The organism is Kitasatospora sp. NPDC059088, assembly GCF_042738155.1.
Classification (GTDB): Bacteria; Actinomycetota; Actinomycetes; order Streptomycetales; family Streptomycetaceae; genus Kitasatospora.
Genome location: NZ_JBHYGR010000033.1, coordinates 1 through 56,278, shown reverse-complemented (window position 1 = coordinate 56,278; position 56,278 = coordinate 1). Strand labels below are relative to the sequence as shown.

The 56,278-nt window shown below is 75.2% G+C and carries 48 protein-coding genes; 35 read left to right on the top strand and 13 right to left on the bottom strand.

Going from position 1 to position 56,278, the window contains the following annotated elements:
* Positions 1 to 149: 149 nt before the first annotated feature.
* Positions 150 to 884, bottom strand: coding sequence for an NUDIX domain-containing protein (locus tag ACFWXO_RS17365; protein WP_380524762.1), 735 nt, complete (start codon positions 882 to 884; stop codon positions 150 to 152).
* A 362-nt stretch (positions 885 to 1,246) separates the two neighbouring features.
* On the opposite strand from ACFWXO_RS17365, the gene ACFWXO_RS17360 reads away from it, so the two are divergent.
* The 9 genes from ACFWXO_RS17360 to ACFWXO_RS17320 all read left to right on the top strand — a co-directional run bounded on the left by ACFWXO_RS17360 (position 1,247) and on the right by ACFWXO_RS17320 (position 10,743).
* Positions 1,247 to 2,818, top strand: a complete 1,572-nt coding sequence (locus tag ACFWXO_RS17360; RefSeq protein ID WP_380524761.1) for an alpha/beta hydrolase — start codon at positions 1,247 to 1,249, stop codon at positions 2,816 to 2,818.
* 68 nt (positions 2,819 to 2,886) lie between these two features.
* The gene (locus tag ACFWXO_RS17355; RefSeq protein ID WP_375886101.1) at positions 2,887 to 3,525 is read left to right on the top strand and encodes a DsbA family protein; all 639 of its coding nucleotides are present in this window, start codon (positions 2,887 to 2,889) and stop codon (positions 3,523 to 3,525) included.
* Between the two features lie 92 nt (positions 3,526 to 3,617).
* On the top strand, positions 3,618 to 4,277 hold the full coding sequence (locus ACFWXO_RS17350) for an NUDIX hydrolase (protein ID WP_380524760.1): 660 nt from the start codon (positions 3,618 to 3,620) through the stop codon (positions 4,275 to 4,277).
* Between the two features lie 33 nt (positions 4,278 to 4,310).
* Positions 4,311 to 6,320, top strand: a complete 2,010-nt coding sequence (gene ftsH / locus ACFWXO_RS17345) for an ATP-dependent zinc metalloprotease FtsH (protein ID WP_380524759.1) — start codon at positions 4,311 to 4,313, stop codon at positions 6,318 to 6,320.
* A gap of 61 nt (positions 6,321 to 6,381) precedes the next feature.
* A complete protein-coding gene (gene nadE, locus ACFWXO_RS17340; RefSeq protein WP_375886107.1) occupies positions 6,382 to 7,221 on the top strand; it encodes an ammonia-dependent NAD(+) synthetase in 840 nt (279 codons plus the stop codon).
* Entirely contained in the window at positions 7,218 to 8,153 is a 936-nt protein-coding gene (locus ACFWXO_RS17335) for an ADP-ribosylglycohydrolase family protein (protein WP_380524757.1), read from the top strand. The genes nadE and ACFWXO_RS17335 overlap by 4 nt, the downstream gene beginning before the upstream one ends.
* A gap of 144 nt (positions 8,154 to 8,297) precedes the next feature.
* Positions 8,298 to 8,576, top strand: coding sequence for a TrmO family methyltransferase (locus tag ACFWXO_RS17330; protein WP_380524782.1), 279 nt, complete (start codon positions 8,298 to 8,300; stop codon positions 8,574 to 8,576).
* Positions 8,577 to 8,579: 3 nt separating this feature from the next.
* Positions 8,580 to 9,347, top strand: coding sequence for an SDR family NAD(P)-dependent oxidoreductase (locus tag ACFWXO_RS17325; protein ID WP_380524756.1), 768 nt, complete (start codon positions 8,580 to 8,582; stop codon positions 9,345 to 9,347).
* Positions 9,348 to 9,402: 55 nt separating this feature from the next.
* On the top strand, positions 9,403 to 10,743 hold the full coding sequence (locus ACFWXO_RS17320; RefSeq protein WP_380524754.1) for a glycosyltransferase: 1,341 nt from the start codon (positions 9,403 to 9,405) through the stop codon (positions 10,741 to 10,743).
* Positions 10,744 to 10,814: 71 nt separating this feature from the next.
* Here ACFWXO_RS17320 and ACFWXO_RS17315 read toward each other — a convergent pair whose 3' ends face one another.
* The 3 genes from ACFWXO_RS17315 to ACFWXO_RS17305 form a co-directional block, all read right to left on the bottom strand.
* Positions 10,815 to 11,573, bottom strand: coding sequence for a hypothetical protein (locus ACFWXO_RS17315; RefSeq protein ID WP_375886118.1), 759 nt, complete (start codon positions 11,571 to 11,573; stop codon positions 10,815 to 10,817).
* A 232-nt stretch (positions 11,574 to 11,805) separates the two neighbouring features.
* The gene (locus ACFWXO_RS17310; protein ID WP_380524753.1) at positions 11,806 to 13,518 is read right to left on the bottom strand and encodes a DUF885 domain-containing protein; all 1,713 of its coding nucleotides are present in this window, start codon (positions 13,516 to 13,518) and stop codon (positions 11,806 to 11,808) included.
* A gap of 309 nt (positions 13,519 to 13,827) precedes the next feature.
* On the bottom strand, positions 13,828 to 14,247 hold the full coding sequence (locus ACFWXO_RS17305) for a DUF5997 family protein (RefSeq protein WP_375886123.1): 420 nt from the start codon (positions 14,245 to 14,247) through the stop codon (positions 13,828 to 13,830).
* A gap of 57 nt (positions 14,248 to 14,304) precedes the next feature.
* Here ACFWXO_RS17305 and ACFWXO_RS17300 point away from each other — a divergent pair, with 57 nt between their 5' ends.
* Both ACFWXO_RS17300 and ACFWXO_RS17295 read left to right on the top strand, forming a co-directional pair.
* The gene (locus tag ACFWXO_RS17300) at positions 14,305 to 15,114 is read left to right on the top strand and encodes a LysR substrate-binding domain-containing protein (protein ID WP_380396092.1); all 810 of its coding nucleotides are present in this window, start codon (positions 14,305 to 14,307) and stop codon (positions 15,112 to 15,114) included.
* 73 nt (positions 15,115 to 15,187) lie between these two features.
* Positions 15,188 to 15,769 (top strand): DUF421 domain-containing protein, encoded by a 582-nt coding sequence (locus ACFWXO_RS17295; protein WP_380524752.1) that lies wholly within the window; start codon positions 15,188 to 15,190, stop codon positions 15,767 to 15,769.
* 83 nt (positions 15,770 to 15,852) lie between these two features.
* Here ACFWXO_RS17295 and ACFWXO_RS17290 read toward each other — a convergent pair whose 3' ends face one another.
* A complete protein-coding gene (locus ACFWXO_RS17290) occupies positions 15,853 to 16,572 on the bottom strand; it encodes a rhomboid-like protein (protein WP_380524751.1) in 720 nt (239 codons plus the stop codon).
* Between the two features lie 103 nt (positions 16,573 to 16,675).
* The gene (locus tag ACFWXO_RS17285; protein WP_380524750.1) at positions 16,676 to 18,025 is read right to left on the bottom strand and encodes a cytochrome P450; all 1,350 of its coding nucleotides are present in this window, start codon (positions 18,023 to 18,025) and stop codon (positions 16,676 to 16,678) included.
* Between the two features lie 368 nt (positions 18,026 to 18,393).
* On the opposite strand from ACFWXO_RS17285, the gene ACFWXO_RS17280 reads away from it, so the two are divergent.
* Complete coding sequence (locus tag ACFWXO_RS17280; RefSeq protein ID WP_380524749.1) at positions 18,394 to 19,797, top strand: amidase; 1,404 nt, start codon at positions 18,394 to 18,396, stop codon at positions 19,795 to 19,797.
* A gap of 39 nt (positions 19,798 to 19,836) precedes the next feature.
* On the opposite strand, the gene ACFWXO_RS17275 is transcribed toward ACFWXO_RS17280, so the two are convergent.
* A complete protein-coding gene (locus ACFWXO_RS17275) occupies positions 19,837 to 21,768 on the bottom strand; it encodes an FUSC family protein (RefSeq protein ID WP_380524781.1) in 1,932 nt (643 codons plus the stop codon).
* Between the two features lie 523 nt (positions 21,769 to 22,291).
* Between ACFWXO_RS17275 and ACFWXO_RS17270 the strand changes: the two genes are divergently transcribed.
* The 6 genes from ACFWXO_RS17270 (at position 22,292) to ACFWXO_RS17245 (ending at position 29,088) form a co-directional block, all read left to right on the top strand.
* Positions 22,292 to 23,383, top strand: a complete 1,092-nt coding sequence (locus ACFWXO_RS17270; protein ID WP_375886136.1) for a phytanoyl-CoA dioxygenase family protein — start codon at positions 22,292 to 22,294, stop codon at positions 23,381 to 23,383.
* Entirely contained in the window at positions 23,365 to 24,717 is a 1,353-nt protein-coding gene (locus ACFWXO_RS17265; protein WP_380524748.1) for a DUF6271 family protein, read from the top strand. The genes ACFWXO_RS17270 and ACFWXO_RS17265 overlap by 19 nt, the downstream gene beginning before the upstream one ends.
* Positions 24,718 to 25,065: 348 nt before the next feature.
* The gene (locus tag ACFWXO_RS17260) at positions 25,066 to 26,286 is read left to right on the top strand and encodes a type III PLP-dependent enzyme (RefSeq protein ID WP_380524780.1); all 1,221 of its coding nucleotides are present in this window, start codon (positions 25,066 to 25,068) and stop codon (positions 26,284 to 26,286) included.
* Positions 26,283 to 26,843: a GNAT family N-acetyltransferase gene (locus ACFWXO_RS17255; RefSeq protein ID WP_380524747.1), complete on the top strand. Its 561-nt coding sequence runs from the start codon at positions 26,283 to 26,285 to the stop codon at positions 26,841 to 26,843. Before ACFWXO_RS17260 ends, ACFWXO_RS17255 begins: the two co-directional genes overlap by 4 nt.
* Complete coding sequence (locus ACFWXO_RS17250; protein ID WP_380524746.1) at positions 26,843 to 28,096, top strand: MFS transporter; 1,254 nt, start codon at positions 26,843 to 26,845, stop codon at positions 28,094 to 28,096. Before ACFWXO_RS17255 ends, ACFWXO_RS17250 begins: the two co-directional genes overlap by 1 nt.
* Before the next feature lie 251 nt (positions 28,097 to 28,347).
* Positions 28,348 to 29,088 (top strand): PIG-L deacetylase family protein, encoded by a 741-nt coding sequence (locus tag ACFWXO_RS17245; protein ID WP_380524745.1) that lies wholly within the window; start codon positions 28,348 to 28,350, stop codon positions 29,086 to 29,088.
* Here the strand turns inward: ACFWXO_RS17245 and ACFWXO_RS17240 are convergent.
* The 3 genes from ACFWXO_RS17240 to ACFWXO_RS17230 all read right to left on the bottom strand — a co-directional run bounded on the left by ACFWXO_RS17240 (position 29,085) and on the right by ACFWXO_RS17230 (position 30,772).
* The gene (locus tag ACFWXO_RS17240) at positions 29,085 to 29,720 is read right to left on the bottom strand and encodes a DedA family protein (protein WP_380524744.1); all 636 of its coding nucleotides are present in this window, start codon (positions 29,718 to 29,720) and stop codon (positions 29,085 to 29,087) included. The two genes, ACFWXO_RS17245 and ACFWXO_RS17240, sit on opposite strands and share 4 nt — an antisense overlap.
* Before the next feature lie 77 nt (positions 29,721 to 29,797).
* Positions 29,798 to 29,992, bottom strand: a complete 195-nt coding sequence (locus ACFWXO_RS17235) for a DUF1918 domain-containing protein (protein ID WP_375886149.1) — start codon at positions 29,990 to 29,992, stop codon at positions 29,798 to 29,800.
* Between the two features lie 108 nt (positions 29,993 to 30,100).
* The gene (locus ACFWXO_RS17230; RefSeq protein WP_380396104.1) at positions 30,101 to 30,772 is read right to left on the bottom strand and encodes a TetR/AcrR family transcriptional regulator; all 672 of its coding nucleotides are present in this window, start codon (positions 30,770 to 30,772) and stop codon (positions 30,101 to 30,103) included.
* 468 nt (positions 30,773 to 31,240) lie between these two features.
* Here ACFWXO_RS17230 and ACFWXO_RS17225 point away from each other — a divergent pair, with 468 nt between their 5' ends.
* From ACFWXO_RS17225 to ACFWXO_RS17150, 16 genes are all read left to right on the top strand, one after another.
* Positions 31,241 to 32,041 carry a phytanoyl-CoA dioxygenase family protein gene (locus ACFWXO_RS17225; protein WP_375886154.1) on the top strand — a complete coding sequence of 267 codons (801 nt, stop codon included), beginning with the start codon at positions 31,241 to 31,243 and terminating at the stop codon, positions 32,039 to 32,041.
* Positions 32,042 to 32,061: 20 nt separating this feature from the next.
* Complete coding sequence (locus tag ACFWXO_RS17220) at positions 32,062 to 32,739, top strand: DUF6309 family protein (RefSeq protein ID WP_380524743.1); 678 nt, start codon at positions 32,062 to 32,064, stop codon at positions 32,737 to 32,739.
* On the top strand, positions 32,736 to 36,974 hold the full coding sequence (locus ACFWXO_RS17215; protein WP_380524742.1) for an AMP-binding protein: 4,239 nt from the start codon (positions 32,736 to 32,738) through the stop codon (positions 36,972 to 36,974). Before ACFWXO_RS17220 ends, ACFWXO_RS17215 begins: the two co-directional genes overlap by 4 nt.
* Positions 36,975 to 37,080: 106 nt before the next feature.
* Positions 37,081 to 38,370: an aspartate aminotransferase family protein gene (locus tag ACFWXO_RS17210; RefSeq protein WP_380524741.1), complete on the top strand. Its 1,290-nt coding sequence runs from the start codon at positions 37,081 to 37,083 to the stop codon at positions 38,368 to 38,370.
* Positions 38,367 to 39,236, top strand: coding sequence for a TauD/TfdA family dioxygenase (locus ACFWXO_RS17205; RefSeq protein ID WP_380524740.1), 870 nt, complete (start codon positions 38,367 to 38,369; stop codon positions 39,234 to 39,236). The genes ACFWXO_RS17210 and ACFWXO_RS17205 overlap by 4 nt, the downstream gene beginning before the upstream one ends.
* Entirely contained in the window at positions 39,224 to 40,003 is a 780-nt protein-coding gene (locus ACFWXO_RS17200) for an SDR family oxidoreductase (RefSeq protein ID WP_380524739.1), read from the top strand. The genes ACFWXO_RS17205 and ACFWXO_RS17200 overlap by 13 nt, the downstream gene beginning before the upstream one ends.
* Positions 40,004 to 40,006: 3 nt before the next feature.
* Positions 40,007 to 40,765 carry a methyltransferase domain-containing protein gene (locus tag ACFWXO_RS17195; RefSeq protein ID WP_380524738.1) on the top strand — a complete coding sequence of 253 codons (759 nt, stop codon included), beginning with the start codon at positions 40,007 to 40,009 and terminating at the stop codon, positions 40,763 to 40,765.
* A 105-nt stretch (positions 40,766 to 40,870) separates the two neighbouring features.
* Positions 40,871 to 41,965, top strand: a complete 1,095-nt coding sequence (locus ACFWXO_RS17190; protein WP_380524737.1) for a methyltransferase — start codon at positions 40,871 to 40,873, stop codon at positions 41,963 to 41,965.
* Between the two features lie 64 nt (positions 41,966 to 42,029).
* Entirely contained in the window at positions 42,030 to 42,848 is an 819-nt protein-coding gene (locus ACFWXO_RS17185; protein WP_380524736.1) for a hypothetical protein, read from the top strand.
* 79 nt (positions 42,849 to 42,927) lie between these two features.
* On the top strand, positions 42,928 to 43,320 hold the full coding sequence (locus ACFWXO_RS17180; RefSeq protein WP_380524735.1) for a RidA family protein: 393 nt from the start codon (positions 42,928 to 42,930) through the stop codon (positions 43,318 to 43,320).
* 67 nt (positions 43,321 to 43,387) lie between these two features.
* Entirely contained in the window at positions 43,388 to 44,095 is a 708-nt protein-coding gene (locus ACFWXO_RS17175; RefSeq protein WP_380524733.1) for an alpha/beta fold hydrolase, read from the top strand.
* 52 nt (positions 44,096 to 44,147) lie between these two features.
* Complete coding sequence (locus tag ACFWXO_RS17170; protein WP_380524732.1) at positions 44,148 to 44,777, top strand: SMI1/KNR4 family protein; 630 nt, start codon at positions 44,148 to 44,150, stop codon at positions 44,775 to 44,777.
* A 394-nt stretch (positions 44,778 to 45,171) separates the two neighbouring features.
* The gene (locus ACFWXO_RS17165) at positions 45,172 to 46,182 is read left to right on the top strand and encodes a D-alanyl-D-alanine carboxypeptidase family protein (protein ID WP_380524730.1); all 1,011 of its coding nucleotides are present in this window, start codon (positions 45,172 to 45,174) and stop codon (positions 46,180 to 46,182) included.
* Between the two features lie 170 nt (positions 46,183 to 46,352).
* Positions 46,353 to 47,213: an endonuclease/exonuclease/phosphatase family protein gene (locus ACFWXO_RS17160; RefSeq protein ID WP_380524779.1), complete on the top strand. Its 861-nt coding sequence runs from the start codon at positions 46,353 to 46,355 to the stop codon at positions 47,211 to 47,213.
* Positions 47,214 to 47,361: 148 nt separating this feature from the next.
* Complete coding sequence (cseB, locus tag ACFWXO_RS17155; RefSeq protein WP_380524729.1) at positions 47,362 to 48,108, top strand: two-component system response regulator CseB; 747 nt, start codon at positions 47,362 to 47,364, stop codon at positions 48,106 to 48,108.
* A gap of 4 nt (positions 48,109 to 48,112) precedes the next feature.
* A complete protein-coding gene (locus ACFWXO_RS17150; RefSeq protein WP_380524727.1) occupies positions 48,113 to 49,516 on the top strand; it encodes a sensor histidine kinase in 1,404 nt (467 codons plus the stop codon).
* A gap of 5 nt (positions 49,517 to 49,521) precedes the next feature.
* Here ACFWXO_RS17150 and ACFWXO_RS17145 read toward each other — a convergent pair whose 3' ends face one another.
* A complete protein-coding gene (locus ACFWXO_RS17145; protein WP_380524726.1) occupies positions 49,522 to 50,292 on the bottom strand; it encodes a LuxR C-terminal-related transcriptional regulator in 771 nt (256 codons plus the stop codon).
* A gap of 42 nt (positions 50,293 to 50,334) precedes the next feature.
* Entirely contained in the window at positions 50,335 to 50,826 is a 492-nt protein-coding gene (locus ACFWXO_RS17140; RefSeq protein WP_380524725.1) for a hypothetical protein, read from the bottom strand.
* A gap of 417 nt (positions 50,827 to 51,243) precedes the next feature.
* Between ACFWXO_RS17140 and ACFWXO_RS17135 the strand changes: the two genes are divergently transcribed.
* A complete protein-coding gene (locus tag ACFWXO_RS17135) occupies positions 51,244 to 55,509 on the top strand; it encodes a molybdopterin-dependent oxidoreductase (RefSeq protein ID WP_380524724.1) in 4,266 nt (1,421 codons plus the stop codon).
* 93 nt (positions 55,510 to 55,602) lie between these two features.
* On the opposite strand, the gene ACFWXO_RS17130 is transcribed toward ACFWXO_RS17135, so the two are convergent.
* Entirely contained in the window at positions 55,603 to 56,019 is a 417-nt protein-coding gene (locus ACFWXO_RS17130; RefSeq protein WP_380524723.1) for a molybdopterin-binding protein, read from the bottom strand.
* Positions 56,020 to 56,278 lie beyond the last annotated feature (259 nt).

Sequence of the window (56,278 nt, the reverse complement as noted above, 5' to 3'; positions counted from 1 at the left end):
CCAGCGTCATTTGTGTAAACGCCACACCCACCGATATATACCATTGCATTGTCGTCGGCAGCTACAGTTGTTTACACGCGACAGCTCCGGGTCCGAGCGCCAGGGCCCGAACCGGAAGCGCCGCGGGAAGCGCGCGACCCGCGGACGCGCTACCCCTCCCGCCGCACCGGCCGCCAGCCGGCCAGGTGCGCGGCCAGGACGGCGCCCGGGTCCGCCGTGGTGTACCGCAGCGCGACCATGGCCGCGGTGATCACGTCGCACAGCTCGCCCTGCAGTTCGGCCACGGTGTGGCTGACGCCCTTGCGCGGGTTGGCGCCGAGCACGCCGAGCAGGGCCTCGGCGACCTCCCCGGCCTCCTCCTGGATCTTCACCACCTGGAGGGGCAGCAACGGCAGTCCGATGGTCGACCGGTGGTCGGACAGGTGGCGGTGGATGTCGTCGACCACCGCCCACTCCGGCGTCCGCCCGACCGCCAGCCGCGCCTCCAACTGCCGCAGGTAGCCCTTGAGCGCGGGCGGCAGCTTCATCCGCTGGGCCTCGGCGAAGGGGACCAGTCGCAGCTCCTGGCCCTCCCCGAGGACCAGCTCCGCCGGGTCGACGTCGACCAGGGCGTGGAAGGCGCGGTGCCGTCGGCCCTCCGGGTCGGAGGCGGCCAGGACCGGGTGGAAAGGGAGCAGCCCGGGCACGTCCAGCCCGGTCTCCTCGCGCAGTTCGCGCACCGCCGTGCGGTACGGCGTCTCGCCGGGCTCGCGGTGGCCGCCGGGGACCACCCAGTGGGCGGGCCACGGGATGTCCGGCCGGTCGTCGCGCAGTTGGAGCAGGACCTCCTGCCGGCCGGTGGTGATGTAGACGTCCACGCTGACGAAATCGTTGTCGGTGCTCAATGCGCCCTCCGTGTCGACGGTGCCCCGCGGTCCGCGCCGTGCCGTGCCGTGCCGCGGCGCCGGACTCCCGGGCTGCTTGCGGCGTACCCGCGGTGTGCCCGCACCGCACCCGGGCAGCGCACCCGCCGCCCCTCACCCGGTCGGCCGATGGCAGCCCGTCCGGCGCACGCCCCCCGTCCGGAGACTCCGACGGGCGTCGCCGTACGCGGGCCCCTAGGGTCTGTGGTGCGCCGACGGTGCCGGGCGCCGGGGCGCACGCCTCCCCGATGCACGCTTCCCCGACGCACCAGGCGTACGCCGTCCTGCCACGCGCCGGTGCACCCGGCAGTACCGCCTGGCCAACCCGAGAGGTGGACCGCCCCATGCACTCCGTCGTCCGCGGCGCCGGCGCGCTCGGCCTGGCCGCGCTGCTGCTCGCGCCCGTCTCCGGTTGCCAGGGCGGCGGCCCGTCCGCCGCCGAGCCCGCGCCCACCTCCCCGGCCACCGGCGCGAGCAGCGGCGGCCCGGCCGCCCAGCGGCTGGACTGGCGGGCCTGCCCGGTCCCGAGCGCCGCGCAGGGCGGCGGCACCGCGCCCGCGAGCGACTGGGAGTGCGCCACCCTCAAGGCCCCGCTGGACCACGCCAAACCCGACGGCGGCACCATCGACCTGGCGCTGATCCGCACCAAGGCCAAGGACGAGCAGCACCGGCTCGGCTCGCTGCTGTTCAACTTCGGCGGCCCCGGCGCCTCCGGGGTGGCCACCCTGCCCGCCCTGGCCGCCGCCTACGCCTCCCTCAACACCCGCTACGACCTGGTGAGTTTCGACCCGCGCGGGGTCGGCGACAGCGCCGGGGTGAAGTGCCTGGACGACCGGGCGGCGGACGTCAACGCCGCCGTCGACAGCACCCCGGAGACCCCCGCCGAGGTCAAGGCCCTGGACGACAGCAACGCCCAGTTCGCCGCCGCCTGCGAGCACAACTCCGGCCCGGTGCTGCCCTACGTGGACACCGAGAGCGCGGCCCGGGACCTCGACCTGATGCGCCAGGTGCTCGGCGACCAGAAGCTCTCCTACTTCGGCATCAGCTACGGCACCCAGCTCGGCGGCGTCTACGCCCACCTGTTCCCGCAGGAGGTCGGCCGGGTCGTGCTGGACTCGGTGGTCGACCCGACGAAGGACCCGGAGCAGAGCGCGCTCGGCCAGGCCCAGGGCTTCCAACTCGCCCTCGACGACTTCATGAAGGCCTGCGCCACCCAGGACGCGGCCGCCTGCCCGACCGGTGGCGGCGGCGCCGAGGGCACCGCGCGGATCACCGACCTGCTGCAGAAGCTCGCCGGGTCGCCGCTGCCCACCAGCAGCGGACGGAAGCTGACCGAGGGCCTGGCCGTCACCGGCATCGCCGGCGCGCTGTACAGCCGGCAGACCTGGCCCGCGCTGGCCTCCGGGCTCACCGAGGCGATGCAGGCGGGCACCGGCGACACCCTGCTCCAGCTCGCCGACTCGCTGAACGGACGCGACCCGCAGGGCCACTACAACAACCTCAACGCGGCCAACCGGGCGATCAGTTGCGTCGACGCCCGGCAGCGCTACTCCGACCAGGACGTGGAGCAGCAACTGCCGCAGTTCCGCGCCGCCTCCCCGGTCTTCGGCGCCTTCACCGCCTGGGGCCTGACCGGCTGCACCGGCTGGCCCGTCCCGGGCAAGGCCGACCACCCGGAGGTCGCCGCCCCCGGCGCCGCCCCGATCCTGGTGGTCGGCACCACCGGGGACCCGGCCACCCCGGTCGAGGGCGCCCGGACCATGGCCCAGCAGCTGGGCGCGGGCGTCGGCGTCACCGTCACGCTCAACGGCGAGGGCCACGGCGGCTACAACACCGGAAACCCGTGCTTGAAGAAGACTGTCGACGCCTACCTGCTGGACGGTACGGTGCCTGCGGACGGGACGACCTGCAGCTGAAGTGGCCCACTGCGACAGTATTCGATTGGCCCTGCGGAATGGTCCAATCGGCCCCTAAGATCATCCGTGTGAACACGCAAGCGAACGAGAACGCCGCCACCGCCGTCCCCAAGGTCGACTTCTACTTCGACCCCGTCTGCCCCTTCGCCTGGATCACCTCGCGCTGGATCCTGGAGGTCGCCCGCCAGCGTGAACTCGACCTCACCTTCCGGGTGATGAGCCTGTCCGTGCTCAACGAGGGCCGCACCGACCTGCCGGAGCGCTACCAGCGCCTGATGACCACCGGCTGGGGCCCGGTCCGGGTCTGCATCGCCGCCGCCGAACAGCACGGCGAGCACGTGCTGCGCGACCTGTACACCGAGCTCGGCACCCGCTTCCACGACCAGGACCGGGAGGCCGACGACACCGTCATCCGCGAGGCCCTGGTCGCCGCCGGACTGCCCGAGGAGCTCGCCGAGGCGGCCAACAGCACCGCGTACGACATCGCGCTGCGCAAGAGCCACCACGAGGGCATGGACCCGGTCGGCGAGGAGGTCGGCACCCCGACCATCCACGTGGACGGCACGGCCTTCTTCGGCCCGGTGCTGAGCGCGATCCCGCGCGGCGAGGACGCGCTGCGGGTCTTCGAGGGCGTCCGGCTGCTGGCCGGCTACCCGAAGTTCTTCGAGCTCAAGCGGACCCGGACCGGGTCGCTCGACTTCTCCTGACCGGCGCTCTCTCCTGACCGGCGCCTTCCGATGACCGGCGATCGCCGCCCCGCCACCGCCACGGGGCACGCTTCGGGACGGGGGTGGGCGGCGTGACCACGGATCCGCGAGGGCCGTTCGAGTCGGGTCGGCCGAGCAGGCAGGTCGAACAGGTCGAACAGGTCGGGCCGGTTGAGCCGGGCGAACTGGTCGAGCCGGGCGAACTGGTCGAGCGGGTCGACGAGCACGACCGGGTGCTCGGCGTGGTCGAACGCGGCGAGGCGATCCGCCGCGGCTGGCTGCACCGGGTCGCCACCACCGTCTGCCGCGATCCGTCCGGCCGGGTGCTGGTGCACCGCCGCCCGGACGGCGCCGGCCGCTTCGGCGGGTGCCACGACGTGATGCTGGGCGGCGCACTGCGGGTGGGGGAGTCGTACGCCGCCGGGGCGCGGCGGGAGCTGGCGGAGGAGCTCGGGGTGAGCGTGCCGGTGCGCCACCGGTTCACCTTCCTCTGCCGGGGCGCGATCGCCCCGTACTGGCTGGGCGTGCACGAGGCCGTGCTGCCGCCGGACCTGATCGACCCCGACGCGGTCGATCCGGCCGCGGTCGCCCGGTACGGCTGGCTGACCCTGCCCGAGCTGGCCGGCGCCGTACGGCGGTGGCCGTTCGTGCCGGACGGGCAGGTGGCGTTCCGCCGGTACCTGCTCGGGCTCCCGTCCGGGGCCGGAGGGGTCGACCATGGAGGGGTGGGCGCCGAGCCGGGGCCCGGCTGAGGCCCGGCGGCGCCCGAGAGGCGGTGAGCGTGGATGATCGTCCGAACGCGCCCGGGTGCCGCCCGCCACGCCGCGACCCCGCCCGGCGGCGGCAAGGGCCCGGGCCCCGGCGGCTGGGGCGGCCCGGGCCGAGGCCCCGGCTCCGGCCGCGGACCGGGGCAGGGCCCCGGCGGCACCCCGCCCAAGCCGCCCCCGCCCGCGCTGCGGCGCTGGCTGCTGCCGGTCGCCGTGCTGCTGACCCTGCTGCTCCTGGTGCTGCTGGCCAAGCCCGCCCCGACCGGCCCCCGCTACGGCTACACCGACCTGCTCAACCGGGTCGACGCCGGCCAGGTGCAGACCGTGGACGTCAGCGACACCGGCGGCGTGTCCGGCACCCTCAAGGACGGCACCCGGTTCACCAGCCAGATCCCGACCGCCCTGGACACCTCCCAGCTCGGCAAGGCGCTCTCCGACCAGCACGTGAACGTCACCGGCAGCCGGTCCGGCGGCAGCTCGATCTGGTCGACCCTGCTGCTGTTCCTGCCGCTGCTGCTCTTCGGCGGGCTGTTCCTCTGGTCCGGCCGGCTGGCCGCGCGGTCGCTCGGCGGCGGGCTCAGCGCCATCGGCCGCTCCCGGGCGAAGATCATCGAGGCCGAGCGGCCCGCCACCGGCTTCGCCGACGTCGCCGGGTACGAGGGGGTGAAGCAGGAGGTCAGCGAGGTGGTCGACTACCTGCGCAGCCCGGAGCGCTACGCCGCCGCCGGGGCCAAGGGGCCGCGCGGAGTGATCATGGTCGGCCCGCCGGGCACCGGCAAGACGCTGCTCGCCCGGGCGGTCGCCGGCGAGGCCTCGGTGCCCTTCCTGTCCGTCACCGGCTCCGGTTTCGTCGAGATGTTCGTCGGCGTCGGCGCCTCCCGGGTCCGCGACCTGTTCGACGAGGCCCGCAAGCGCGCACCGTCCATCGTCTTCATCGACGAGATCGACGCCGTCGGCGGGCGCCGCGCGGGCGGCACCCGGATCGGCGGCAACGACGAACGCGAGCAGACCCTCAACCAGCTGCTCTCCGAGATGGACGGCTTCGACCAGAGCACCGGCATCGTCGTCATCGCCGCCACCAACCGGCCGGACGCCCTCGACCCCGCCCTGCTGCGCCCCGGCCGCTTCGACCGGCAGGTCGTCGTGCCGCTGCCCAACCAGGCCGAGCGGGCGGCCATCCTCGCCGTGCACACCCGCGGCAAGACCCTCGCCCCGGACACCGACCTGGACCGGATCGCCCGCGGCACCCCCGGCTTCTCCGGGGCCGACCTCGCCAACCTGGTCAACGAGGCCGCCATCAACGCCGTGCGCGCCGACCGGTCCACCCTCACCGCCGCGGACCTCGACGACGCCCGCGACCGGGTGCTGCTGGGCCGCCGGGAGTCCTCCAACGCGCTGCTGCCCGAGGAGCGGCACTCCGTCGCCGTCCACGAGTCCGGGCACGCGCTGATGGCCGCGCTGTGCGAGCACGCCGACCCGGTCGCCAAGGTGACCATCCTCCCGGCCGGGGTCGCCCTCGGCGCCACCGAGCAACTCCCCGAGGCGGAACGGCACCTGTACAGCGAGAGCTACCTGAACGACCTGCTCGCCGTGCAGCTCGGCGGGCGCGCCGCCGAACTGGTGGTCTTCGGCGAGGGCTCCACCGGCGCCGCCAACGACCTCGCCAACGCCACCTCGGTGGCCACCCGGATGGTCCGCGAGTTCGGCCTCTCCCCGGACCTCGGCCCGGTCGGCTACTCCAGCGGCTCCCCGCAGTACCTCGGCGAGCACCCCGACGACCTGCTGCGCCGCCCGTACTCCGAGCAGACCCAGCGCGCGGTGGACGAGGCGGTGGCCGGGCTGCTGCGCGGCGCCGAGCGGCGGGCCCTCGGGCTGCTGCGCGAACACCGGCACCACCTGGACGAGTTGGCGGCGCTGCTGGTCGCCCAGGAGACGGTGGACGGCACCCTGGTGCTCGACATCCTGCGGCACCCGGCGCCGGGGACGCCCGGGGCGGACGGGAGCGGGGGCGCAGGGACGGCACCCTGAGGCGGGGGGCGGTGCGGCCGGGGTGGATGATGGCGTGGTACCGATCCGAAGGAGCCCGACCATGACCGAAACCCTGCCCGCGGACGTCCAGCGCGAGATCGCCCTGGCCCTCGGAGTGGTGCCCGTCACCGACCCCGCGAAGGAGGCCGAGCGCCGGATCGCCTTCCTCGCCGACCAGCTGCGGGCCTCGGGCGCCCGCACCCTGGTGCTGGGGATCAGCGGCGGCGTGGACTCCACCACCACCGGGCGGCTCTGCCAGCTCGCCGTCGAGCGGCTGCGCGCCGAGGGGCACCAGGTGGCCTTCACGGCCATGCGACTGCCGTACGGCGTCCAGGCGGACGAGGCGGACGCCCAGCGGGCCCTCGACTTCATCCGGGCCGACGAGGTGCTGACGGTCGACGTCAAGCCCGCGACCGACGCCGCCTTCGACGCCCTGCTGACGGCGGGCGTCACCTTCCGCGACCACGCCCACGAGGACTTCGTGCGCGGCAACGTCAAGGCCCGCCAGCGGATGGTCGTCCAGTACGCGGCCGCGGGGGCGAGCGGCGGCCTGGTGGTCGGCACCGACCACGCGGCCGAGGCGGCCGTCGGCTTCTTCACCAAGTTCGGCGACGGCGCGGCCGACGTGATGCCGCTCTCCGGTCTGACGAAGCGTCAGGTCCGCGCGGTGGCGGCCCACTTGGGTGCGCCCGAGGAGCTGGTCGGCAAGGTCCCCACCGCAGACCTGGAGGACCTCGCCCCCGGCAAGGCCGACGAGGACGCCCTCGGCGTCGAGTACGGTGACCTGGACGACTTCCTGGAGGGCCGCCCGGTCAGCGAGCAGGTCTTCGACACTGTCCTTGGCCACTACCGCCGCACCGAGCACAAGCGCGCCCTGCCGATCACCCCGGGCCAGGCGTGACCGACCCGGACGCCCGCGCGGGGCGCGCGGCCGGGGCGGTCCTCGGCGCGGCCGTGGGCGACGCCCTCGGCGCACCGTACGAGTTCGGCCCGGCCGGCGCGCTGAGCGCCCGCTTCCCGCTCGGTGGTGCGGAGCTGGTCGCGGGCGGCGGCTGGGACCTCGGCGAGGCCACCGACGACACCCAGATGGCTGTCCTGGTCGCCGAATCCCTGCTCGAACGGGGTGGGTTGGACCTCCCGGACATCTTCGACCGGTTCCGCCGCTGGGCCGCCGCCGAGCCCAAGGACATCGGCATCCAGACCGAGTCCGTCCTCACCAACGGCTACGCCTGGGACCTCGCGGCCGCCGTCCACTTCAACACCACCCTGCGCGCCGCGGGCAACGGTTCGCTGATGCGGGCGGCCACCTCCGCCGTCGCCTTCGCCAGCGCCGGGCGGGAGGCCACCATGGCCGCCGCCCGGCGGATCGCCGCGCTCACCCACGGCGACCGGGCCGCCTGGGAGGGCACCGCGGTCTTCCACGAGCTGGTCCGGCTCGCCCTCGACGGCACCGACCCGCTCGCCGAACTCCCCACCGTGCTGGCCGCCGTGGACCCGGACGACCGTGAGCGCTACGCCACCGTCCTGGCCCCGGACTGGCACCCCGACCGGGCCGCCGAGCCCAACGGCGCGATCTGGCCCTGCCTCGGCTCGGCCGTCTGGGCCCTGCGCACCACCGACGGCTTCGAGGCGGCCGTCCACGCCGCCGTCGACCTCGGCGGCGACACCGACACCGTCGCGGCCGTCACCGGCGGCCTGGCCGGGGCCCGCTACGGGCTCGCGGCGATCCCGGCCCGCTGGACCGAGCCGCTGCACGTGCCCCTGCCGGGCTCCGGCGGCCGGGTGCTGCGGGCGCCCGATCTGATCGCGATGGCGGCGCGGCTGGCGGCCTGAGCCTCGGGGTGCGGGGCGGCTGCGGTGGCCGGCCGGGGTGGCGAACAGGGCTGCCTCCGGCCCCCCTTGATCGTTCCGGCGTGCGGCTCGCTACCGTACGTCGTGGAACGGTTCGACGTCGAAGGGGGAGACGGCATGGCTGACATGACGGTGCGTCCGGTGGCCCGTGTGGTGGGTGGCCGGGAGGACGTGCGGGACGACGGGTGGGGCGGTGTCGCGGCGGTGATCCGGCTGGACGCCGGGCAGTTCACCGAGGAGTCGCTGTACGGGCTGGACCTGCACGTCACCGGTCTGGACGCGGTGGCGGGCACGCCGGTGCTCGACATCAAGCCGTACCTGGCCGAGTTCGGCCCGCGCGGTGGGCTCCGGCAGCCCGCGTGGTCGACCGAGCTGATGCGCGCCTACTACGACGGCGAGGTCTGAGCGGTGACGGAGCAGCGGCTCGCGGTGGTGTCCGGCGGCGGGACGGGGATCGGGCGGGCGATCGCCGCCCGGCTGGCCGGGGACGGGTGCCGGGTGGTGGTCCTGGGGCGTCGGGCGGCCGTGCTGGAGGAGGCCCGGGCGGAGATCGAGCGCACCGCCGGGCCGGGGGCCGTGGTGCCGCTGGCGGGTGACCTGGCGGATCCGGCGGCGGTCGAGCGGGTGGCCGCCCGGATCGCCGAACTCGGTCCGGTGGACGTGCTGGTGAACAACGCGGGTGCGATCATCACTCCGCCCGAGGACGACGGCCTGGCCGCGCTGGCCGCCTCCTGGCGGCGGGACCTGGACACCAATCTGCTGACCGCCGTGCTGCTGACCACCGCGCTCCAGGGGGTGCTGCGCCGGCCCGGCGGCCGCCTGGTGGTGATCAGTTCGGCGGCCGCCCAGCGCGGTGGGGCGGGCCCGCACTCGGCGGGCTCGTACGCGGCCGCGAAGGCGGCGCTGCACGGCTGGGCGTTCGGCCTGGCCCGGCAGTTGGGGCCGGACGGGATCACGGTGAACGTGCTGGCCCCGGGCTACGTGGCGGACACCGAGATCTTCGGCGTGGACCGGGACGAGGAGTTCCACGCCCGGAAGGTCGCCGACACCCTGGTCGGCCGGGCCGGCACGCCCGAGGACGTGGCCGAGGCGGTGGCCTACATCGCCTCGCCGGCGGCCGGTTACCTCACCGGGCAGGTGATCGGGCTGAACGGGGGCGCGGTGCTGGGTCGATGAGCGGCTCCGCCGGGCGGACGAGCCGTTCATCGGACGTCTACCGCCGCTGCCTACGGTGAGTGCCCGTACGAACCGGGCCCGACCACAGGAGTCTCCGCTGTCCAGGATCATCACCACCGCCCTGCCCGCGCACGGGCACGTCAGCCCGCTGCTGGCCATCTCCGCCGACCTCGCCGCGCGCGGCCACGAGGTGGTCTTCCTGGGCGGCTCGCGCTTCGCGGAGGCGGCCGGGCGGGCCGGGGTGCGCTTCGCCGCGCTGCCCGCCGAGGCCGACTGGGACGACCGCGACCTCGACGGCTCCTTCCCGGGTCGGGCGGAGCTGGCGCCCGGCCCGGAGCGGATCGCCTTCGACGTGCGGCACGTCTTCCTGGACCCGGTGCCCCACCAGTACCGGGCCCTGCTCGCGCTGTTGGCGGAGTTCCCGGCCGACGCCGTCGTCGCGGACGCCTTCGTCCAGGGCGTGCTGCCGCTGGCGCTCGCCCGTCCGAGGGCGCAGCGCCCGGCGCTGATCGGGGTCGGGACCACCCCGGCGATGCTGCCGAGCGCGGACACCGCGCCGTTCGGGCTGGCGCTGCCGCCGCTGCCGGGGGAGGAGGGCCGGATCCGCAACCGCTCCCTGCGGGAGGAGGTGGACCGGCGCGGCGAGCCCTTGCAGCGGTACGCGGAGAAGGTGTTCGCGGAGGCGGGCGTCCAGCTGCCGGAGGGGCCGCGCGGGCTGGCCCAGGTGACGGTGCCGGACGCGTACCTCCAGCTGACCGTGCCGGGCTTCGAGTACCCGCGCTCCGACGCGCCCGCCTCGTACCGGCTGATCGGCGCGCTGCCGGGCAACGTCGGCGAGGAGCAGCCGCTGCCCGGGTGGTGGGCGGAGCTGACCGGTGAGCGGCCGGTCGTGGTGGTGACCCAGGGGACGCTGGCCAACGACGACCTGGGCGAGCTGGTCGTCCCGACGGTCCGCGCGCTGGCGGACCGGGACGTGCTGGTGGTGGCCGCCACCGTCCGCCCGGACGGGCCGGCGGAGCTGGCCGAACTGCTGGGCGGCCGGCTGCCGGAGAACGTCCGGGCCGCCGGGTACGTGCCGTTCGACCGGCTGCTGCCGCACACCGACGTGCTGGTGAGCAACGGCGGCTACGGCGGGGTGCAGACCGCGCTGCGGTACGGGGTGCCGGTGGTGGTGGCCGGGGCGAGCGAGGACAAGCCGGAGGTCGCGGCCCGGGTGCAGTGGGCCGGTGTGGGGCTGGACCTGCGCACCGGCCGCCCGGCCCCGGAGGCGGTCGGCCGGGCGGTGGAGCAGGTGCTCGCCGAGGGCCGGTTCCGCGAACGGGCCCGCGCGCTGGGCGCGGAGTTCGCGGAGTACCGGCCGTTCGACACCATCGCCGAGCTGGTCGACTCGCTCTGAACCGCTCGGCTCGCTCTGAGCAGGTCGGCTCGGGCCGGGTCGGGCGGCTCGCGCCGGGCCGGCCGGGCCGGTCAGTCCCCGTCGGCGTCCGGCTCCGTGGTGGGCGTGGCGGCGGCCCCGCCCTTGCTGATGCCGAGCTTGGCCTCGGCCGTCGTCCAGTCGGTGGCGATCGCCTGCTGGGCGGCGGCCAGGGTGACCTGGCCCTTGCAGATCGCGGTGTGGAGGTGGGTCTCCACCGAGTCCTTGGGGTTGTTCGGACCCTTGCCCGGGACGTGGCCGGGGGAGGGCGGCTGGACCCACAGGTTGCGCGGGTCGTTGGGGTCGCCGCCGAGCTGGAGGCTGATCAGGTGGTCGTACTCGGCGTCGCCCATCGGGCCGGTGTAGCCGTAGGACTTGGCGTTCTCGGCCTTCTCCTTGCCGGTGACGTTCACCGGCGGGCGGATGGTCGAGGTGTAGCCGCCCGGCTTGCAGATGGTGTCGTTGATGGTGCCCTGGTTGACCGCGGGGCTGATCGCGCCCGGGGTGCAGTTCGGGTCGGGCAGCGGCTGCTTGTCCGCCGTGTAGCGGTAGTGGCAGCTGCCCGCCGCGGGCTGCGGCTGGGCGTCGTAGGAGCTCTTCGGCCCGGGGCCGGTCACGATCGCGGCCGGGACGGGCTGGGCGGCGTCCCCGGCGGCCGCCGGGGCGGAGCCGTGGGCGCTGCTGCTGTGGGCGGAGGCCTTGCCGCCGGAGCCGTCCTTGGCGGTGTGGCCGCCGCCGGACGAGCAGCCTGCGGCGGCGGCGAGCAGGACGGCCGCGGCTATGGCGAGGGCGCCTCGGGCGGGTGCCGGCACGGAGTTCCTCCAGGTCGTTGCGGTGGCACGGGCGGCCGGCCGACGAAGGTGCCGGGGGCCGCGCCAGCGGACACTACCGTGTGGAGGGGGCCGAAGGGGTGACGCCACGTCCGGCGCGGGAGGACGGCGGCGGGCGCGCGGAATCGTTTTCGCACTCCTGACGCGTCGACGGGCCTGCCACCGCCCGGCCCCGGCGAGGCCCCGGCGAGGGCACCCGGGGCCGGCGGGACCGTCAGACCGACCGCAGCGCCGTGATCCAGTCGCTGATCAGGTCCTCCAGCACGCCCAGCGGCAGGCTGCCGTGCCCGATCACCTCGTGGTGGAACTCCCGCACGTCGAAGAGCCCGCCGAGCTCGGCCCGGGCCCGCTCGCGGTGCCGGACGATCTCCCGACGCCCGATCAGGTACGCGGTGGCCTGGCCCGGCCAGGCGATGTAGCGGTCGATCTCGTTGCGGACGTTGGCCTCCGGGGTGGCCGTGTTGTCCCGCAGGTAGGCCATCGCCCGCTCCCGGGACCAGCCGTAGTGGTGCAGCCCGGTGTCCACCACCAGGCGCACCGCGCGCAGCGCGTCCATCGACAGCATGCCGAAGCGGGACAGCTCCGAGCCGTACAGGCCCATCTCGTCGGCCAGCCGCTCGGTGTACAGGCCCCAGCCCTCGACGTGCGCGGTCAGCTGGCCGTTCGGCCGCTGCCGGAACTCCGGCAGGTGGTGCAGGGTGCGGGCGAGCGCGAGCTGCAGGTGGTGGCCGGGCACGCTCTCGTGGAAGGCGATCGCCTCGTACTCGTAGCTGAACCGGCTCCCGGGGTTCAGCGTGTTGATCCAGTGGGTGCCGGGCAGTCCGCCCGGGCCCGGCGGCTGGTAGTAGGCCAGCGGCGCGGTCTCCGCCTCCAGCGGGTCGATCTCCCGGGTCACGCAGTCGGCGATCGGGTACGGGCGGAACCAGTCGGTGGAGGCGCGCCGGGCCCGGTCCAGGGCGCCGTCCACCAGGGCGACCATCTCGGCCGCGCTGGTGAAGCGCAGCGAGCGGTCCTCGCGCAGTGCGGTCAGCACCTCGTCGGTGCCGCTGATGCCGAGCACCCGGGCGCCCAGCTCGCCGAACTCCTCGCGCAGCGCCGCCACCGTCTCCAGGCCGATCCGGTGCACCTCCTCCGGGCCCAGCCCCGGCCGGGTGAAGCGGCCGACGGCGTCCGCGTAGCCCTCGTCGCCGCCGGGCACGTAGCAGACCCCGGCCTCGGCGTCCGGGCGGGCGGCCGGTGCCAGCCGCTGGGCCAGCCCGGCCCGGTAGCGGGCCACGGCCGGGCGCACGCCCTCGCGGACGATGGCCCGGGCCCGCTCGAACTCCCGGCGGCCCTGGAGCGGGCGCAGCAGCTGGTCGGCGGTCGGGTCGGCGGCCAGGTAGCCGTCCAGCTGGGTGATGGCGGCGTCCACGCCGCTGCGCAGCGGGTGGCGGCCCTCGGCGGCGGCGTCCAGGCTGCGGCGCAGGACGGCGTCGAAGTAGCCGGGCAGGCCGGCCAGCCGCTCCAGGTAGGCGTCGGTGCCCTCGTGGTCGACGGCGGTCATGGCGAGCGAGGTGAAGACCGTGTTGTGCGGGGCGACGATGGTCGCGGAGACGCTGACCTCGGCGAGTCCGTGGGTGATCCGGCCGTCGTTGTCGTCGATCAGCCGGGCGAGCACCCGGTGGGTGGTGCGGTCCTCGCCGGCCAGTCCGTCCAGCGGGACGGCGGCCAGCCGGGCGGCCAGGCCGCGGAGCACCTCGCGGTGGCGCAGGGCGGCCGCGCGGGACGGGTCGGGCACCTCGTGGGCGTAGCCCTCGGTGCCGGAGAGGGTGGCCTCGAAGGGGTCGTGGCCGTTCTCGGCGGCGAAGAACTCGTCCGCGAGGGCGGCCAGTTCGGTGTGGTGGGCGGGGACGGCTCGGTGGGACGTGTCGTTCGGCTGCTCGGTCATGGTCGCTCCCGGGTCCGGTGGGGGCAGTGCGACACGGGTTCCCTGAGGGCCCGATCGGGCCGATTATTCGGAGTCGGCCACGGCGCGGTCAATACGCACCGGGGGGAGAGCAGTTCGGGCCGCCGACGGTGAACGCGCCACCGGGGACGGCGTCTTCGGCAGGCCCGCAGGTACCGGGCGGGTACCGGGCAGCGGGCACAGGGCGCCAGGTGCCGGACACCGGGCATGACGGTGCCGGCGTCCGTCCTCCCTGGACGAACGCCGGCACCGGTGGAGCGAGGGGGTCCGGTGGCCGGCCCCCGGAGGGGCTCAGCTGCCCTGGGCCTCCTTGGCGGCCTTCTCGGCGGCCTCCTTCTCGTGCTTCGCCTTGATCCGGGCGGTCTCCTTGCGGACGTCCACCTGGTTGGCGCGCTCGTGCTGGAGCCACAGCGGGTTCTCGGCCTTGAGGGCGTCGACCTCGGCGGTGGTCAGCGCCTCGGTCACGCCGCCGCGGGCCAGGCCCGCGATGGAGATGCCGAGCTTGCCGGCGATCACCGGGCGCGGGTGCGGGCCGTTCTTGCGCAGCTCCTGGAGCCACTGCGGCGGCTCGGCCTGCAGCGCGCTGAGCTCCTCGCGGGAGACCACGCCCTCCTGGAAGTCGGTCGGCGCGGCCGCGAGGTAGATCCCCAGCTTCTTGGCCGCCGTGGCCGGCTTCATGGTCTGGCTGGTCTTCTGCTTGAGCGATGTCATGGAACAAGGGTAAGGGAGTGCGCGGGCGCTTCCGGTCACGGTCGGTAGCCTTGCCCTGTGACAGACATGCAGGTGAACCAGCCCTTCCGGCTCGCGTACGTCCCGGGCGTGACCCCCGGCAAATGGGCCCGGGTGTGGATCGAACGGCTTCCGGACGTCCGGCTCGACCTCGTCGCGGTGCCCTCCACCGACGGTGAGCGGATCCTGCGCGAGGGCGCGGTGGACGCCGGACTGGTCCGGCTGCCGGTCGACAAGGACGTGCTGAGCGCGATCCCGCTGTACACGGAGACCACCGTGGTGGTCTTCCCCAAGGACCACTGGCTGGCCGCCGCGGAGGAGGTCGCCCTCGACGAGCTCGCCGACGAGGTGGTCTTCCACCCGCTGGACGACACCCTCGGCTTCACGGCCGGGACCCTGCCCGGGCGCCCGGCGATCGCCCGCCCGGACACCACGGCGGACGCGGTCGAGCTGGTGGCGGCCAACGTCGGCGTGCTGCTGGTGCCCCAGTCGCTGGCCCGGCTGCACCACCGGCGGGACCTCACCTACCGGACGGTGCCGGAGGCGCCGCAGTCGCAGGTCGCGCTGTCCTGGCCGCAGGAGCGGACCACGGACCTGGTGGAGGAGTTCATCGGGATCGTCCGGGGGCGCACCGTCAACAGCTCGCGCGGCCGCGGGGCCGGACAGCCGGCCGACGCCCCGGCGGAGAGCCGGCCGAAGAAGGCGGCGGCGCCGCGGAAGCCGCAGCAGCAGAAGGCCGGCGGCCAGAAGGCGGGTGCGCAGAAGGCGGGCGGCCAGCGGACCGGCGCGCAGAAGGGCCGGGGCGGCCCGGCCGCGGCCCGGCGCGGTAAGCCGAAGCGGCGCTCCTGACCGCCGCGCGGGAGTAGCGTCGGCCCCGTTCCGGACGGCCGTTCCGGAGCGTCCTGGTGGGAGGAGCGGGGCCGTGTGGCATGACCTGGTGGTCGTCCAGATTCCGATCGTGGAGAAGGTCCTCCGGACGATCGCCGTCTACGTGCTGATCCTGGTGCTGTTCCGGCTGGCCGGGAAGCGCGGGCTGGCGGGGCTGAACACCTTCGACATGGTGGTCGTGTTCCTGCTCTCCAACGTGGTGCAGAACGCGATCATCGGCAACGACAACAGCCTGCTGGGCGGCGCGATCGGCGCCGTCACCCTGATCGCGGTGAACGCCGGGGTGACCCGCTGGCTGGCCCGCGATCCGCGGGCCGCGCGGCTCCTGGAGGGGGCGCCCACCACGGTGGTCCGCGACGGCGCGCTGGTGCCCGGCGCGCTGCGCGAGCTGGCGCTGCGACCGTCCGAGCTGGAGCACGCGATCCGGGTCCAGAACGGCGACGACGTGAGCGACGTGGCGCGGGCCCGGCTGGAGCCGGACGGGCAGCTGCTGGTCACCCTGCGGGAGGCCGAGCGGAGCGCGACCAAGGGCGACGTCGACGAGCTGCGGGAGCGGCTGGCGACGATCGAGCGGCTGCTGACCACGCTCGCCGAGGAGCGCCGCCCGCCGCGCTGACCGCCTGCCTGCTGCCTGCCGCCTGCGGGCCGCAGGCTTCGGGCCGACGGACCCGGGCCGCCCCCGGCCCCGCCCAGGGGTGGTCAGCCGCCGGTGCGGGCGGCGGCCGGGGCGGTGGCGCGGCGTCGGCCGCGGGCGGTGGCGGCGGCCAGGGCGAAGCCGAGCGCGGCGGCGAGGAGGTGGCCGACGGTGGTGAACTCAGGCAGGGGGCCCGGCCACTCCTCGTCGCCGGTGAGCGGCCAGGCGAGCACGAAGGCGGCCCAGGGCAGTCGGGCCCAGCGGGGCAGGGCGAGGGTGGCGAAGGCGAGGGCGCCCTGGGCGCCGTAGCTGATGCCGTAGTCGGAGGCCGCCCGGACGCTCTCCGGGTACCAGCCCTGGTGCAGGGCGAAGAGGATCACCAGGGCGGTGACCAGGGTCGCCCCGACGTGCCCGGCGAGGAAGACGGCGGCGGCGCGGGGCGTGCCGAAGCGGCGTTCGGCCCAGGCCAGGCCGACGACGATGCCGAGGCCCAGGGTGATCAGGGTGCCGCCGAAGCCGGTGGAGGTGATGTCGGTGAGCGTGCCGTCGTACAGCAGGGCGCTGCCGGCCAGGGCGCGGACGGGGTGGTCGTGCAGGTTGTCCAGGTTGGTGCTGATGTAGGCCCGGAGGTCGTCGGCCTGCTCCTCGGTCAGCCCGTACTCGACCCAGGCGTGCCCGAGGAGCAGCAGCGCGACGTAGACGAAGGTCAGCGGTGAGCGCCGCGGGTACGTGCGGACGGCGCGCAGCAGCGTGCTGAGGAGCCCCAACGGGGGTCGAGCGTTCATGTTCTGATGGTGTCCCGGTCGAGCGGCTGGTCCCGGCCGGCCCGGATGCGGCCGGCCTCCTCGGGACAGTACCGAACCGCGCTGCCGGATGCTCGCGGGGCCCTCAGCGGATCCGGCGGGCGAGCGTGGCGGTGAACGGGCGGGGGGAGAGCGAGGCGCTGCGCTGGGGGCGGACGGGCCTGCCGGGGGTGGGGGTGACGGTCCAGTGGGCGGCGATGCTGGCCAGCGCGAGGGCGGCCTCGGTGCTGCCGAAGGCCTCGCCGATGCAGCGGCGGGCGCCGAGGCCGAAGGGGGTGTAGATGCCGGGGGCCGGGCGGGCGGTGGTGAGCCAGCGGTCGGGGTCGAAGCGGTCGGGGCAGGGGAAGAGGTCGGCCCGGCGGTGCAGCAGGTACGGGCTGTACAGGACGGTGGCGCCGGCCGGGAGGGGGTGGCCGCCGAGCTCGGTGGCGGTGGTGGTGGTGCGGCTGAGGATCCAGGCCGGCGGGTGGAGCCGCAGGGTCTCGCTGACGATCCGGGCGGTGAGCGGCAGGGCGGGCAGGTCCTGGTGGCGGGCGGGGCGGCCGTCGAGGACGGTGTCGAGCTCGGTGTGCAGGCGCTCGCGGACGGCGGGGTTGGCGGCGAGCAGGGTCCAGGCCCAGGAGAGGGTGGCGGCGGTGGTCTCCATGCCGGCCAGCAGGAAGGTGACCACCTGGTCGTGGACCTCGTCGTCGGACAGGCCCCGCCCGTCCTCGTCGCGGGCGCCGAGCAGCATCGAGAGCAGGTCGTGGTGGTCGGTGCCGGCGGCGCGGTAGTCGGCGATCAGGCGGTCGGTGATCTCCCGGAGGTCCCGCCGGGCGCGGGCGAAGCGGCGGTTGCCGGGGGTGGGGACGCGGTCGGCGCCGGGCAGCGGCAGCACCATCCGCTGGGCGACCCCGCGGGCGACCTGGTCCATGGCGGCGTGGACGGGCAGCGAGCCGGCCCGTTCGTGGGCGGCGAACAGGCAGCGGGCGGTGACGGCGGTGGAGAGGCGGTACATCGCGGCGGGCACGTCGACCACGTCGCCGTCGCGCCAGCCGCCGGTGGTGGCGGCGATCTCCTCGGCCATCAGGGCGGCGTAGCCGGGCAGCCGGTCGCGGTGGAACGCGGGCTGGAGCATCCGGCGCTGGCGCCGGTGGTCGGCGGCGGGGCAGGTGGCGAGGCCGTTGCCGAAGGCCTCGCGGGCCTTCTCGACGACGATGCCGCCCTTGTCGTAGGTGCGGTCCTCGGTGAGCAGGCGGCGCACCAGGTCGGGGTGGCAGACGACGTACGCGGTGAGCGGGCCGAGCCGGATCCGGACGAGGTCGCCGTGGGCGGCCAGGCCGGCCACGAAGTCGGGCGGGTTGCGGAGCAGGGCGGGGGCGTGGCCGAGCAGGGGGAGCGCGCCGGGGGCGGTGGCCGAGGTGTAGCGGGCGGTGGGGCGGTACTGGGTGGGCACGGGCGTCACCTAGGGGAGGGCGGGTCGGTCGGGCGTCGGTGATCTTTCCCGGCGGCCGCCGGTGAAACGGTCCGCGAACGGCGGGTGGGGTGAACGCGGGGGCGCAGGCCGAACGTCCGTGCGCCGGGGCGGCCTTGACGTTCCGGCGCCGAGCCCGGCTGACAGCCCGGCTGACAGCCCGGCGCGGCCCGGTCGACGCTCGGGGCGGGGTGGGACCGGCGGAGGGTCCGGACGGCGGTTCCGGGGGCGGGCGCAGGGGGTTTCCGCGCGTGGTGCCGCGCGCCTACACTGCGAGCTCCGCACTATTACCGGCTGGTACTACCGGCTGGTACCGCCAGTCAGTTCGGTACTACCGGTAGGGAGTTGGGATGGCCGACGAGCGGGCCCACGCGTTCACCGACGACGCCCTCGGCGCACACGACGCCGTGGCACTGGCCGCCCTGGTCCGGGCCGGTGCGGCGCACCCCCGGGAGCTGGTCGCGGCCGCCGTCGCCCGCGCCGGGCGGATCGACGCCGCGCTGCTGCCCGTCGCCCACGCCGCCCACGACCGGCCCCGGATCAGCCGGGCGGGCATCGACGGCCCGCTCTGGGGCGTGCCGACCTACCTCAAGGACAACGTCGACCTGCGCGGCCTGCCGACCGGCATGGGCAGCGAGGCCTTCCGCGCCCGCCCGGCCCGCCGCAACGCGCCCTTCGCCGACCAGCTGCTGTCCACCGGCCTGGCCGTGCTCGGCAAGACCCGGCTGCCCGAGTTCGGCCTGAACGCCTCCACCGAGTTCGCCACCGCCCAGCCGGTGCGCAACCCCTGGAAGACCTCCCACTCGCCCGGCGCCTCCTCCGGCGGCGCGGCCGCGCTGGTCGCCGCCGGAGTGGTGCCGATCGCCCACGCCAACGACGGCGGCGGCTCGATCCGCATCCCGGCGGCCTGCTGCGGCCTGGTCGGCCTCAAGCCCACCCGCGGCCGGCTGGTCACCAACGCCCAGGGCGGCAAACTGCCGATCGACCTGGTCACCGACGGGGTGCTGACCCGTACGGTGCGCGACACCGCCGCCTTCTTCGCCGCCGCCGAACGCCACCACCGCAACCCCGGGCTGCCCCCGCTCGGCCTGGTCGAGGGCCCCGGCGGGCGCCGGCTGCGGATCGGGCTGGTGGTCGACTCGCCCACCGCCAAGACCGACGAGGCGACCCGCCGGGTGGTCGAGGAGACCGCCGCCCGACTGGAGGCGATGGGGCACCGGGTGGTGCCCACCACCCTGCCCTTCGGCGAGGAGTTCTCCCGCGACTTCCTGGCGTACTGGGGCTACATCGCCTGGGTGATCGCGCTCACCGGCCGGGTGCTGCTCGACCCGAGCTTCCGGGCCGGGAAGCTGGACGGGCTCACCACCGGGCTGCGCAACGGCTTCCGGGCGGAGTTCCGGCGCACCCCGGGCGTGCTGCGCCGACTGCGCCGGGCCGAGGCCGTGTACGCGGGGATCTTCCGCGAGTACGACGCGATCCTCTCCCCGGTGCTCGCCCACACCGCCCCGCCGATCGGCCACCTCAGCCCCAACGTGGCCTTCGACGAGCTGGTCGACCGGCTGCTGCGCTACGTCGCCTTCACCCCGGTCAACAACGTGACCGGCGGCCCGGGCATCGCGCTGCCCGCCGGGGCGGCGCCGGGCGGCCTGCCGATCGGGGTGCACCTGTCGGCCGCGCACGGGCAGGAGCGGCTGCTGCTGGAGCTGGCCTACGAGCTGGAGGCGGACCGGCCCTGGCGGCGGATCCAGGACTGACCGGCGCGGGCCCCGGCCCGCCGCGCCGCGGCGGGCCGGTCAGGAGGCCGCGACCGCCCGGGCCGCGTGCACCTCGTGGTGCAGCCGGGCCAGCGCGCAGTCCGGCGCCGGCGGGTCCGGGTCGCCCGGGGGCAGCGGCGCGCCGGTGCGCAGCGCCTCGGCGAGGTCGGTCAGCTCCCGGGCGACGGCGCCCACCTCGGCCGGGGTCGGCGCCGGGGCCCCGTGCTCGACCCGCACCCGGGTGGCGGTGGTGGTGTCCACGATCCGCTCCACCGCGATCACCAGCGGCCACCAGGCCTCCGCCCGGGCGCCGACCGGCGGCGGCTCGGTCAGCGCCCGCTGGAACTCGCTGCGCACCGCGGAGAGGTCCCGGTAGAGCCGGCGCCGGTAGCGGGCCCGGGCCGGCCCGTCGTGGCCCGGCGCGGTGGTGAAGGCCAGCGAGACGTACGAGGCGGTGTCCTGGACGGCGTCGGCCAGCCGGTCGCCGATCCGGGTGTGCCAGGACTCCGGCCAGAGCAGGTAGCCGGCCAGCAGGGCGATGCCGCAGCCGATCAGCGAGTCGTAGAGCCGGGGCAGCACCAGGTGGAAGCCCTGGTGGTTGAGCAGGTCGGAGAGCATCAGGATGACCGGGGTGATCGCGGCGGTCTGGAACGCGTACCCCTTCGCGGACAGCACCGGGATCAGCGTGGCGAGCGCCGCCATCACCGGGACGTCCCACCAGCCGTGCGGCACCTCGGCGAGCACCGGCACGGCGACCAGCAGCCCGGCGGCCGTCCCGAGCGCGCGCAGCACCGCGCGGGAGAACACCGAGCCGAAGTCCGGTTTCAGCACGAAGGTCACCGTCAGCGAGACCCAGTACGAACGTGGCACGGCGATCACCGACACCAGCACCTGGGCGAGCCCGATGCACAGGGCCAGCCGCAGCCCGTACCGCCAGGACGCGCCGGAGAGCAGCAGTGCCCGGGCCGTCCGGCGGGCCCGTACCCGCAGCCCGGCGGGCCGGCCGAGCCGGTCGTCGGCGGCGTACGGGTCGGGGTCGGCCTCGTGCACGACCGTGGCGGCGTGCCCGATGGCCTCGGCCAGTGCCCGGGTGGACGGGCCGCGCGGCTCGGGCAGTTCGGGCAGCCCGAGGACTCCGGGTGGCCCGGGCGGCGGGGACGGGCCGCCGGGGCCCCGCTCGACGGCGGCGGCCAGCGCGCGCACCGCCGCCGGGTAGGCGGGCGGCAGCGGACCCTCGGCGGGCGGGCGCAGCTGGGCCGCGGACGCGCCCTCGACCACCGGGATCAGCGCGTTGAGCTGGGCGAGCAGGCGCACCAGGGTGGGCGAGCGGCCGTGCCGGCGGGCGCGGCGGGCCAGCAGCAGGTCGTAGGAGTGGTCGAGCGCCCGGGTGAGCTCCCGGCGCCGGTCCTCGTAGCCGGGTGAGCCGGCCGCCTCCAGTAGTCCGGCGACCGCCCGGTAGGTGTCGGCCACCGTCGCGCGCTCGGGCGTGCCGCCGCGGAAGGGCCAGGCGAGCAGGGTCAGCGCGAGCACCAGCAGGCCGCCGAGCAGCAGCAGGGCGGGCGGCAGCCACCACGGGGAGGGCATCGGCAGGCCGGCCCCGACCACGGCGTTCAGCAGCAGGAGCAGGCCGGAGACGGAGGCGACCGCGCCGATCGAGGAGATCATGCCGGACACCAGCGCGACCACCGTCAGCACCACCACGGCCGTCCAGCCGGTGCCGAACACCTGGGTGCCGACCAGCACCCCGAGGGCGCCGAACAGCTGCGGCACGGCGATGTTGAACACCCGCATCCGGTAGGCGTCGGCGGTGTCCCCGATCACCCCGGACAGCGCGCCCATCGACACCAGCGCGCCGTAGCCGGTCCGGCCGGTGGCGGTGCCGACGGCGAGCGGGGCGGCGAGCGCCACCGAGGCGCGGGCCGCCGCGGCCCAGGGGACCGGCGCGGCCCGGGGCCGCAGGCTCGCGGTCAGCCAGCCGGGCGGGGCCGGCCGGGGCCGTGCCGGTCGGGGACGGGTCCGTCGGGGAGGTGCCGGCCGGGTGCGTGCCACAGACCCAACGTACGTGCGCAACGGATGTGGGGCGCGTGGGGTTCACCTCCGCGCGATTATGTCAATTCTCGAAACATACCCGGCCTTATGTCAGTCTCCGAAACATAAAGCGAACCTCCAGAACCGCCGTGAACTGCGCTGATTCCCAATCGGTAACCTGCGGGAAAGGGTTGACACCATTAGTTGGTCTAGTCCAACGTATGGGGAAGCGCGGTCCGGCGCAGGCTGATGTGGGGTGAGTGCCCTTGCCGGACGGGTGAGTTGGCCCCCTGACGTGGCGTTGTGCGCCGCTCGGGGGCCGAGGCGAGAAGGAGCGCATGCGGACGGGGAACCGGTCCGCGCACCGAATTCCCCTTCCGGCCGACGACCGGCCACCGGCTCGCCGCGCCCGCACCGGGCGCCCGGGAACGCGCTGCATCGACCACGAACCACGGAGTGACCGCCCATGCCGAGCCCTGACGAACACCCCGAGGAATATCTGTACCGGGCCGCCTCCGCGCGCCCCTACTTCAGTGCCGACACCGAGAGCTACCTCGCCTCCGACGCCCTGCGCGAACTGCGCAAGAAGCACCCGCTGCGGGTGCTCTCCGAGGAGGACTTCGCGCACTGGCAGACCTACGGCCACGTCGTGGTCCGGCAGGCGATCCCGGCCGCGGCCGCGCAGCGACTGCTCGACTTCGCCTGGGAGTTCCAGGGCCTGTCGCCCGACCGCCCCGAGGACTGGTACCGCGAGCGCGACCACCGCGACGAACTCGACCGGCACCTGCACATCTACGGCTTCGTCGAGGCCTACCACCACCAACTCATCTGGGACAGCCGCCAGTCGCAGCGCGTCTACGACGCCTTCGTGGACGTCTGGGACTGCGAGGAGCTCTGGGTCACCCTCGACCGGCTCAACCTCAACCCGCCGAACGTCCGCAACCGCGACCGCGCCCTGATCGAACCCACCGACAAGGGCTTCGACATCGAACTGCACTGGGACGTCGACACCACCCGCGCCATGCTGCCCCAGCGCGTCCAGGGCATCATCGCGCTCAACGACACCGCCCCCGACCACGGCGGCTTCCAGTGCGACCCGGAACTGTTCCGCCGCCACAACGAGTGGCAGGCCGCCCAGCCCGCCGACCGCGACCCGATCCGCCCCGACATCGACCGTGCCGAGTTCCCGGTCGTCCGGCCCGAGTTGAAGGCCGGCGACCTGCTGATCTGGAACGGCCTGCTCGCCCACGGCGTCGCCCCCAACACCTCCGCGAACGGCGTGCGCTCGGTGCAGTACCTGTCCATGATGCCCGCCCTGGAGGAGGCCGAGCCGCTGCGCCGCTCCCGGGTCGAGTCCTGGCGCACCCTCGCCACCCCGGACTGGAACCGCACCCTGGTCGGGGACGCCGAGCGGCCCGAGGCCCTGCGCTACGGACCGGCCGAACTCACCGAACTGGGGGAGAAGTTGCTCGGCCTGCGGTCCTGGACCGGCCGGACCTTCGAGGACTCGGCCGCCGAGCAGCCCACGGGGGAGCGGGAATGCACGCCGTCTGCCTGACCCTGCCCACCAACCGCGCCTGCGCGGACACCATCACCACCGTCGGCGCCGAAGCCGCCCACGCCGCCCGGACCTTCGGTGTCCGGGTGCACCTCCTGGTGCTCGACTCCGCCGACCCGGCGGACCGCGCCCGGCACGCCGCCGCCGTCGCCGCACTGCCGCCCACCGAAGGCGTGGTCACCCACCACCTCGACGAGGACGCCCAACGCGCCTTCCTGCGCGAGGTGATCGAGCGCACCGCCCACCCCGACCCGGACCGGCTGCTCGACCTGATGCTGCCCGACGCCGTCTCCTACGGCGCCTGCACCAACCGGGCCTTCCTGCTGGCCGCGGCCCTCGGCTGCGCCTCCGTGCACCGCCGCGACTCCGACAGCCGCTACCAGTGGCACGACGGCGCCCCCGTCTTCCCGATCGACCACGAACTCTCCACCATCGGCCTCAAGGCCGCCGACGCGGCCGCCGCCGTCACCGAGCACACCCTCGACCCGGCCGACGCCGACAAGCCCGTCGCCCTGGTCGGCGCCTCCTTCATCGGCGAACTCTCCGTCGACCTCGGCGAGATCCGCGCCCTCGACCCGGACGTCTACCACGACCTGGTCGCGCTCTGGGCGCCCACCGGAGCCACCGAGCAGGAGCGGCGCGAACTCGTCGCCGACTCCTTCACCGGCGCCGGAACCGACCCGTTCACCGTCGACCGCGCCGTGCTCGGCCGGCCCGACATCTGGCGGATCGACATGTGCAACATCGCCCTCGACCACGAGGTCTACGAACGCGTCCCGCTGCCGCCCGCCACCGACACCATCGGCAGCGACTACTTCCTGCACCACCTGGTGCACGACGCCACCCTGCCCGGGGTGACCCACAACCGGCACATCGTCAACTACTACACCCCGGAACGGCGCACCGACTCCGGCTTCACCGCCTACCAGGAGCGCTACGCCAAGTTCCTGCTCTCCATGCTCTACCTCCACCCCGTCTACTCCGAGATGGAACGGGCCGGCGACGCCCTGCTGGACGAGCACCACCACGTCCGCCCCGGGGTGATCGCCGACTCCGCCCGCCGCAGCGCCACGACCGACCGCGCCGAGAACCACCGGCGGCTCGCCGAGCTCGACCGCTGCTACCGGCAACTCGGCGGAAAGTACGCCGAGTTCGCCGACCACCTGGCGCCCCGACGGGCGCAGCTGCTCGACCGGGCGCAGGCCGACATCGAGGACTTCGCCCTGCTGATCGACGCGTGGGGCCCGCTCGTGCGAGCGAGCCGGACCGCCCCCGCCGACCGGCTGCAGGGTCAGGGCCTGTCCGGCGGATCCGGCCGGGCCCGCGACGCCTGAGCACGCACCTCGCTGCGTTGTCGTCAGTCGCCGATGCTCCGCATGGACTCCATCCTCCGCCTTGCGATGCACGCACTCAGACGCCGCGGTCTGGTCCGACCAGATCCGCCGGACAGGCCCAGCCGCACCGGGAGTTCACACGTGATATCTCAGACCACCGAACCGCGCCCTGCCACCGAGCCGCACCGCTCCGCCGGGCCGCACCGCTCCGCCGAGCCCCGGCGCTCGGCCGAGCCGCGCCACATCCCCGAGCAGCGTCACGCCGCCGGGGCGCAGCACGCCGCCGAACCGCGCGAGCGGGCCGACCGGGGGAGGGCCAACCACCGCGCCCCGACCGCCTCCGCCGCCGTGCACGCCGACCGGGCGCCCCGGCCCGACCAGCACGACCACACCGCCCTCCGGGCCGCGCTCGCCGCCGCCACCGAGGACACCGTCATCTACGACCTCGACGGCATCGGCCGCCAGTACGCCGCCCTGGGCACCGAACTGCCCGGCGTCGCCGTCCGGTTCGCGATGAAGGCCTGCCCCGTCGACGAGGTGCTCGGCCACCTCGCCCGGCTCGGCTCCGGCTTCGACGCCGCCAGTCCGCAGGAGATCGCCCAGGCGCTGCGCACCGGGGTGGCCCCCGGGCTGATCCACTACGGCAACACCATCAAGTCCGACCGCAACATCGCCGAGGCCTACCGGCTGGGCGTGCGCGAGTTCGCCACCGACAGCCTGGAGGACGTCGCCGCGATCGCCGAACACGCCCCCGGGTCACGGGTGTTCTGCCGGATCGCGACCACCGGCGAGGGCGCCCTGTGGGGCCTCAGTCACAAGTTCGGCTGCTCGCCCGAGGACGCCCTGCGGGTGCTCGGCGCCGCCCGCACGGCTGGGCTGGTGCCCTCCGGGCTGTCCGTGCACGTCGGCTCCCAGCAGATGACCGCCGAGGCCTGGACCGCGGCGATCGACTCGCTGGCCGCCGTCCTGGAGGCGCTCAACTGGCGCGGCATCACCCCGGACCGGATCAACCTCGGCGGCGGACTGCCCGCCCTCGGCGTCCTCGACCGGGGCGGCCGCCCGCTCGAACCGCCGCTGGACAAGATGTTCACGGTGATCCGCGAGGGCATGGACCGGCTGCGCGCCGTCAACGCCGCCCCGCTGGACTTCGTCCTGGAACCCGGCCGCCACCTGGTCGCCGACCACGGCGCGATCCGCGCTCACGTCGCCCGGCTCTCCTCCCGCCACCGGCTCGACGGCACCCGCGAGGACTGGCTCTACCTGAGCTGCGGGAAGTTCAACGGCCTGTACGAGATGGACCAGTTGCAGTACCGGCTGGAGTTCCCCACCCACCCCGGCGGGCAGTTCGTCAACGCCGTGGTGGCCGGCCCGACCTGCGACAGCGACGACGCGTACGCCCAGGAGGACGGCGCGGTGCGCGTCCCGCACGCGCTCGCCTCCGGCGATCCGGTCTGGATCCACTCCTGCGGCGCCTACGCCACCGCCTACGCCACCCGCGGCTTCAACGGCTTCCCGCCGCTGCCGTACACCTGCGTCGGCGGCGACCACCCCGAGGAGGGGCGCGGATGAGCGACACCCGGATCCGGCTGCTCCGCGAGGAGGACTGGCCGGACGTGATCGCCGCCGAGGAGCGCGCCTACGCCGCCAGCGGCCTCTCCGAGGGCGGTGCGGCGCTGCGCTCCCGGCACCGCGCCTCGCCGTCGACCTGCTTCGTGCTGGAGGACGCGGACGGCTTCGCCGGCTACCTGCTCGCCCTGCCGTACCCGCTGTTCCGCTGCCCGGACCTCAGCCTGGCGTCCGCGGGCGCCGTGGTGCGGACCACGGAGAGCAACCTGCACGCCCACGACCTGGTGATCGCCGAGCGGGCGCGCGGCCGGGGCCTGGCCCCGCGGCTGCTGCGGCACCTGGAGGAGTGCGGCCGGGCGGCCGGCCACCGCACCCTCTCGCTGGTCGCCGTGCGCGGCTCCGAGGTGCTGTGGACCGGCCTGGGCTACCGCGCCCGGCCGGAGATCGGGCTGCCCGCGAGCTACGGCGCCGTGGCCGTCTACATGGCCAAGCCGCTGGACCGCGCCCCGAACCCCGCGGACCCGACCCCCGGATCCGCACCCAGAGCCGAAGTGGGCTGATGCACATGACCTCCCCCGCGCGCGACGAGTTCCGCCGCTCCCAACTGGCCATCGGCGCACTGTTCTTCGCGCTCGGCTTCCAGTACGCGACCTGGGTGTCCCGGGTGCCCGCGCTCAAGGCGCGGCTCGACCTGGGCGAGGCCCAGATCGGCCTGCTGCTGATGACCTGCGGGATCGGTGCGGCGGTGTCGTTCCCGCTGGTGGCGGTGCTGATGCGGCGGTTCGGCTCCCGGCTGCTCTCGGTGCTGTCGGCGCTCGCCCTGGGCGTGGTCCTGCTCGCCCTGTCGGTGGTGCCGAACTACCCGGTCACCCTGCTGGTGCTGTTCTTCGACGGCGTCGCCGTCGGCTGCCTGAACGTGGCGATGAACGCCCAGGGCGCCGCCCTGGAGGCCCGCTTCGAGCGCACCACGATGTCCAGGCTGCACGCCACGTTCAGCGCCGGCTCGCTGCTGGCCGCCCTGCTGGCCTCCGGCGTCAACGCCTTCACCGGCAGCCTCGCCGTCCACTTCGGGCTGGCCACCGCCCTGCTGGCGGTGCTGGCGCTGGCCGCCCGGCCGGGCCTGCTGGCCGAACGTCCGGACGGGGCCGGGAACCCGGACGGGGCCGAGCACCCGGACGGGGCCGCCGCCCCCGCGGAGCAGGCCGGGAGGAAGACCCGTCGCGGCTTCGCCCTGCCGGCCGCGGCCACCCTCTGGATGGGCCTGGCGATGGTCTTCGGCACCGTCACCGAGGGCGCGATGAACGACTGGTCGGCGCTCTACCTCAAGGACGTGGTGGACGCCGGTGCCGGACTCGCCCCGCTGGGCATCGCCGTCGTCTCGGTGATGATGGTCTGCGCCCGGATCTTCGCCGACGGCTGGCGCACCCGCTTCGGCGACGGCCGGATCGTCCGCACCGGCAGCCTGCTGGCCGGCCTCGGCCTCGCCCTCGCCCTGCTGACCGGCGGCGTGGTGCCGACCCTGCTCGGCTTCGCCTGCGTGGGCCTCGGCGTCGCCGCCGTCACCCCCTGCGTCTACGTCGCCGCCGCCCGCCAGGGCTCCGACGCGCTCTCCCTGGTGGCGGCGATGGGCACCACCGGCCTGCTGGCCGGCCCCGCCGTGATCGGCTTCATCGCCGGCGGCACCAGCCTGGTCTGGGGCATGGCCGCCGTCGCCGCCTCCGCCGCGGTGGTCTCGCTCTGCGCCACCCGGATCACCTGGCCGCAGCCCGCCGCGCCCGCGCCGGAACCCCGGCTCGCCGCCGAGGCCGGCTGACCGACCGGCGGTCCACCCCCCAGCCCTCGCCCGGCACGCCCGTACCCCCCGTTGCGGCGCGCCGGGCGAGCCCTTTCCCGCCGCGGGCCGACCGGACGCCGACCCCTGACGCGCGGGGTCGGGGTCAAGTCCCGGCGAGGGAAGGGTGTCTGACGGGGTGTGGGGAGGGCGGTCTTCTAGAGTCGCCTGCGGTACGACCGTACGACGGTGTGACCGAGAGCCGTACGAGCCGCGAGTGAAGGAAGAGCAGCATGACCGAGCAGGCGCCCGAGCCCTACCAGCCCGTCGACGAGGACTGGCGGACCGCCGTGGCGATCGTCGCCCACCCCGATGACATGGAGTACGGCGGCGCGTCGGCCGTCGCCCGCTGGACCGCCCAGGGCAAGCAGGTGGTCTACGTGATGGTCACCAGCGGCGAGGCCGGGATCGACTCGATGGACCCGGAGCGGTGCGGCCCGCTGCGCGAGGCCGAGCAGCGCGCCTCCGCGCGGGTGGTCGGGGTGGAGACCGTCGAGTTCCTCGGGCACCCGGACGGGGTGGTCGAGTACGGGCTGCCGCTGCGCCGCGACATCGCCCGGGTGGTCCGCCGGCACCGGCCGGACATCGTGATCACCAGCAACTTCCGGGAGACCTACGGCGGCACGTTCCTCAACCAGGCCGACCACATCGCGGTCGGCCGGGCCACCCTGGACGGCGTGCGCGACGCCGGCAACCGCTGGGTGTTCCGCGACCTGCTGGACGAGGGCCACCAGCCCTGGAACGGCGTCCGGCAGATCTGGGCGGCCGCCTCGCCCGAGGCCCGGCACGCGGTGGACACCACCGACACCTTCGACCTGGGCGTCGCCTCGCTGGAGGAGCACAAGGCGTACCTGGCCGGGCTGGGCGGGGCGATGGCGGACGCCCGGGAGTTCCTGGAGGGCTTCGGCCGGGGCGCGGGCACCCGGCTGGGGACGCGCTTCGCGGTGCCGTTCGAGGTGTTCCCGCTGGGCTAACCGCCCTCGGGCCGGTCGGAGTCCTCGGGCCGGTCGGGGTCCTCGGGCCGGTCGGACGGCCTGCCGGCGTCGGCGTCCTCGCGGCGCCGGCGCCGGTAGCGCAGCACCTGCCGCAGCAGGAACGCCGCGACCAGGACGCCGAGTCCGATCGCGAACCAGAGCTGGTAGCGGAGCGCCGTCCGGTAGACCGCGCCGATGTTGGCCCCGGCGACGTACCCGAAGGTGCCCCAGACGGCCGTCCACAGCACCGCGCCCAGCAGATTGAAGACGGCGAAGCGGCGCCAGGGCATCTCGGTGGTCCCGGCGATGATGCCGTTGTACTGGCGCAGCCCGTCCACGAAGCGGGCGACCGTGACGACCTTGCCGCCCTGCCGGGCGAAGAAGCCGTCGGCGCGTTCCATCCGGGCCGGGGTGAGCAGCACGTAGCGGCCCCAGCGGTGGACGAAGGCGCGCCCGCCGGTGTGGCCGATCAGGTAGCCGAGCATGTTGCCGAGGGTGGCGGCGGCCGCCCCGATCAGCAGGACGGCGGCGAGGTCCAGGTGCCCGGTGCCCGCGTACACCGCGGCGAGCACCAGGACGGTCTGCCCGGGCACCGGGACGCCGCAGTTGTCCAGCAGCACGAGCAGCGCCACCGCCAGGTACCCGTAGTGGTCCAGCAGTGGCGCGAGCCCGGCGAGCGCTCCGGGTAGCGGGGTCGTGGGGGAGTGGGTCAGTGTTCCGCCAGGCGCGGTTCGACCAGGCAGTCCGGTCCCGGGTAGACCAGGCCCTGGTGGCCGTCCTCGAAGCGGACCACGTACGGCGGCTCCCCGTCGGCGCCGCGCACCTCGACGATCTCGCCCTTCCGGTCCGTCATGCCGATCGACCGGCTGAACATGTGGATGTGGTCACCAACCGTTGCGTGCATGACTGCTCCTCGGGTCGTGCGGCCGTTGCGCTATCCACTGTGCTGCGCCGGGGACGGCCTCGCAACGGCTCGGGCGGCCGGGGCGGAGGCGGGCCGGAGGGACGGGGGTCAGTGGGCGGGCAGTTGTTGCGCGAGGTAGCCGCGCACCAGCCGCTTGCACTCGGCGATCAGCGCCGGATCCCCGTGCGGGTCCCCCCGGAAGGCCAGCTTGAGCACCGCGTCGGCCGCCTCCAGGGCGACCCGCAGGGCGAGCGTGGTGGCCGCCGGGTCGCCGGCCTCGAACAGTTCGCCGCCGAGCGCCTGCAGCCGCAGGGCGACGGCGGTGTTGTTGTCCATGCCGGAGTCCAGCAGGTGCTTGTCGTTCCGCACCCCGGAGGGCACCGCCGTACCGGCGAGCCCGAAGTCGACCTGGCCGAAGCCGGGCACCGCGCGCTTCATCGCGACGAACTCCTCCACCGCGAGGTCGGTGAACCCGGCCGGGCCGACCGGGGCGGAGCCGGCCAGCCGGTCGTCCAGGCGCTGGAGGTAGTGGTCGAGGTTGCGGGTGGCGAGGGCGGCCAGCAGGTCCTCCTTGCCGGCGAAGAACTGGTACAGGGTGCCGATCGGCACCTGGGCGCGCTGGGCGACCTCCTTGGTGGTCAGGGCGGTCGCGCCGACCTCGTCCAGCAGCCGGGCGCAGGCGTCCAGGATGCGGCCGTACCGCTCCTGGCTGCGCTGCTGGACCGGCCGCCGCCTGGCCGGTCCGGGGCTGTGCTGGAGACTCCGGGCGTCAACGCTCATGCCGCCAACTCTGCCGCATCCGCTGTTCCGACGGCGAATCATCGGGGCGGGGGAGCGCCGGAGTTTCCGTTGGGGTGCGAATCGACTGGTGGCCGGAGCTGAACGGCACGGTGGCGGGAAGGTAACCACGGGTTGGCTTTGGTCTTGTCGTGGACGCGAAGGCCGGTTCATACTCCTGGGGCGGATCACCTTGCGTGATCGACGCTTGGCTCTTCGTGGCGACCGTGGGCCCGTTCGGTGGACCCGGTCGCGATTGCGAAACGCGCATCCAGCTGTCTGTGGCGACGACGGGCGACACCGCCGCCACCCGAAGTCAGGACGGACCCGTGTGCCTCCATGCCCGAACCGCGTCCCGCCGTACCCCGGCCCGTTGCGCCCCGCCCGGCCGTGCCGAGTCCCGCTGCGCCGAGTCCCGCCGTGCCGAGTCCCGCTGTGCGTCCCGTCGAACGGAAGGAGGGGGTCGGTACGGTGACAGTCTTCTCCACCGGGCGTGAGGCCCTCGACGCCGAGCACCGCCGTCAGTTCCTGGAGTCCGGGTACCTGGTCCTGCCCGGGCTGCTCCCGGAAGCGCTGCGCGAACGCCTCGCCCCCGAGGTGGACCGCTGGGTGGACGAGGGCCTGCGGGCCCGCTCGATCGCCGCCTGCACCGACCCGCGCCGCAACGGGCCGCCCCCGGTGCTGGAGCTGGAGCTCCCCGCACACGGCGAACTGCTCACCCACCCGCCGCTGCTGCGGGCGCTGACCGGACTGATCGGCCGGTCCTTCGTCTTCCACCACCTGCACAGCGACCGCCAGGCCCCCGACCTCCCCGGCAAGCCGTGGCACCACGACTGCGAGCCCAACGACGGCTCCGACCCGTCGCTGCTGATGGTCCACGCGCTGCACTACCTCACCGGGCTGGACGAGCGGGTCGGCAGCCTGGCCGTGCTGCCCGGCTCGCACCGCCGCACCGCGGACAAGGGCGCCTACGCCCACCACGGCACCGGCGAACTGCCCGGCGAGGTGGTCCTCGACCGGCTGCCGCCCGGCACCACCGTGCTGCTCAACTCGGCCCTCTTCCACACCCGCAGACCGGCGCCCGACGGCGGACCGGGCCGGCCGCGCTACTTCATCGACGCCTCCTACTGCCAGGTAGGAGCGCGCTGGCGCCCGGTGAAGCCGCACTGGCGGCAGATGCTCGCCCGGGCCCGCGAACTCGACCTGGCCGACGGCCAGTGGCCCGACCTGTTCGCGGAACACCACTTCACCGAGTACACCGGAACCGTCTGAACCTCCTGAGGAGCACCGCCGTGGAGATCGTCAGCGCCGTCGCCTACTCCGAGGTCCACCGGGCCTACCTGCGGGACCATCCGGTGGAACGCGCCCACGAGGGCAACACCAACCTGTACGGCGAGGAGAACCTGGAACGCGCCGACGAAGAGGTCCCCGGCGGCTGGTGGCGGGTCCGGCTGACCCGGGCCGACGTGCTCGGCGTGGTCCTGCCCTGGCACCTCAGCGAGGGCGGCGAGCGCGAACTCGTCCCGCGCACCGGGCTGACCGTCGCCCGCGCGGTCGAACGCGTCCGCTCCGGCGGCGCCGACTGGGCGGCGGCCAACCCGGTCTGCTCGGGGAAACTCCGGCTGCTCGGCCGGGCACCGTTCACCGCGCTCTACCTCGCCACCGCGCCGGTCGACCACCCCGACTACGAGCGGCTGGCGGTCCGGCACGGGCTGATCCACGTCGACGGCCTGCACCGCATGCTGGCCTGGGAACTGGCCGGACGCCTGCGCGACGGCACCGTGCTGGACGGGTACCTGGCGGGGGACCCGGCCGGCCTCGACCCGCCCGGGCCGGGCCGTACGGTCCGTTCGCACCGCGCGGCCGGTACGGCCCGTACGGCCGACCCGGCCGGTCCGGTGCGTGCGGCCGACCCGGCGCGTACGGCCCGTACAGCCCGCGTGGTCCGGACGGGGGACGAGCCGGCGTGACCTCCGCGACCCAGCACCTCCGGGCCACCGCGCCCGACACCGGCTCGCTCACCGCCCTGCTGTCCGAGCGCGCCCGCACCCACCCCGACCGGCCCGCCGTCAGCGACGGCCGCCGCACCGTCGACCACCGCACCCTGGACGCCGCCGCCGCGCGGATCGCCGCCCGGCTGGCCGCCGGCGGCACCGGGCGCGGCGACCGGGTCGCCCTGCTCGGCCCCCGGGACGCCCGGATGCTGGTGCTGCTGCACGGGGTGCTGCGCTCCGGCGCGGCCGCCGTGCTGACCGACCCGGACTGGACGGCCGCCGACCTGGCCCGGAGGCTGGCCGCCGTCGGGGTGGGGCGGGTGCTCGCGACCGAGGGCGGGGCCGCCGGCCCGGGCGTCGAGGTCGTCGACGTGCTGGCGGGCGGGCCGGAGGACGGGCCGGCGGGCGGGCCCGGCGGGGAGGGCGGCGGGCCCGGCGGGGAGGACCCGGCGTACCTGTCCTTCACCTCCGGATCGGGCGGCGAGCCCAAGGCCGTGACCGTCACCCACGCCAACGCCGTCCACTACGCCCACGCCCTGGCCGACCGGCTCGGGCTCACCGAGGCCGACGCCCCCCGGCTCGCCCACGTCACCACCCTCGCCGCCGACCTCGGCCACACCGCCTGGCTGCTCGCCCTGGCCACCGGCGGCTCGGTGCACGTGGTCCCCGACCGGGAGGTGCGCGACCCCACGGCGTTCTGGACCACGCTGCGCCGCGCCGGGGTCGACACCCTGAAGACCACCCCCTCCCACCTGGCCGCGCTGCTGGAGGGCCGCCCGGCGGGCACCCCGCCGCTGCGCACCCTGCTGCTCGGCGGCGAGGCGCTGCCCCGCCCGCTCGCGGCCGCCCTGCTCGACGACGGCGTCACCGAACGGCTGGTCAACCACTACGGACCGACCGAGACGACCGTCGGCGCGACCTGCTTCCTGGCCACCGCCGCCCGCCAACTCCCCGACGGGGAAGCGACCGTGCCGATCGGCAGCGGCATCGGCGAGGTGCTGCTCACCGTGGTGGACGGCGCCGGGCGGCCGGTGGCCGACGGCACGGTGGGGGAACTGCTGATCGGCGGGCGGGGCGTCAGCGCCGGGTACTTCGGGCGGCCCGAGGAGACCGCCCGGGGCTTCCTCCGGCGGGACGGCCGACGGACCTACCGGACCGGCGACCTGTGCCGCCGACGGGCCGACGGCGACCTGGTGTTCCTCGGCCGGGTGGACCGGCAGGTCAAGGTCCGCGGGTACCGGGTCGACCTCGCCGAGGTCGAGCGGGCGATGGACGGGTACCCGGGCGTGGCGGGCTCGGCGGCGCTGCTGCGGGATACCTCCCCCGGGAGCCAACTGATCGGCGTGGTAAGGCTGCTGGATCCCGCCGTCGACCTGTCGGGACTGGTCGACCGGCTGCGCGACCGGCTGCCCGGCTACTCCGTGCCGCAGCCGGTCCTGGTGCTGCCCGACTTCCCGTTCGGGCCGAACGGCAAGCTGGACCGGGCCCGGCTGGCCGAGCTGGTGGACCGACTGGTCGAGGCCCGCGCCGAGCCGACCGGTGCGGAGGGCCCGGCGGGTTCGGACGGTACGGCGGCTGCGACGGCTGCGACGGTTGTGACGGATGCGGCCGGGGACAGGGACGGCCCGGCCGGGGAGATCGCCCGGTTCTGGGCCGGCGCGCTCGGCCTGCCCCGGATCGGACCGCGGACGGACGTGATCGACCTCGGCGGGGACTCCATCCTCGCCATGCGCACCATCGCCCTGCTGCGCCGCTCCGGGCTGCGGGTCACCCACGAGGACTTCTACCGGTACCCGACGGCGGCCGGGCTGGCGTCGGCGGCCGTGCCCGTGGGCGTCCCCGCACCGGCGCCGCAGCACCCGGGCAGCGGTCAACTCGCGCCCGCCCAGCGCTGGTTGTACCGGCAGCGGGCGGTCGACGACCTGCGGCACTGGAACCAGTCGGTACTGCTGCGCTGCCGCGCCGACGTCGACCCGGCCGCGCTCTCGGCGGCACTCGCGGCCGTCCTGGAAGGCCACCCGGCGCTGCGCCGACCCGTCGGCCCGGACGGCCCCGGCGAACCGCTCGCCGTCGCGGACCTCGACCCGCTCTCCCACTCCCGCATCCCGGGCGCCGCGCGGGCGATCGCCGACACCGTCGCCGGGGTCTGCACCGAACTCCACCGCAGCCTGGACCCCTTGGCCGGCCGGCTGCTGCGCGCCCACCTGTTCACCGGCCCGCCCGGCACCGACCAGCGGCTCGCGCTGATCGCCCACCACCTGGTGGTCGACGGGCTGTCCTGGCGGATCGTGCTGGACGACCTCGCCCGGGCCTACCGGGCGGTGCTGGACGGCGAGCCGGTCGGACTGCCGCCGACGGCCGACTTCTACCGGTGGGCGGCCGCAGCCGCGCCCGCCGCGCCCGCTGCCCCCGCCCCCGCCGCCGACCCCGGTCCGCCCGGGCGACCGGCCGCGCTCAGCTGGGCGTTGGACGCCGACGCCACCGCCCGGCTGGTCGCCCGGCACGGCGGCGGCGCCGGGCTGGAGGCCGTCCTGCTGGACGCCTTCGCCGAGGCCGTCGTGCGGGCCGAAGCCGCCCTCGGCACGGACGGCCGCGGGCCCCGGCTCGCCGTGGAGGTCGAGACCCACGGCCGGGACGCGGTCGGCGACCCGGGCGAATTCCTGGACACCGTCGGCTGGTTCACCGCCGTCAAGCACGTCGAGCTGGACCCTGCGAGCGGCGCCGGACCGGCGGAGACGGCCCGCCGGCTGAGCGAGGCGCCCGTCCGGCCGATGGACGCCCCCGGTGCGCGGCCGGACCTCGGGTTCAACTTCCTCGGCACCTTCCGGCTGCCCGAGGAACCCGCGCTGGACTGGACCGTCGCCGACGAGCAGGCCGGTACGGCCCGCTGCACCGGCGGCGACCCGCTGTACCGGCTGCGGCTCACCGCCCGGGTGGTGGAGCGGCGCCTGGTCGCCGACCTGGTGTACGGATGGCCGGCGGTGGGGCACCCGGCCGCCCGGCGGGTCCTCGACCGCTTCGCCGCGGTGCTCGGCGGGCCGACCGCCGACGAGCCCGTCCGCTCGCCGCTGTCCACCTCCGGGCAGCTGCTGCACAGCGGGGTGGCACCCACCGCCCGGGCCGTCGTCCGGGAGCCCGCCCGGGTGCTGCTCACCGGCGCGACCGGCTACCTCGGGCGGCACCTGCTGGAGGCCTTCGGGCGGCGCGGCGCCGTGGTCACCTGCCTGGTGCGGGCCGCCGACGACGCCGCAGCGGTCCGGCGGCTGTCCGGTGGGCTGTCCGGCGGACGGGCCGGTGGGGCGGCCGCCCACGTCGTCGCCGGGGACCTCGAACGGGACGGTCTGGGCCTGTCCCCGGCCGGGCTGGAACGGGCCCGGGAGGCCCGGATCGTGGTGCACGCGGCGGCGGACGTCCGGCTGGTCGCGGCGCCCGAGGAACTGGAGCGGGCCAACCACGCGGCGGTGCGCCGACTGCTCGGCTGGGTCGGCGAGCACACCCCGCAGGCCCGGCTCCACCACGTCTCCACGCTGACCGTGTCCGGCGGCGTGGACGGCCCCCCGCGCCGGTTCGGCGAGGCGGACCTGTGGATCGGTCAGCGGTTCCGCACCCCGTACGAGCGCAGCAAGTACCGGGCCGAGCAGGCCGTCCGGGCCTGGGCGGCCGGCGGGCACCCCGCCTACCTGTACCGCAGCGGCCACATCGCCGCGCACAGCCTGACCGGCGCCTTCCAGGCCAACTCCGGCGACAACCGGGTCTACCAGCTGGTGCGCGGCTACCTGCTGGCCGGCGCCGCCCCCAGTCGCCCGGACACGGCCTTCGCGTTCTCGTACGTGGACACGGTGGCCGCCGGGATCGCCGCGATCGCCCTCGACCCGTACGCGGCGCCCGGCGCGTACCACGTCGAGAACCCGCACCGGACGCCGCACGACGAACTGGTGGGCTGGCTCGCCGCGCACGGCCGGCCCGTCCGGCTCACCGACGAGGCGGGCTTCGCGGCCGCCATCGCCCGGGCCGAGCGGCGGCACCCGACGGCCGCCCGGCTGGCCGCCGCCTGGGCCCAGCAGGAGGAGCGCAACGTCCGGGTGGACTGCGGCTACACCACCGCCGTGCTGGACCGGCTGGGCGTCCGCTTCGCCGCGCCGACGGCGCAGTGGTGGGCGGCCGCGCAGACCTGGGCCGCCGAGGCCGGCCACCTGCCGCCACCCCGCTGAACCGTTTCGCCTCGCCGTCCGGACCGACCTGTCCCGTTCCTACCGACCCTTCGCCCCGCCGATCCGACCCGCCGATCCGTCCCGCCCCGAGAGAAGGCAGACTCCGTTGTCCCAGCTCTCCCCCGTGCTCAAGCAGGCCACTCCCGTCGTCGCCGTACGCGGCGAGGGCCTCCACCTCTACGACGCCGCCGGCCGCCGCTACCTCGACTTCACCTCCGGCGTCGGCGTGACCAGCACCGGCCACTGCCACCCGAGGGTGGTCGAGGCCGTCCGCGAACAGGCCGGCCGGCTGCTGCACGGCCAATACACCACCGTGCTGCACGACCAACTGCTCACCCTCACCGACCGGTTGGGCGACGTCCTGCCGCCCGGCCTGGACTCGCTCTGCTTCGCCACCGCCGGGACGGAGGCGGTGGAGACGGCGCTGCGGCTGGTCCGGCACGCCACCGGGCGGCAGAACGTGATCGTCTTCGAGGGCTCCTTCCACGGCCGCACCATGGGCGCCGCCTCGCTCACCACCGCCGGGACCCGCTTCCGGGCGGGCATCGGCCCGCTGCCGCCCGGGGTCGCGGTGGCGCCCTTCCCGGCCGCCTTCCGGCTCGGACTGTCCGAGGAGGAGGCGGTGGCGCACGCCCTGCGCGGGCTGGACGAGGTGCTGGCCACCGTCTCCGCCCCCGCCGAGACCGCCGCCCTGTTCGTCGAACCGGTGCTCGGCGAGGGCGGTTACGTCCCCGCCCCGGCCGGGTTTCTGGCCGGGCTGCGCGAGCGCGCCGACCGGCACGGCCTGCTGCTGGTGCTGGACGAGGTGCAGACCGGCTTCGGCCGCACCGGCCGGTTCTGGGCCCACCAGCACGAGGCGGCCCACCCGTACGGGGAGGGCTTCCGGCCCGACGTGCTGATCACCGCCAAGGGCCTGGCCAGCGGCTTCCCGCTGTCCGCCGTCGCCGCGCCGACCGATCTGATGCGGCGCGCCTGGCCCGGCTCCCAGGGCGGCACCTACGGCGGGAACCCGGTGGCCTGCGCCGCCGCCCTGGCCACCCTGGACGTGCTGCGCGAGGAACGGCTGGTGGAGAACGCGGCCGAGCAGGGCGCACGGCTGCTGGACGGTCTGCGGACGGTCGCCGCCGGGGTGCCCGGCATCGGCGACGTCCGGGGCCTCGGGCTGATGGCGGCCAGTGAGTTCTGCCGCCCGGACGGCTCGCCGGACCCGGAGACGGCCCGGCGGGTCCAGCAGGCGGCGGCCGAGCTCGGACTGCTCCTGCTGCTCTGCGGGATCCACCTCAACGTGGTCCGGATGATCCCCGCGCTGGTCGTCACGGCCGCGCAGGTCGACGAGGCACTGGCGCTCTGGTCCAAGGCCGTCGCGGCCGGGACGGGGCAGGAGGAGGCGCTGTGAACGAGCACACCGTGACCGAGATCGGCTGGAGCAGCCTGGAGTTGGAGGCCCGGCGGCAGATGTGGTCGCTGCCGCTGAGCGACGGTGAGCGGAACCTGCTGTGGGCCGACGCCCGGGCCCGGCGCTGGGGCTCGGCCGGGCCGGTGCGCGAGCGGCTGCGGTCCTTCGTCCGGGAGGCCGTCGACTCGGTCGGGATCACCCACGTCGCCAACCTGGTCGACCCGGAGCAGCCGGAGCGCGAGATCACCGAGGTGCTCTCCTTCCTGCTGCGGGACCACGGCCGGATCGTCCCGCAGAACGGCCGCGGCGACCTCACCTCGGTGCTGCGCGACCACGACGGGGACGGCAACACCGAACTCGGATTCCACTGCGACACCTGCGACCTGCTCGTCCTGCTCTGCCTCCAACCCGCCTACCACGGCGGGGGGCTGACCAAGCTGGCGAGCGCCCGGCACGTCCACGACCTGATCGGCCGGGAACGGCCGGACGCCCTGGCCACGCTCTGCGAGGACTGGACCTTCGACCGGACCGGCCGGGCGGGCCCGCAGCGGGTCGTCACCCCGATCCTGTACCCGAGGAAGGACGGCACGACCGGCTGCTACTACCAGACCCGTACCGTCCGCTCCTCACCCGACCGCGGCGGACCGGAGCTGACGGACCGTCAGTGGGACGCGCTCGGCGTGCTGGACGAGGTGCTGTACCGCCCGGAGATCGCCTTCGGCCTGCCGATGGCCGCCGGCGACCTGCTGATCATCCGCAACAGCCGTGTCCTGCACGGACGTTCGGCGTACGTCGACGAACCCGGCCGGTACGCCCGGCGGATGCTGCGGATCTGGCTCAACGAGGGGGAGACGTGGACGCCGTGAACCGACCGGACGGAAAGGTCGCCGTGGTCACCGGCGGCGGCAGCGGGCTCGGCCGGGCCTCCGCGCTGGCCCTGGCCGGCGCCGGCTGGACGCTGGTGCTCGCGGGCCGCCGCAAGGACGCGCTGGAGGAGACCGCCGCGCTCGCCGTCGACACCGGGGCCGTCGACCCGGAACGGGTGCTGGCCGTGCCCACCGACATCCGCAACCCCGAGGAGGTCTCCCGGCTGTTCGACGCCGTCCGCGACCGCTACGGCCGGCTCGACCTGCTCTTCAACAACGCGGGCGCCGCCGCCCCGCGCCGGCCCATCACCGAGACGACCTTCCAGGACTGGAACCGCGTCCTGGACACCATCGTCACCGGCAGCTTCCTGTGCGCCCGGGAGGCCTTCCGGCTGATGAGCACCCAGCAGCCGCAGGGCGGCCGGATCATCAACAACGGCGCGCCCTCCGCGCACGTGCCGCGCCCCCACTCCCACGCCTACACGGCCGCCAAGCACGCCGTCCTCGGCCTCACCAAGGTGCTCGCCCTGGACGGCCGGCCCTACGGCATCACCTGCGGGCAGATCGACGTCGGCAACGTCAGCCCGCCGGACGGCGCCCCGCAGCCCGCCGCCACCCAGGCCGACGGGACCTCGGCGGTGGAGGCGACCATCCCGGTCGACCGCTTCACCGACGCCCTGCTGCTGATGGCCGCGCAGCCGCCGGACACCACCATCCAGTCCCTGGTGGTGCTGCCGGCCACCATGCCGTTCGTCGGAAGGGGTTGACCCGTGCTGGTCAGCGCACGCTCCTTCGCCGAGTACCGGGCGATGTTCGCGCTCACCGACCGCGACCTCGACCCCGGCCGGCGCATCCTGGACTGCCCGGCCGGGGCGGCGAGCTTCGTCGCGGAGGCCGGGCGGCGCGGGATGGACGCGGTCGCCGTCGACCGCGAGTACGCCGTCCACCGGGAGGAGTTGGGCCTGCTGGTCGAGCGGGAGACCGGCTTCAAACGGGAGCTGCTGGCGCGCGAGACGGCGGGCTTCACCCCGTCCTGGTACACCGACACGGACGACCTGATCCGGCAGTGGACCGCCAACTCCCGGCTGTTCCGGGCCGACATCACCGCCCGCCCGGAGCGCTACGTCGCCGGGGCGCTGCCCGAACTCCCCTTCCCGGACGCCTCCTTCGACCTGGTGCTCAGCTCGCACCTGGTCTTCTCCTACGGCAACCGGCTGGGCGAGGAGTTCCACCGGGCCGCACTGCTGGACCTCGCCCGGGTGGCCCGGCGCGAGGTCCGGCTGTTCCCGCTGACGGTGTACGACACCGGCGAGCGGTACCGGGGGCTGGAACGGCTGCGGGAGGAACTGGCCGGAGCCGGGATCGGCAGCCGGGTGGAGCGGGTGTCGTACGAGTTCCAGCCGGGGGACGGCGAGATGCTGGTGCTCTCCTGCGCCGGGTACCGCGCGCCCACCGGGGCGCGGCCCCGGGCCGTCGCCGACGACCCGGTGCGGTGGCGGCACCGGGAGGGGGCGCGGCCGCAGGCGTAGGACACCCGAGGACCACTCGGGCAGGGCTCGGGCAGGGCTCGGGCACGGCGCGGACATGACTCGGACACGGCTCGGACATGGCTCGGACGCGAGGAGGAGGACGGCATGCGGCAGGACGACGGTGACAGGCCCGGTGCGGAGCAGACGGAGGGAGGGGCGCCGGAGGCGGGTGGCGCCGCCGGTGACGGGTCGGAGGACGGCTTCCGGCGCTCCGCCGCCCACCTCATCGACGAGGCCCTCGGCTTCCTCTTCCCGGCCGCCCTCCGCGCCGCCGCCGACATCGGGGTCGCCGACCACCTCGCGGACGGCCCCCGCGCCCCCGCCGAACTCGCCGCCGCGACCGGCACCGACGCCGACGGCCTCCACCGCGTCCTGCGGCTGCTCGCCACCCGGGGCGTGGTGCGGGAGGACGACCGGGGCCGCTTCGCCCTGACCGAGACCGGGCAGGCCCTGCGCGGCGACGTCCCGTACTCCGCGCGGACGGCCGTCCTGATGCTGACCGACCGCACCATGTGGCGCCCGGCCGGTGAACTGACGCGCTGTCTCACCGACGGCACCTCGGCCTTCGAGGCGCTGTTCGGCATGCCCTTCTTCGACCACTTCGCCCAGGACGAGCGGACGGCCGCCGTCTTCCACGTGGGCATGGCGGCGATGTCCGACCCGGAGAACGCGCTGATCGCGGCCGCCTACGACTTCCCGAAGGCCGGCACCGTGGTGGACGTGGCCGGCGGCCACGGCGGCCTGCTGCTGGAGGTGCTGCGCCGCAACCCGGGCCTGGACGGGGTGCTCTTCGACCGCGCCCACGTCCTCGCCGGGCACCGGCTCGGCCCGGCCGCGGAGGTCGCGGGCCGCTGGACGACGGTTGAGGGCGACTTCTTCGAGGCCGTGCCGCCCGGCGACGTCCACGTGCTCAAGCGGATCACCCACGACTGGGACGACGACCGCTGCGTGACCCTCCTCGGGCACTGCCGCCGCGCCCTGCGCCCGGACGGCCGGGTCCTGGTCGTGGACGCCGTCGTCCCCCCGGGGAACGCCCCGCACCAGTCGAAGGCCCTGGACCTGATGATGATGGCGTCCCTCGCGGGCCGCGAGCGCACCGAGGAGGACTTCGCGGAGCTCCTCCGGCGGGCCGGCCTGCGGCTCTCCCGGGTCCTGCCCACGCCGACGGTCCTGTCGGTGGTCGAGGCGGTCGCGGCCTGACCGGTTCGCTCGGAGCGGAACGGTCGCGGGAACGGGGCCGCAACGGGCCGCGTTCGTGGACGGTATGAACACCCATCAGCACCACGACCACGAGCAGCACCACCAGCAGCACCAGCACGAGCAGCACGCCGGTCACGGTGACCACCACGCCGGTCACGGTGGCCACCACGCCGGGCACGGCGCCCCGCAGGGGCTGGCGGCCTCCGACCAGGGCTACACCCTGATACCGGAGACCGTCGGCCCCGAGGGCGAGTTCACCTTCCGGATCACCGGTCCGGACGGCGCGCCCGTCACCGCGTACGAGCCCCAGCACGAGGCCCTGCTGCACCTGATCGTGGTCCGCCGCGACCTCTCCGGCTACCGGCACGTCCACCCCACGCTGGACGCGGACGGCACCTGGCGGGTGGCCAACCCCTTCGACGGGCCCGCCGCCTACCACGCCTACGCCGACTTCAAGGCCGTCGGCGCCGCCCCGCTCACCCTCGGCGTGGACCTCACCCTCCCCGGCGGGAGCGCCGCGCACCCGCTGCCGGAGGCCTCGGCCACCGCCACGGTCGACGGCTACACCGTCACCCTGGCCGGGCAGTTGACGGCCGGCGCGGCCGCGCCGCTCACCTTCACCGTGACCCACGACGGCGCCCCCGTCGCCGACCTCCAGCCCTACCTGGCCGCGTACGGCCACCTGGTCGCCCTGCGCGCCGCCGACCTCGCCTACCTGCACGTCCACCCGAACGGCGAGCCCGGCGACGGGGTCACCGCACCCGGCCCGGAGATCACCTTCCACGCGGTCGCGCCGACGGCCGGCCCGTACCGGCTCTACCTCGACTTCAAGCACGGGGACGCCGTCCGCACCGCCGAGTTCACGGCCCTGGCCGGGGCCTGACGACGCCCCGGCGGGCCGCGCCCGTCCGCACCTCGGGACGGTGTGGCCGGGCCGCCCGCCGCTCTGCCAGCATGGCGCGATGGACAACACGCGCCGGCTGGTCAGTTCGGGTTCGCCCCTGGAACCGCGCATCGGGTTCTCCCGGGCGGTCCGCAAGGGGCCGTTCGTCGCGGTGGCGGGCACCGCGCCGATCGGCGCGGACGGCAGGACGGTCGGGCCCGGTGACGTGCACGCCCAGACGGTCCGGTGCCTGGACATCGTCGAGGCCGCGCTGGCGGAGGCGGGCGCCTCGCTGGCGGACGTGGTGCGGACCAGGATCATGCTCACCGACGTGACGGCCTGGGAGGAGGCCGCCCGGGCGCACGGGGAACGCTTCGGGGCGGTTCGCCCGGTCACCACCGTCGTCGAGGTCTCCCGCTTCATCGACCCGGACTGGCTGGTCGAGGTGGAGGTCGACGCCGTCCTCGGCTGACCGGACCCGGCCGCCGCTCCCGGATATCCGCGCGACGCCCTCCGGGCCGCTCCACTACGGTGCGGTCATGCTGAACTTCGTACTGGTCGCCGGTGCCCGGCTCGGCGCCTGGGCCTGGGCCGACGTGACCCCGGCGCTGCGCGCGGCCGGGCACGCCGTCCACCCGCTGACGCTGTCCGGACTGGCCGAGAAGCGGGACGTCCCGGCCGGGCAGCGGACCCACGTCGAGGACGTCGTGGCCGAGGTCGAACGCCACGACCTGCGCCGGGTCGTGCTGGTCGGCCACAGCTACGCGGGCGTCCCGGTCGGCCAGGCCGCCCAGCGGATCGGCGACCGGCTGGCCCGGCTGGTCCTCGTCGACGCGGCCGTCCCCGTCGACGGCCGCTCCTTCGCCGACGGCTGGCCGGACGGCGGCACCTCGCTCCGGGCCGCCCTCGCCGCCAACGGCGGCTCCTGGCCCTGCGCCCGGCCCGAGCACTTCGCCGGCCACGGCCTCACCGCGGAGCAGACCGCCTGCATCGTCGCCGGCGCGACCCCGCACCCGGGCGCCACCCTCACCGAGCCCGCCACCCTGACCGGCCCCCTCACCACCCTGCCCACGACCTACGTCAAGTGCCTCCTCGCGGGCGAGGAACCCGACGAGGACGTGGCCGACCTGCTCACCGCCGAGCCCTGGCAGCTGGCCGAACTGGCCACCGGCCACTGGCCGATGTTCTCCCGCCCGGCCGACCTCGCCCACCTGCTCCTCACCGCCGCGGCACCCGCGGCGCAATGACGGCCCCGGCGGGGCCCGGCGATTGTCGGACCCGGCTGGTATCCCTGGCTCCATGACAGTGGACCAGCCCGCGCCGAGCGGCCGGGACCTCGACGCCCTGCGGTCCGCCCTGGCCGGGGCCCGCGCCGAACCGCCGCTGGGCAGAGCCGGGTTGGCAGCCTGGGAGGCCCGGCACGGCATCGTGCTGCCCGAGCCGTACCGCACGTTCGTCGCCGACATCGCCAACGGACTCACCGCCGGGGCCACCGAGCACGCCGGGGCCGACCGGCCGTCGACGGAGTACGGCCTGCTGCCGCTGGGCCGGCTCCCGGACGGCTGGCGCACCTGGAACTCGGTCAACTGGCTCTGCCCGGTGCCGTTCGACGGTTCGGCCCCGCGCGATCCGGCGGCGCCGTTCCCGCTCACCGAGGAATGGCAGTGGGAGTACGACTACGACCCGGACGAGGACCTCGCCCGGATGACCGTGCTCCACCGGCACGGTTCCGTCGTCCTCGGTACCGAGAGCCCCGGCTCCTTCTGGGTCCTGGTGACCGCCGGCCCGAGGCGCGGCACCGTCTGGCTCCTCGCCGACGGCGGCGCCTTCCCCCGCCCCGACCCGGACGAGGCCCCCGCCGGCCCGCCCGGCTTCGCCGGGTGGCTCGCCGGGTGGAGCGCCTGCCGAGGCCGCTGGGAGGCCCGTTGACCCGCCGCCGATCCCCTGGACCTCCGCCTTCCACGAGGTGGCCGCGAAGCTGCTCCGGCCGTTCCGGCCGTTCCCCGCACCGGGGACTCGTACGCCTCCGCACGGGTGTGCTCCCGCACGGGGGCGCTGCCCGACGGCACCGGTAGGGCCGGTAGGGGCCGAGGTGCGTCGGCGGCGGCCGGTACACGGCTGATACACGACTGCGCGCCGGTGGAAGCCCCGCTCCGACCGGGCGGAAGCGCTGGTCGCGGAGGCTGTGGGCACACCCGGTGGCCGTCGGCGGCACCGGGCCCGTGTCCCTCTGCTCCGGGAGGCAGCCGTCGTGTCCGTCGTTACGAAAGTCCTCACCAATCATGAAGGCCGAGACCCTCGTCCCGGGTCCGGCCGGGGCCGGGTGCCCCGCCGTGGGGTGCTGTGGGCGCTGGCCGGGGTGCTGGTCGCCGGTGCCGGCGGGGGTGCGCTGGCCGCCCTGCCGGACGGCGGCCCGGGCGCGGGCCCCGGTGCGGGCGGGGACGCCCGGGCGGACGGGGCGCTGGTGCTCCCGGCGCCCGAGGCCGTCGCCGACCTCGACCTCCCGTGGCCGACGGACGGGCAGGCGGCCGTCGCCGTGGCGAAGGCCGGCGTCCTCGGGGTCAAGGGACCGCAGCAGCAGCCGGTGCCGATCGCGAGCGTCACCAAGGTGATGACGGCGTACGTCGTCCTGCGGGACCACCCGCTCAAGGACGGCGAGGACGGGCCGACGATCACGGTCGACGCGCAGGCCGCGGCCGAGTCGGTCTCGGCGAGCGAGTCCACGGCTCCCGTCACCGAGGGGCAGCGGCTCACCCAGCGCAAGCTGCTGGAGGTGATGCTGCTCCCGTCCGCCAACAACGTGGCCCGGCTGCTGGCCCGTTGGGACGCGGGCAGCCAGGAGGCGTTCGTGAAACGGATGAACGCGGAGGCGGCCCGGCTGGGGATGACCGGCACGACCTACACCGGGGCCAGCGGCTTCGAGGCCACGACCGTGTCCACCGCCGCCGACCAGCTCAAGCTGGCCCGCGAGGCGATGAAGGAGCCGGCGCTGCGGGCCACCGTGGCGCTGCGCAGCACCACGCTCCCGGGGCGGGCCGAACCACTGCGGAACACCAACACGCTGCTCGACCGCCCCGGGGTGGTCGGCTTGAAGACCGGGTCGAGCACACCGGCGGGCGGCAACCTGATGTGGGCCCTGGAGGTCCCGGACGGCAAGGGCGGCCCGGGTCGCCGGCTCGTCTACGGCGTGGTGCTCGGGCAGCGCGCGGGCACCACGCCCACCGAGGGCCTGCGGGCGGCGCTGGAGAACAGCGGCCGGCTCGTCGACGCCCTGCGGCAGAAGCTGCCGGGCGCCCTTGCGGCGCTCGACGGCGGCCAGCGGGAGTGGGCGTGAGCGCGGGCAGCGGGGCGGCTCCGGTGGTGGTGGCGGCCTCCGGGACCGGCCACCGCGGTCCGGCCCGTCGTCCGGTCCACCGTCCGGGCCGTCGTCCGGCGCGGCAGGCGCGGCAGGGGCGGCCGCGCGGGCGGCTGATCGTGGTGGCGGCCCTGTTCTGCGCCGCCCTGATGGCCCTGAACGCCCAACTGCCCAACGGCGTCGGCCATCTCGGCAGCCTCTGGCAGACGGTGCTGCCCTGGTCGGGCGTGGCCGTCGCGCTGCTGCTGCTCCTGGCGGCGGTCCGGCGGTCCGTCCGGGCGGCGGCCGCCGTCCTCGTCCCCGCCCTCGTCTGGACCGTGCTCTTCGCTCCCGCCCTCGTCGACAAGCGCGCCGGCGGCGGGGACCTCACCGTGGTCAGCCACAACGTCAACGAGGAGAACCCCGACCCGCGCCGGACGGCCCGCGCGCTGGCCGCCTCGGGCGCCGACGTGCTGGCGGTGGAGGAGCTGGCGAGCCGGGCGCAGGAGACCTACCGGCACGAACTGGCCGCCGCCTACCCCTACGCCGAGGTGCGGGGCGGCGTCGGGCTGTGGAGCAGGTACCCGCTGGAGGCGGTGGAGCCGGTGGAGATCATGCCCTGGACCAGGGCCCTGCGCGCCACCGTCCGGACCCCGAAGGGCCCGGTGGCCGTCTACGCGGCGCACCTCGCCTCGGTCCGGGTGCACCCGGCCGCCGGCTTCACCACGGCCCGCCGCAACGAGGCGGCCGCCAAGCTGGCCGAGGCCGTACGGGCCGAACGGCTCCCGCGGGTCGTCGTCCTGGGGGACTTCAACGGCTCGGTCGACGACTCCGCGCTGGACGCGCTCACCGGGCCGCTGCGGTCGGCGCAGCAGGAGGCGGGTGACGGCTTCGGCTTCACCTGGCCGGCGTCGTTCCCGGTGGTCCGGATCGACCAGATCCTGGTGAAGGGCATCACCCCGCGCTCGGCGTGGACCCTGCCCGACACCGGCAGCGACCACCTTCCGGTCGCCGCGACCCTGCGGCTGTGACCGGCCGCCGCCCGACCCCCGGCAAGCCGTCCGGCCGCCGCACCGGTGGCGCCCCGGGCATCCTCGGTGCCCCGCCCCGTGCGGCTACGATCGGTCACCAGTGAGCTCGAACGAGCGCGAATCCCCAGGCCACGACACGGGAGAACTCTTGTCCGGAACCCGCGTACCCGACCCGGTCAGCGTGCTGGTCGTCGAAGACGACGCGGTCATCCGCCGCTCGGTCCAGCTGGCCCTGGAGCGCTACGGGTACCGGGTCGAGGTCACCGGGGACGGGCTCGACGGCCTGGAGGCCTTCCGGGCCGGGGCGCACGACGTGCTGATCCTGGACGTGATGCTGCCCGGCCTCGACGGCATCGGCCTGTGCCGGCGGATCCGCGAGGAGGGCCTCACCCCGATCCTGATGATGTCCGCCCGCGGCGACGCCCTCGACGTCGTGGCCGGACTGGAGGCCGGCGCCGACGACTACGTGGTCAAGCCCGTGGACATCCCCGTCCTGGTCGCCCGCATCCGCTCCCTGCTGCGCCGCGCCACCTTCCACCGGGAGCCGGCCGGGGAGCGCGCCCAGGAGCCCGCGCCGGAGCGCCCGCAGGACACCCGGCCCGGGCCGGACCTCCTCGTCCTCGGCGACCTGACCATCGACCTGCGCGGCCTGGACGTCCGGCTGGACGGTCGGGCCGTCCCCCTCACGCCCACCGAACTGCGCCTGCTGCTGGCCTTCGCCGAGAACCCCGGTACGGTCCTGGACCGCCGCCGCCTGCTGCGCGACGTCTGGGACTACGGCTGGGAGGGCGACACCCGGGTCGTCGACCTCTGCGTGGTGCGGCTGCGCAAGAAGATCGGCGCCGACCGCATCGAGACCGTCCGGGGCTTCGGCTACAAGCTCGTCCGGAGCTGACCGGATGACCGGGCGAACCCGCGACCCGCGCCGCCGTGAGCCGCGAACCCGCGACCCGCGCCGCCGTGAGCCGCGAACCCCCGACCCGCGCCGCCGCCGAGACCTGTGGCGCCTCAACCCGCGCTCCCTGCGCTGGAAGATCGCCGCCCTGGTCGCACTCGCCTGCTGCACGGTCGCCGCGACGATCGGCCTGCTCGTCCACCGGGCGACCGCGGAGCGCGGCGACCGGACCGGACGCGACCGCGCGATCGCCCAACTGAGCGCCGCCGAGAAGGAGTTCACCCGCACCGGCCGCCGCCCCGACCCCGCCGACCTCCAGCCCCCGGCCGACCTGCCCGGGCCGCTGGCGCACGCCGTCGCGAACCTGCGGACACCGGGGGAGTACGCGCTCTGGTACGACGTCAAAGCGCCCAACTGGTACTGGATGTGGGCGGCCGTACCCGTCGGCGACAACCAGGTCCTCACCGTCCGCACCGACATGAGCGCCGAGGTGCGCAACCTCCAGCTGCTGGACCGGAACATGGTCAAGGCCGCCCTCGTCGCCCTGGCCGTGATCGTGCCCGTCACCGCGCTCGCGGCCGAGCAGATGAACCGGCGGCTGCGCCACGGCTCCCGGACGGCCCGCCGGATCGCCGACGGCGAGCTCGACGCCCGGATCGGCCGCCGGGGCCGCGCCCGTGACGAGATCACCGAGATGTCGGCGGCCGTGGACGAGATGGCCGGGACCCTGCAAGGGCGGCTGGCCGCGGAGAAGCGCTTCACCGCCGACGTCGCCCACGAACTGCGCACCCCGCTGATGGGCCTGGTCACGGCGGCCGGCCTGCTGCCCGAGGACGACGAGGCGGCGGACCTGGTCCGGACCCAGGTCCGCACCCTGCGCGGCCTGGTCGAGGACCTGCTGGAGGTCTCCCGGCTCGACGCCGGGGCCGAGCGGGCCAGGCTCGACGAGGTCCCCCTCGGCGACCTCGTCGCCCACGCGATCGGGCAGGCGGGCGGCGACACCCGGTTCCGGCCGGCGGCCCCCGCCGTCGTCCGGACCGACCCGCGCCGGGTGGAGCGCATCGTCACCAACCTGGTGGCCAACGCCCACCGGCACGGCGCCGCCCCGGTCGAGGTCGCCGTCACGGGCAGCCGCGTCACGGTGCGCGACCACGGCCCCGGCTTCCCGGCCGACCTCCTCGCCCACGGGCCGCAGCGCTTCCGCACCGGCGCCGCCGAGCGCGGCCAGGGCCACGGCCTCGGCCTCACCATCGCTGTCGGCCAGGCCGCCGTCCTCGGCGCCCGCCTGACCTTCACCAACCCCCCGGACGGCGGAGCCCTCGCCACCCTCGACCTCGCTACCCTCTACCTCGGCCACCCGGAGGGTCCGGACGCCCCGGAGGAGAGGGAACGCCCGGACGGCGTCTGAGGAGGTCAGGCCGGCTGCCAGGCCGCGTCGCCGAGGTGCGACAGCTCGTACGAGAAGATCGCCGCCTGGGTGCGGTGGTCGAGTTGCAGCTTCGTGAGCAGCCGGGACATGTACGTCCGCACCGAGGAGCCGGTGATCCGGAGGCGGTCGGAGATCTCGGCGTCGGTCAGCCCCCGCCCGAGCAGGCGCAGCACGTCCTTCTCCCGGGCGGTCAGTGCGCCGAGGAGCGGGATCCGGGACCAGTAGAGCGGCGGCTGGCGGTCACCGGCGCCGCCGACCACGTCCCGCAGGGTCGACGGGGAGACGGCCGCGCCACCGGAGGCGACGAGCCGGATCGCGTTGCGCAGTTGGCCGGGAGGTGTCGACTTGAGCAGCCAGCCGCGGATGCCGGCGGTCAGCACCCCACGGGCCGGTCGGCCGTCGGAGGCGGGCGTCAGCACGATGACCGGCGGTGGCTTGAGCGAGCCCTGCACCAGCCGGGCGGTGTGGTCGAGGGCCGAACCGGGCGACTCCACCCCGATCAGGACGACGTCGGGTCGGAAGTGGTGCACGCACGCGATGAGGTCGACGTCCGGCTTCCCCTCGAACACGACCACGAGGTCGCCGCGCTCGCCGAGCGCCTGGCGCAGGCCCGTTCGGAAGTCCGCCCGGTCGTCGACCAGGGCGACGCGGATCGGGCGCCGGCCGGGGGTCTCCCGGACGACCGGGGGCCTGCGCCCGGCGAGTGCGGGCGGGGTGCCCGCCGGGCGGCGGGTCGTGCTGCGGTCGGTGGTCATGGGGCGACTGTCACTCCTTCGGACAGGGCGCGGCGCGGGCGGTCAGCCGCGTGCGTCGGGCCGGGAGGGGGCGGGGAGGTACTCCGGGATCCCCCGGCGCAGGTGGCGGTGGTCGGTGAAGAGGCGCCGGATCCCACGGTCCCCGTCGCGCAGGGCCCGGGCGGCGCGCTCGTTCCGGTACCACGCCTTCCGGGTCCGTTCCCAGCGGACGCCATCGTGGAGGACGCGGTCGCCGGGCGCGAAGGCGCCGGGCACGGCGGGGTAGGGGACCGGCGGCAGGTCGTCCGGATCGTGGCGTAGGTACGCGAGGACCGGGACGCGGTGGCTGCCGCTGAGGCGGTGGGTCCGGGGGAACTGCCAGAAGGCGTCCGGCAGTTCGACGGCGTCGCCGCGGGTGGGGCCGGTGACGGTGCGGACGGTCTGCCGGACGTGGCTGCTGCCGATCCGGAAGACCTCCGTCACGACGGCCTCGCTGCCGGAGGCGGTGTGGACCGTCACGTCGCCGTGGGACAGCCTGCGCGCGGGGAGGTTCATCACGCCGGACGGGCCCACCGGGAGGTCCGGGTGGCGTGCGGCGGGTGTCAGCCGCCAGCCGGCCAGGTATCCGGCGAGCGCCCGGGCGGCCGCCGCCAGGGTGGAGGGCAGCGGGACGACGTCCCGGAGGACGGTCCCGGTGGTTCCGGTGGTCCCGAGGTGGTGATCGGCGCGGGGCCGGGTCGGGCCGTCCGGGCCTTCACCGGGCGGCTGCGGACCCCGCCCGCTCCCGGGCCCTCCTCACAGCCCGGACCAGGGGCGGTGCGGGGCCCGTAACGCGACCGAAGCGATCACCGTCGCCGGTTGCAACACCCGGTTCCTACGGTGACTTCCGGCCGGAGTACGGTATCCGGCTGCTGGTTGCCGGCGGATGCGACCGGCGGTGCCACGGCACTCGTACGGGTGAGGGGGGCAACGATGGCGGGGACGGACAGGAGCCGGGTGCGGACGGTCTGCTCGTACTGCGGGGTCGGCTGCGGGATCGTGCTGGACCTGGAGCAGGACGCGGGCGGCCGCCGGACCGTCGCGAAGGTGTCCGGCGACAAGGCGCACCCCGCCAACGGCGGTCGACTGTGCACCAAGGGAGCGACGCACGCCGACCTGCTCGCCGCGCCCGGGCGACTGGAGACGGCCCTGATGCGCACCGCCCGCGGCCGGCCGCGGGAGCCCGTCGACGTGGAAGCGGCGGTGGCGGCGGTGGCCGACGGGCTGCGGGCGGTCCTGGACGAGCACGGCCCCGACGCGCTGTCCTTCTACGTCTCCGGGCAGATGAGCCTGGAGGCCCAGTACCTGGCGAACAAGCTGGCCAAGGGGTTCGTCCGGACCACCGGGATCGAGTCCAACTCCCGCCTGTGCATGGCCAGTGCGGGCAGCGGCTACAAGCTCTCGCTCGGCGCGGACGCCCCGCCCGGCTCGTACGCCGACTTCGACAGCGCGAACGCGTTCCTCGTCATCGGCGCCAACATGGCGGACTGCCACCCGATCCTCTTCCTGCGGATGGCGGACCGGATCAGGTCCGCCGGTGCGAAGCTCATCGTCGTCGACCCGCGCCGCAACGCCACCGCCGACCGGGCCGACCTGTTCCTGCAGATCAGGCCCGGCACCGACCTCGCCCTGCTGAACGGCCTGTTGCACCTGCTGGTCGAGAACGGGCACACCGACGAGGAGTTCATCGCCGAGCACACCGACGGCTGGGACGGCATGCCGGGTTTCCTGGCCGACTACCCGCCGGCCACCGTCGCCGGGATCACCGGCATCCCGGAGGAGGACATCCGCACCGCCGCCCGGTGGATCGGCGAGGCCGGCGACTGGATGAGCTGCTGGACCATGGGCCTCAACCAGTCCACCCACGGCACCTGGAACACCAACGCCCTGGTCAACCTGCACCTGGCCACCGGCGCGATCTGCCGGCCGGGAGCCGGCCCGCTCTCCCTGACCGGACAGCCCAACGCCATGGGCGGCCGCGAGATGGGGTACATGGGACCCGGCCTGCCCGGCCAGCGCTCCGTCCTCGTCGACGCCGACCGCGCCTTCGTCGAGGACCTCTGGGGCATCGCGGCGGGCACGCTGCGCGCCGAGACCGGGCGCGGCACGGTGGAGATGTTCGAGCGGATGGCCGCCGGGGAGATCAAGGCCTGCTGGATCATCTGCACCAACCCGGTCGCCTCGGTGGCCAACCGCAGGACCGTCATCGCCGGCCTGGAGGCCGCCGAACTCGTCATCACCCAGGACGTCTTCGCCGAGACCGAGACCAACGCGTACGCGGACGTGATCCTGCCCGGCACGCTGTGGGCGGAGTCCGACGGCGTGATGATCAACTCCGAACGCGGCCTGACCCTCGTGCCCGGCGTCGTCACCCCGCCCGGCCAGGCCACCGCGGACTGGCAGCTGATCGCCCGCGTCGCCTGCGCGATGGGCTTCGCCGACGCCTTCACCTACGCGAACTCCGAAGAGGTCTTCGAGGAGATCAAACAGGCCTGGAACCCGCACACCGGATGGGACGTGCGGGGCGTCACCTACGAGCGGCTGCGCCGGACGCCGGTGCAGTGGCCCGCCGCACCGGGCGGGCCCGACCGCAACCCGATCCGCTACCTCAACGACGGGATCAGCCAGGCCCTCCTGGAGCGGGAGGACGGCACCCGGCCGAGACTGAACTTCCCGACCGCGAACGGCCGCGCGCAGTTCTTCCCCCGACCGCACCTGCCGGCCGCCGAACTCCCCGACGACGATTACCCGTTCGTCCTCAACACCGGCCGGTTGCCACACCAGTGGCACACCCTCACCAAGACCGGCAAGGTCGCCAGGCTGAACAGGCTCGATCCGGGCCCGTTCGTCGAGATCCACCCCGAGGACGCCGCCGCGCTGGACGCCCGGGACGGGGACCGCATCGAGATCGCCTCCCGCCGCGGCCGGGCGGTGCTGCCCGCCGTCGTCACCGACCGCGTCCGTCCGGGCAGCTGCTTCGCCCCGTTCCACTGGAACGACCTCTTCGGCGAGTACCTCGCCGTCAACGCCGTCACCAACGACGCCGTCGACCCGGTGTCCTTCCAGCCGGAGTTGAAGGCCTGCGCGGTGTCGATGCGGGTGGTTGCCGCTCCTGTTGCCGTTTCTGCTCCTGCTGCTGCTCCTGTTGCCGCTCCGGCCCCGGCCCCGGCTCCGGCTCTGGCCCGGGCTTCGGCTCCGGCGGTGGCCGGCAGCCCGGCCGCTGCCGTGCCGGCCCTCGCCGCGCTGCTCGGAATCGGCGACCTCACCCCGCCCGCCCTCACCGAACCGGAGCGCCGCTACCTGTCCGGCTACCTGTCCGGAATCGAACTCGCCCCGCCCGGCGGGGTTCCGGTGCTTCCCGGGGACGCCCCCCTCGGCCCGGCGACGGCACAGTGGGTCAACGGTCTGACGGCCGGGATGTTCTCGCGGACCGCTGCCCCGGTCGCGCCCGTCCCCGGGCCTGCCGCGCCCGTGCCCGAGACGTCGGTGCCCGAGACGTCGGTGCCCGAGACGTCCGTGCCCGTCCCCGGCACGACCGCCGATCCGGCCCGGAGCCTCCTCGTCCTGTGGGCCTCGCAGACCGGCACCGCCGAGGAGTACGCCGCCACCGCCACCGCCGCCCTGGCCGAGGCCGGCCGCACCCCGGCCCTGCACGCCATGGCCGACGCCACCCCCCGGCAACTCACCTCCGACACGGACCTGCTGATCATCACCAGCACGTTCGGCGACGGCGAGGCCCCGGACAACGGTGCCCGCTTCTGGCAGGACCTCGTCGCTCCGGGCGCTCCGCGCCTGGAGGGCGTGCGCTACTCCGTGCTGGCGTTCGGCGACTCCAGCTACGCCGACTTCTGCGGCCACGGCCGCCGACTGGACGAGCGCCTCGCCGAACTCGGGGCCACCCGCCTGCACCCGCGTACCGACTGCGAACCCGACGACGACGGGCCCGCCTCGCACTGGCTCGACGAGGTCACCGCCGCTCTCGCCAGGGCGGGCGCCGTGGTGGGGCCCGGTGGGGGAGTCCCGGCCGAGGTGGTGCCGACCGCCGCGCCCCCCTCCTCCGGCCCGGCCGGACCCGTCACGTACTCGAAGTCCGCCCCCTTCGCGACCCTCCTGATCGGCAATCGGGTGCTGAGCCGGTCCGGATCGCGCAAGGAGGTACGGCAGTTCGCCTTCGACACCCGCGGCGGTGAACTCGCCTACGAGGCCGGTGACGCCCTCGGTGTCTGGCCCTCGAACGGGGCCGCGCTCGTCTCCGAGTGGCTGGCCCTCACCGGTCTCGATCCCGAGGAGACCGTCCAGCTGCGCGGCGACGGAGGGATCCCCCTGGGCGAGGCCCTGCGGACCCGGCTCGACATCACCCGCCTCACCCCGGACCTGCTCGGGTTCGTCGCCGAGCGGACGGGGGACCGCCGGCTCAGACGGCTGCTGCGGCCCGGCAACACGGGCGAACTGGCCAAGTGGAGCTGGAGCCGGCAGGCCGCCGACGTCATCGGCGAGTTCCCCGTCCGGGCCTCCGCCGCGGAGTGGGCGGGCGTGCTCAAGCGGCTCCAGCCCCGGCTGTACTCGATATCCTCCAGCCCGCTGGTGCACCCGGGCGAAGTCCACCTCACGGTGTCCGTCGTCCGCTACACCAACGACCTCGGCCGCCATCGCGCGGGTGTCTGCTCCACCTACCTCGCGGACTGCGCCGACGACGGTCCGGTCCAGGTCTTCGTCCAGCCTTCCCGCCACTTCCGGCCGCCGACGGCCCCCACCACCCCGATGATCATGGTGGGCCCGGGGACCGGCGTCGCGCCGTTCATCGGGTTCCTGGAGGACCGGCGCGCCCGCGGCCACACCGGACCGAACTGGCTGTTCTTCGGCGAGCAGCGCGAAGCCACCGACTTCTACTACCGGGAGGAGTTGGAGGCGTACCGGGCATCCGGTCACCTGGACCGCCTCGACGTCGCGTTCTCGCGCGACCAGCGCAACAAGGTCTACGTCCAGGACCGCATGCGCGAGCACGGCGCGCGCCTGTGGCGGTGGCTCCAGGACGGCGCCCACTTCTACGTCTGCGGCGACGCCGGCCGCATGGCCAAGGACGTCGACCGAGCCCTGCGGGAGATCGTCGCGGCCCACGGCGGCACGGACGAGGAGACGGCCGCCGCGTACGTCCGTCAACTCGCGAGCGACAAGCGCTATGTCCGTGACGTCTACTGATCCCGCCGCGCCGGCCGTGCGGACCCGAACGCGGCGAACCCGACTGGATCGGACCGGACCGGACCGGACCGAATCGGAACGGACCGGACCTGATCAGACCGAGAGCGAGATCTCGGTCGACTTGATCAGAGCGACGACGGGGGAGCCGGCGGCGAGGGCGAGGGCCTCCACGGCGTCCTTGGTGATGGCGGCGGTCAGCTCGCCGCCCTCGACGTCGACCTTGACCGAGCCCATGGCCCCGCCGGTGGCGACATCGGTGACGGTGCCCGCGATCTGGTTGCGGATCGAGATGCCCTCGACCCGGGCGGTCGCGAGCGAGACCTCGGTGGACTTCACGAGCGCCTTGACGGCCGTGCCCTCGGCGATGCCGAGGTCCTTCACGGCGTCGGTGGTGATCGCCGCGGTGATGTCCTGACCGCCGACCAGGCGGACCTTCACCGCGGACATGGCCTCGCCGGCCGTGACGGAGGTGACGGTGCCGGGGATCTGGTTGCGGATGCTCAGGCTCATGGACGTACGCCTCACTCGGGTCGGTCGTGGAAACCGCGGCTTTCGGGCCGCCACCGGCCACGCTAGCCGCGCCGATCACGCCCCGGAGGAAGCCCCTCGCATCCGCGAGGGCAAGGGGCGCGGAGGCGTCGCATTTCCCGTTCGGTCGAACGTCAGGAGAATTCGGGCTCTCGGGCCTCCCCTTTCAGAGCTTTCGGGGCTGGGGGGCCCCCCCCCCCCCCCAAACTAGGCGGCGGGGTGCCGCGGTGGCGGGGGGGGA

Coding starts and splice junctions, on each gene's coding strand:
- ACFWXO_RS17280 (WP_380524749.1), top strand. CDS start 18,394: ATGGCCGACGAGCGGGCCCACGCGTTCACCGACGACGCCCTCGGCGCA.
- ACFWXO_RS17230 (WP_380396104.1), bottom strand. CDS start 30,772: ATGAGCGTTGACGCCCGGAGTCTCCAGCACAGCCCCGGACCGGCCAGG.
- ACFWXO_RS17145 (WP_380524726.1), bottom strand. CDS start 50,292: ATGACCACCGACCGCAGCACGACCCGCCGCCCGGCGGGCACCCCGCCC.
- ACFWXO_RS17360 (WP_380524761.1), top strand. CDS start 1,247: ATGCACTCCGTCGTCCGCGGCGCCGGCGCGCTCGGCCTGGCCGCGCTG.
- ACFWXO_RS17270 (WP_375886136.1), top strand. CDS start 22,292: ATGCCGAGCCCTGACGAACACCCCGAGGAATATCTGTACCGGGCCGCC.
- ACFWXO_RS17190 (WP_380524737.1), top strand. CDS start 40,871: ATGCGGCAGGACGACGGTGACAGGCCCGGTGCGGAGCAGACGGAGGGA.
- ACFWXO_RS17150 (WP_380524727.1), top strand. CDS start 48,113: ATGACCGGGCGAACCCGCGACCCGCGCCGCCGTGAGCCGCGAACCCGC.
- ACFWXO_RS17185 (WP_380524736.1), top strand. CDS start 42,030: ATGAACACCCATCAGCACCACGACCACGAGCAGCACCACCAGCAGCAC.
- ACFWXO_RS17245 (WP_380524745.1), top strand. CDS start 28,348: ATGACCGAGCAGGCGCCCGAGCCCTACCAGCCCGTCGACGAGGACTGG.
- ACFWXO_RS17255 (WP_380524747.1), top strand. CDS start 26,283: ATGAGCGACACCCGGATCCGGCTGCTCCGCGAGGAGGACTGGCCGGAC.
- ACFWXO_RS17305 (WP_375886123.1), bottom strand. CDS start 14,247: ATGACATCGCTCAAGCAGAAGACCAGCCAGACCATGAAGCCGGCCACG.
- ACFWXO_RS17250 (WP_380524746.1), top strand. CDS start 26,843: ATGCACATGACCTCCCCCGCGCGCGACGAGTTCCGCCGCTCCCAACTG.
- ACFWXO_RS17175 (WP_380524733.1), top strand. CDS start 43,388: ATGCTGAACTTCGTACTGGTCGCCGGTGCCCGGCTCGGCGCCTGGGCC.
- ACFWXO_RS17140 (WP_380524725.1), bottom strand. CDS start 50,826: ATGAACCTCCCCGCGCGCAGGCTGTCCCACGGCGACGTGACGGTCCAC.
- ACFWXO_RS17170 (WP_380524732.1), top strand. CDS start 44,148: ATGACAGTGGACCAGCCCGCGCCGAGCGGCCGGGACCTCGACGCCCTG.
- ACFWXO_RS17265 (WP_380524748.1), top strand. CDS start 23,365: ATGCACGCCGTCTGCCTGACCCTGCCCACCAACCGCGCCTGCGCGGAC.
- ACFWXO_RS17130 (WP_380524723.1), bottom strand. CDS start 56,019: ATGAGCCTGAGCATCCGCAACCAGATCCCCGGCACCGTCACCTCCGTC.
- ACFWXO_RS17135 (WP_380524724.1), top strand. CDS start 51,244: ATGGCGGGGACGGACAGGAGCCGGGTGCGGACGGTCTGCTCGTACTGC.
- nadE (WP_375886107.1), top strand. CDS start 6,382: ATGACCGAAACCCTGCCCGCGGACGTCCAGCGCGAGATCGCCCTGGCC.
- ACFWXO_RS17310 (WP_380524753.1), bottom strand. CDS start 13,518: ATGACCGAGCAGCCGAACGACACGTCCCACCGAGCCGTCCCCGCCCAC.
- ftsH (WP_380524759.1), top strand. CDS start 4,311: ATGATCGTCCGAACGCGCCCGGGTGCCGCCCGCCACGCCGCGACCCCG.
- ACFWXO_RS17235 (WP_375886149.1), bottom strand. CDS start 29,992: ATGCACGCAACGGTTGGTGACCACATCCACATGTTCAGCCGGTCGATC.
- ACFWXO_RS17290 (WP_380524751.1), bottom strand. CDS start 16,572: ATGAACGCTCGACCCCCGTTGGGGCTCCTCAGCACGCTGCTGCGCGCC.
- ACFWXO_RS17160 (WP_380524779.1), top strand. CDS start 46,353: ATGGCCCTGAACGCCCAACTGCCCAACGGCGTCGGCCATCTCGGCAGC.
- ACFWXO_RS17180 (WP_380524735.1), top strand. CDS start 42,928: ATGGACAACACGCGCCGGCTGGTCAGTTCGGGTTCGCCCCTGGAACCG.
- ACFWXO_RS17330 (WP_380524782.1), top strand. CDS start 8,298: ATGACGGTGCGTCCGGTGGCCCGTGTGGTGGGTGGCCGGGAGGACGTG.